We start from the raw sequence: 57,397 nt of genomic DNA, 5'->3' as shown, positions 1-57,397 counted from the left end.
CTGGGGGCGCTCCACCTGGGCGGTGAAATCGCCGTCCCGCAGGGCGTGCATGGCCGCGAGCAGGGGGCGCAGCTCGCTCGTCCGCACCCACTCTCCGTCAGGGCGGGGAGTCGGGGGAGCAGTGGACCCGGGGCGGGTCGGGTCGGGTGCCATGGCACACCATCCCCCCATGGTCGAGATCGATCTGATCCAGAGCCTGTGAGGAGCCTTCGAGCTGGCCGGAACTGATCCAATTGGGCAGATATGTCATAGTATAAAGCGCCTCGTAATTGGACCTTCCCCCAGCACGCCAGGGGGCGCAGTGGCACCGCTGTCCCCACACACCACGGCTCCTCAGGACATCGAATCGGTGTCCCGCAAAGGGCTGCCGGCGAACCAGCTGGCAGCCGCCGGAGCGCGCCGGTTCGTCCGTACGCTGCTGACCGAACGGGCGGCTGCCCCGGACGCCGCACCTGGCGCCGCGGCCATCAGCCAGGAACTCATCGACCAGGCCGTGCTCCTGGTGAGCGAACTGGTCACCAACGCCGTCATGTACGCCGGGACCGAGATCGACGTGACCTGCCGGCTGGAGTACGGGCGAAAGCCCGCCGCGGGCACCGCAGGGGGGCGGGGCGACGGGAGCGCGCCCGATGGCCCGGCCACCGTCGGCATCGTCCTCGAAGTCTCCGACCGGCACCCCTCCCGCGTCGTACGCGGTGGGGTCGACGCCCGCAGCGGTGAGCCCGGTTACGGCCTCCAGCTCGTCAGCGCGCTCGCCGAGTCCTGGGGCGTGACCTACCGCAAGGCGACCAAGACGGTGTGGTTCCGGCTGGAGGCGACCGAGGGCGTGCGCGGGATCGAGCACGTCACCTCCGGGCCCCGTCCGCATGCGGCCGAGACCCCGGTGAGCGCGCCCCGCGGCCATGAGCGCCCCCGGCACGGCCACGCCTCCGAGTGGGCCGACCGCGGCGGCCCGTCCTTCCTCGCCGAGACCAGCGAACTGCTCGCCGGCCAGCTCGACCAGGACATGGTGACCGCGCTCGCGGCCCAGCTGCTGGTGCCGCGGCTCGCCGACTGGTGCGCGATCTGGCTGAGCGACGAGGGCGGCCGGATGCAGCTCTCCCGCGTCTGGCACGTCGACGAGCGGCGGATCGCCCCGCTCCGCGCCGATCTGGAACGCGACCAGCCCACCGACGCCGTCCGTACCGCCGGCACCCCCTGGCCCTGGCCGGAATGCGCCGGTGCGGCCCCCTCCGGCGGCTCGGCGCTGGCCTTCCCGCTGGTCGCCCGCGGCACCGAGCAGGGCGTGCTGCTGCTCGGCCGGGCGGGCCAGCTCAAGATGACCGACACCGTCGTACGGATGGTGGAGGACGTCGCGCGCCGGGTCGCCCAGGCCGTCTACACCGCCCGCCAGTACACCCGCCAGACCACCATCAGCCTGGCCCTCCAGCGCCGTCAGCTGCCCGCTTCGCTGGCCAGCATCGTCGGCGTGGACACCGCGATCGTCTACGAGCCGCACGGCGAGGGGCAGACCGTCGGCGGCGACTTTTACGACATCTTCCCGATGGGCGAGTGCCGCTGGTGCTTCCTCCTGGGGGACGTCCAGGGCAAGGACCCCGAGGCGATGTCGGTGACCGGGCTGGCCCGCCACCTGGTGCGGCTGCTGGCCCGTGAGGGCCACGGGGTGGAATCGGTCCTCGGGCGGTTGAACCTGGCCATGGCCGAGGAGAGCGCCGAGGCGGTGGAGCTCGGCGGCGAGCAGGCCAGCTCCCGCTTCCTGAGCCTGCTGTACGGCGAACTCGCCGTCGACACCGGCGTCCCCGGGGCCCGCTGCACGGTCGCCAGCGCCGGCCATCCGCCACCGCTGCACCTGTTCACCGACGGCTCCGTCGAGCCCGCCTCCGATCCGCAGATGCTCCTGGGCATCGACGAGGGCACCGAGTACCACGCCAGCACCTTCACCCTCGCCCCCGGCGAGACGCTGCTCTGCGTCACCGACGGGGTCACCGAACGCCGGTGCGGCAACTGGCAGTTGGACGACAACGACGGGCTGATCGAGGTGCTGCGCGACGGCCTCGGCCTGGGCGCCAAGGCCCTCGCGGAGCACGTGCGCCGAGCCGCCCACGACTTCGGCACCGGACCCGTGGAGGACGACCTCTCGGTCCTGGTCCTCCAGGCGGTGACCCCGAAGGCGGACCCGGCCGCGGACCCGGAGCAGGAGCTCCGGGTGTGACCCGGAGCGCACCCGGAGACGGGGCGCCGGTCCCGGGCGCACTGCCCGCCGCCCCGTCGGCGGCGTCATCCTTTCGAGCGACACGATCCCGGCCGTTTCCCGGCCGCCGGGGTAAAGAACACGCCACGGAGGCGTGACATACCCAGCGGTATGCCTCGACAATCGCAGCACCACTACCCGCCCGTAACAAGCGGAGGCAACCCGGTGCTCAGCACGATGCAGGACGTACCGCTCACCGTCTCGCGAATCCTCACCCATGGGTCCACAGTCCACGGGAAGTCGCAGGTGATCACCTGGACCGGCGAGGCCGAGCCGCACCGCCGCACCTTCGCCGAGATCGGCCGCCGGGCCGCCCAGCTGGCGCACGCGCTGCGCGACGAGCTGGGAGTGGCCGCCGAGGAGCGGGTCGCCACGCTCCTGTGGAACAACGCCGAGCACATGGAGGCGTACCTCGGGATCCCCGCCATGGGCGCGGTGCTGCACACGCTCAACCTGCGGCTGCCGGCCGAGCAGTTGGCATGGATCGTCCACCACGCCGAGGACCGGGTCGTGCTGGTGAACGGGACGCTGATCCCGCTGCTGGCACCGCTGCTGCCGGCACTGCCCGGGGTGGAGCACGTGGTCGTCGTCGGCGGGGGCGGCGACCGGGGGCTGCTCGCGGAATCCCCGGCCCGGGTGCACGACTACGAGGAGCTGATCGCCGGCCGGCCGGAGCACTACGACTGGCCGGAGATCGACGAGCGGGAGGCGGCGGCGCTCTGCTACACGTCCGGGACGACCGGCGACCCCAAGGGCGTGCTGTACAGCCACCGTTCGCTGTATCTGCACTCGATGCAGGTGAACACCGCCGAGGCGTTCGCCCTCAGCTCGCGGGACATCACGCTTCCCGTGGTGCCGATGTTCCATGTGAACGCCTGGGGACTGCCGCACGCCGCGTTCATGGCCGGGGCCTCGCTCCTGATGCCGGACCGCTTCCTGCAGCCCGCCCCGCTCGCCGAGATGATCGAGCGGGTCCGGCCCACCATCGGCGCCGCCGTACCGACCATCTGGCAGGGCCTGCTGGCCGAACTCGACGCCCGCAAGCGGGACGTGGCCTGCCTGCACACCGTCGTCATCGGCGGATCGGCGTGCCCGCCGGCCCTGATGCGCGGATTCGAGGAGCGGCACGGGATCCGGGTCGTGCACGCCTGGGGCATGACCGAGACCTCGCCGCTGGGCAGCGTCTCGCACCCGCCGGCCGGGGTGAGCGGCGAGGAGGAGTGGGCCTACCGCGCCACCCAGGGGCGCTTCCCGGCCTCCGTCGAGGCCCGGCTGATCGGCCCGAACGGCGAGGAGCTGCCCCGGGACGGCGTCGCGGCCGGCGAGCTGGAGGTGCGCGGGCCGTGGATCGCGGGGGCGTACTACGGCGGGGCGCAGGGTGAACCGCTGCGCCCCGAGGACAAGTTCAGCCCGGACGGCTGGCTGCGCACCGGCGACGTCGGGACCATCACCCCGGACGGCTATCTGACGCTGACCGACCGGGCCAAGGACGTCATCAAGTCGGGCGGCGAGTGGATCTCGTCGGTGGAGCTGGAGAACCACCTGATGGCCCACCCCGGGGTCGCGGAGGCCGCCGTGGTGGCCGTGCCGGACGAGAAGTGGGGCGAACGGCCGCTGGCGACGGTGGTGTTGACGGACGGTACGGCGATCACGTACGAGGAGCTGCGGGCGTTCCTCGGCGAGCGGATCGCGCGCTGGCAGCTGCCCGAGCGGTGGGCGGTCATCCCGTCGGTGCCGAAGACGAGCGTGGGGAAGTTCGACAAGAAGGTGCTGCGGCGGCAGTACGCGGACGGTGAGCTGGACGTGACCCACCTGGCGTGAGCCGGTCCTCCGGGGTGCTGCGGGGTCCGGTCGCCCGGTCCCCGCACCGTCAGTTCGTACCGATCTTGGCCAGCAGGTCCACGATCCGGCCCTGCACCTCGGCGCTGGTGGAGCGCTCCGCCAGGAAGAGCACCGTCTCCCCGGCGGCGAGCCGCGGCAGCTGGGCCGGGTCCATGTCGGCGGAGGTGTAGACGACCAGCGGGGTGCGGTCGAGCAGCCCGTTGGCACGCAGCCAGTCGACGATCCCGGCCCGGCGGCGGCGCACCTGCATCAGGTCCATGACGACGAGATTCGGCCGTATCTGCGTCGCGAGCGTGACCGCGTCGGCGTCCGCGCCGGCCCGCGCGACCTGCATCCCGCGCCGCTCCAGCGACGCGGTCAGGGCGCCCGCGATGGCGTCGTTCTGCTCGATCAGCAGCACCCGCGGCGCAACGTCTTCGCCGTCGCGCGGGGCGAGCGCCTTGAGGAGGACGGCCGGGTCGGCCCCGTACGCGGCCTCCCGGGTGGCCTGCCCCAGACCGGCGGTCACCAGGACCGGCACCTCGGCCGCGCCCGCGGCCTGGCGCAGCGACTGGAGCGCGGTGCGGGTGATCGGCCCGGTCAGCGGGTCGACGAAGAGCGCCGCCGGATACGCGGCGATCTGCGCGTCCACCTCCTCACGGGAGTTGACGATCACCGGCCGGTAGCCGCGGTCGCTCAGCGCCTGCTGGGTGGAGACGTCCGGCGCCGGCCAGACCAGCAGCCGGCGCGGGTTGTCCAGCGGCTCCGGCGGCAACTCGTCGTCCATCGGCAGCTGCTGACGCTCCATCACCTCTATGGCGCCGTTCGGGCCGTCCAGCGGCTCGGGGCCCTCGCTGCCCTCGTCGGGTGCCGAGATGGCGAAGGCGCGGCCCTCGCCGGCCTCCATGAGATGCGCCTGCGGCCCCGCCTGCGGCTTGGCGGGCGGCTGCTGCCCGGCGGGCTGGTGGGGCGGCTGGGCGCCGACCGGCGGGTGCGCCTCGCGCGGGGTGCCCTCGGCGGGCGTACCGCGCTCGCCGTCACGCGGCGGCGCGGCGAGCTTGCGGCGCCGGCCGGAACCGGCGGAGGTGCCGCCGGGCGGCGTACCGCCCGCCGGTGCGGCGCCGGCCTGCGGCGCCGGGCGCTGCTGCTCGGCGAGCTGCTGGGCGAACGGCACGCCCTGGCCGAGCGTGCGCACGCTGAAGGCCCGGCCCTGGGAGGCGTCCGCCTCGGCCGGCGGCAGCGGCTGCCGGTGCGGGTGGGCCGTGGGCGGACCCTGCGGGGGTACGGGGGCGGCGCCCGGTGCGGGCGCGGCCTCCTCGGCGGGGCTGGGGCGTCCGCGCCGGCGGCCCGTGGGGGCGCCGGCGGGGGTGCTGGCGCCGCCGTCCGGGGAGGGGGCGATGCCGGGCGCCGAGCCGGTGGCCGTACCGGTCGCCGCGGCCGGTGTGTCCCCTTCGGCGGGCTGGGCGACAAGGCCCTCGGGGCCCGCCACGAACGTGCCGGACGCCTCGGCGTCGGCCATCGCCGCCGCCGCGCGTTCCTCGGCCGCGGCCCGCCGCCCCCGGCGCCGGCCGGTCGGCTCCGCCGGCGCGGCAGCCCAATCGCCTTGAGACTCAGGGGAGTCGGCGGCGGTCTCCGGCTCGCTGCCGGGCTGCGCGCCGGGCGCCTGCTCCGGTCCGCCGGCCACCGGACGGCGCGCCCGGCGGCGCCCCGTACCGGCACCGTCCTGCGGGCCGGCCGGCTGCCCGGCGGCCGCGGGCAGCGCCGGCACCGGCTGCCCGGCCCGGTCCTGCGGGTTCTGGTCCGCCGCGGCGGGCGGCAGCGCGAACGGCGTACGCGGCCCGGCGGGCGGCTGCGCCGCGGGACCGCCCGGCCGCTGCGGCGCGTTCGGGACCGCGGCCGTGGCGTCGGCCCGGCCCGGTGCCTCGGCCAGCGCCCGGCGCGCCCGCCGTCCCGCCGCCTGCACCGGCCCCAAACCCTCGGGTTGCCCGGGAAGTCGACCCTGGGCCGGTCCGTTCGGCGGTACCGGCCCGAGCGCCGGCGCCACCGCCGGCGTCAGCCCGTGCCCCGGCGCACCGGCGGGCTCCAGCGCGGGTGCCGGACCGGCACCAGGGCCCTGCCCCGGACGCCCGGCGCCCGCCGGTGCCCCGGACGGCAGCGCGGGCAGCGCGGCCCGGCCCTCCGGCGCCGGCCGCGCCCGGCGCCGGCCGCTCGGCGGTACCGACTCGGCCCCCGCCATGCCCGACGGCAGTCCCGCGCCCTGCGTACCGTCTCCCGCGGGACCCTGCGCAGCCCCGCCCGTACCGCTGCCCGGCGCCTGCTCCGCGCCCGAACGCCGGGCCCGCCGGCGCCCGGTGGGCTGCGCCGCGCCCGTGGCGTCCGGTGCGCCCGCGAGCGGCTCCCCGGCCCCGCCGGTGCCGCCGTGCTGCCCGCGGCCGTCCGTCCCGGGCACACCCCCGGCGGTCGCCGGACCACCGGTGCCCCCGCCCGCCGCCTCGTCCTTGCCGCCCTTACTGCCCTTGCTGTCCTTACCGCTCTTGCCGCTCTTCCCGCCCGCCGGCCCGTCCGGCGCCGCGTCATCCACCAGCACCGGCAGCTCCAGCACATACGCGCTGCCACCCGCACCGGCACCGCCCGGCGCCCCCGGCATTTCGTGTGTCTGCATCAGCCCGCCGTGCAGCCGGACGATCCCGCGCACCAGCGGCTCATGGACCGGATCGCCGCCGCCGTACGGCCCGCGCACCTCGATCCGTACGACCTCGCCGCGCTTGGCCGCCGCCACCACGATCGTCGAGTCACCGGCGACCTGCCCCGTACGGCCACCCGCCCCGGCAGCCGCCGCACCGACCGGCATCCGCCCCGTCGAGTCCACCCCCGCGACGTCCGCGATCAGATGCGACAGCGCCTGCGCAAGCCGCTCCGGGTCGACCATCGCCGCTATCGGCGGCGCATGCACCGCGAACTGCGCCCGCCCGGGCCCGATCAGCTCGACCGCGCCCTCCACACCGGCCGCGACCACCGCGTCCAGCGAGACCTTCACGAGGTCGAGCTTCTCCTTGCCGGAGTCCAGCCGCTGGTAGCTCAGGACGTTGTCCACCAGCGTCGTCATCCGGGCGTGCCCGGCCGCGAGATGGTGCAGGATCTGGTTCGCCTCGGGCCACAGCTGGCCCGCCGGGTCGGACGCGAGGGTGCCCAGCTCGCCGCCCAGCTCCTCCAGCGGCCCGCGCAGCGACTGCCCCAGCACCGCCAGCAGCTGGGCGTGCCGCGCCGCCAGCGCGTCGTACGGCCGCCGGTCGGTGAACGTCATCACGGCGCCCACGAGCTGATCGCCGTCCCGCACCGGCGCCGTCGTCAGGTCGACGGACACCGAACGGCCGTCCTTGGCCCACAGCGCCTGCCCGCGCACCCGGTGCTTGCGCCCGGACTTGAGGGTGTCGGCGAGCGGCGTGTCCTCCCACGGGAGCGCCGAACCGTCCCCCCGCGAGTGGTGGATCAGCGGGTGCAGCTCCTTGCCGCCCAGCTCGCTCGCCCGGTAGCCCAGGATCTGCGCGGCGGACGGGTTGACGAGCACGACCTTGCCCTCGGAGTCGACCCCGACGACACCCTCCGCCGCGGCCCGCAGGATCATCTCGGTCTGCCGCTGCTGGCGGGCCAGCTCGGTCTCGGTGTCCAGCGTCCCGGTCAGGTCCCGCACGACGAGCATCAGCAGCTCGTCGCCGGTGTAGCCGTTGCGGTGGTCGGCGTACGCCGCCTCGAAGGCGGACTCGTACGGGGTGCGGCCGTCCTCCAGATTGGCGCTGGTCACCTCGACCAGCAGCTCGGACCCGTCGGTGCGCCGCGCCACCATCCGCGTCGGCTTGGTCCGGCCCTCGACCTCGTCGTCCCGGCGCCGCATGGAGCCGGGGATGCGCTTGGAGTCGAAGGATGGCAGGAGGTCGAGCAGACCGCGCCCGACGAGGGCCGTGCCCGGCGTCTGGAAGGTCTCCAGCGCGATGGTGTTGGCGTTGACGACCGTGCCGTTGCAGTTGACGAGCAACAGCGCGTCGGGGAGGGCGTCGAGTATGGCTGCGAGGCGAGCAGCGCCTCGGGATGGCCTGCTGCTCACGACGACGCTTCCTCCCTGTTACCGCACCTTGCCGACTCGCCGGGGCGGGTCGCTGGGATGGAGTCTACGGGCACTTCCCCGCGACGCGGAGGCGGATGACGGGGAGGTTATGCCGCGCCACTGCGCGACTCACCGCACGCCCGACATGTGCCCCTCGTCCTGACCTGGCGCGCTACTGCGGCACGAACCGGGTCACAAAGCGGTCGACGGGAGCATGGGTTCGAAGCGGCCCCAGCGTTCGATCTCACACCCGTCGGTGCGCCGGAACTCGGCGTTGACGGGGCGCCCCGCCCAGGTCCCGCTGACATGCGCTCTGGCGGGACCGCCGTACATCATCGTGCACCGCGCGCCCTGCGGCACGGGCGCGAACGGGTCGCGGCCCCAGCGCGTCATCCTGTCGAGCCTGGCGCAGGCCCGCGCCGCGTCGAAGTGGTTGCCCCGAGCGGGGTGGCAGTAGAGCTCGAAGGTGCCGTCCGTACGGGCCGAGCCGGAGCCGGTGACGGTGACGGTGAGGTGGTCGGCGCGCCTGCCGCGGGCCCCGGCGGCCGCGTGGTGGCCCGTGTGCGAGACGCCGTCCGCGGACTGGTGGTGCGGCAGTGGGATCGGGGCGGCAGCGGCGGCCGGCGCCAGGGCGAGCGCGGCGACGACGGCCGCGGCGGCGGTGGCGGCACCGGTGGCCGCGGCGAAGAAGGAGGGCGTCCGGCGAGACGGCATCACGGGCTCCAGGGGGGCGAGTGCGGGGCGGTGCCCGGTCGGCACGCGCCCGGGGCGCACGACACGCGGATCGCCGCACGGCCCTGACACTCCTAACGCACCGCCGCCCCCGACGTTGCGCCGCAGGAACGTCTTTGCCGGGTGGGCCGCGGGGCTAGTACCGTAGGGGGCGATTGGTGACAGCCCCTGGAGCTGTGCCATCATCTGGACACACCACAGCGCGCTTGCGCGCGTGAGGTGTGGGGAGGCGTCGCCTAGTCCGGTCTATGGCGCCGCACTGCTAATGCGGTTTGGGTCTTACCACCCATCGAGGGTTCAAATCCCTCCGCCTCCGCTCCTTCTTCCACTTCGGGCCCTGATCGATCACGATCAGGGCCTGAGCCTTTTCCGGCGCCCGAGTCCTTTCCGGGGCCCGACCCTCCCCGCGGCCCGCGCGGTCCCTACCGCCCCTACCGCCCGAGGCTCACCCGGCCCGCGCGCCCCGCCACCGCCCCGCACCGGCAGCGACGACTTCCTCCGCCCCTCCTCCCCTTCTCCTCTGCCTCCCTCCCTCTCCGCTGCCTGGGCGCGCCCCTCCGCGTACGGCTCCCGCCCCCGCTCCTCCGCCGTTCCCACTTCCACCAGGCCTCCGCATCGCCCCCCCGGTGACCCCCGGCGCGTGTCCCCACCTGCAGGCAGCCCGTCCCCGCCCACCGGGCACCGGCCCTCCACCCGTCCGGATCCCGCACCAGACGACCACCGGAAGTGGCCCCCGTCATACCGGGCATCGAACTCGACGTACTCGGCGAGGTCGTCGACGGCGTCCTCGGCGATGTCCTCGGTGCCGGCTGCGACGCTCGACCCGCTGAGTCCCGCGAGGCCACCGTCACCGACCACCCCGCCTCGAAGAGGGCTACACCCGCCCGAACTTCGTCCGGATCATCGAGGACTCCCCTTGGGGCTGCTGGCCTCCACCATCCCCCTCAACGGTATTTCCGCAGGTCAGGGTGGGTATGGGAATCGGATTTCGCGTGACGGCGCAGGTCATGTAATGTTGTTCCCGCAACGCCGACCGGCAAGAAAAACCGCCGGAAAGCCAAGCGCTCGTAGCTTAACGGATAGAGCATCTGACTACGGATCAGAAGGTTGCAGGTTCGAATCCTGCCGAGCGCACAGCAAGCCGGAGGCCCTGTCGAGTGATCGACAGGGCCTCCGGCTTTTGTGTTGACGGCCGTGGTTGACGGCAACCGCCTTGCAGGGCTGGCGCGGGGGCGGTCAGATGGCCACCAGGGCGCCGCCCGTGCCGTCGTCGTCCGGCCGGTTGCCGTCACCCCTCAGCGCGTCCCCGACCCGATCGAACGCGGAGCGCTGGGAGTCGAGCCGCGCGACGGTCCCAGCCATCGTGACATTGCCGAGGTACCTCGGATGTAGTCGACCGGCACCGGCCTCCACGGCAGAGTTGAGGTCACCGGTAACGCACTCCGTCTTGCTGTCTCGCCCAGCCGGCCCCGTCGCCGGTCCGGCATCCGCCGCGGGGCCCGCCCATCGGGCGGACGTCCGGAGATTGACGACAGGCCCCGGCAGGCCCTTGAGATCACCGCATTTGGGTCATTGTCCGTTTCTCCGGCGGGGACCTGTTGTGCGGGCACCGCCGGCTTCCACCACCGGACTGGGGCGCGGCGCTGCGGTCAATCCAAAAGCTTGGGGCAGACGGGGCGGATAGTTATGCGGTCCTGAAGTCTCTCGTGAAGTGCCTGGCCGCCAAGAAGGTTGGCTCGGACGTCGGGGTGCACATCGCCGCCGAGGCCGTCGCCGTTGCGCTCCAGGGTGTCGGCCGCGTTGTTTCTCTGGTCGGCCCGAGTCTGGATCGCGGAGCGCACCTTCGGATCGGTTGCCTTTGCTGCCGCGGCGCTCAGGCCGGCCGCCACTTTTCTGTCCTGGCCGACAAGATCTTGCACCACGCGTGTGTCCTGGGTGGCGTTCAAGTCGCCCAGGGCTTGTTTGGCCTCGGCGCAGCCGGCGGGCGTATCGGGCCCGCTTGCCGCCACCACGGCGACGGTCGCGGCAGCCGCCACCACGGCCGCGGCCCCTGCGGCGACGGCGAGCTTGGCGGTGCCGAGCTTGGTGAGGTGTGCGATCAGGTTGCCGATCTTCGCCGTCGGGACGACGGGGGCGGAGACGACCGCCAACGCTGCCGCCACCGCCGCCCTGTCGCCGGTCAGCACATTGCGGGTGTGCTCCTCGGCGAGGGTGTAGTAATCGAGGTCGCCGGGCCTTCCGCCTCGGGTTGCAGCGATCTTCCCCAACGCGTAGAGCTGCAGGGCGATCTGGCCGCGGCCCGCGGTCAGGGCGATCGGCGCAGCAGTCTTGACGAAGCGTACGGTCAGGGCCCATTCCTGTGCGTCGTACAGCGCGCGGGCGATGGACAACAGGAGAAACGGTTCGGGCGGCGGTGGACCGTCCGCGGTCGTCAGCGCTGACGACAGCCCTTCGGCCGCCGTGGTCGCCGAGGTGGGGGGCCAATTCTGGCTACGAACGGCAGAGGCGGCTTCTTCCGTGATCTGGTAAGTGCCGTAGCGACGCGTGACCAGACGCCGGTCGTGGAGTTCCGCCCCCGCACTCGCTGCCTGGGGGTCTCCGGTGACCGGAGCGAACCAGGCCGCGGCCAGTGGCGTGCCGAACGTCGTCAGCGCCACCAGCACGCGCCGGGCCGGCTCGCTCAGGGCGACGGCCAGAGCCTCGGCCTGAAGCTGCGGGCTCAGCTGGTCCGGGTCGACCGGCGGCGGCTGGTCGTGGGGCCCCCTGGCCGCGCCGGCACGCCAGCGGTCCGAGCCCTTGATGAACTGCGCGTACTGGAACAGACGTTGCGGCTTGCCCTCGGACATCCGGTAGACGTGATCGAACTGGAGGTGCTGCAGGCCGACCGGGCCCAACGGCAGTCCCAGTTCGGAGCTGAGCAGTTCGATCGCGGCCTCCCGTCCCAGGGGCTGGACGTGATGGGACGCTCCGGGAGCCGGCAGGGTCGCATACGGAGAGGTGAAGAGGAACGTGCACCCGGAGAAGGTCTGCAGTACACGGGCCACGTCCGATCCGTCCAGCGCGCAGTCGAAGGCCGTGATGTGCACATCGGAGACGGCGGCGACGGCTGCACGCAGTACGGTCTCGTCCACTTCCCGCAGGAAGGACTTGCCGAAGAACGCCTCGGCCAGCCGTTGGTAGAGGATCGCCAGGGTGAGCGTCTCCCCAGGCCGAGGCCAGAGGACGTGGCCGCGTCGCCCTTGCCCTGCCAGCTTCCGGTGCACCGCCTCTGCGATGGCCTGTTTCCCGACGCCCGCAGCCCCGTACAGCTGGACACTGGTACCCCCGGCCAACTCCCGGCCGACCTGCTCCACGATGTCGTCGCGGCCGAACAGCGGGGCCGGGGCAGGGGCCGCCAGTACCGAGGCATCGCGCAGGGGAAGCTCCAGCACGCTCTGGGTCTGAACGAATCTGCCGTCGACGTAGTTGACGTTGATGGGGTAGTCGCCGGTGCTGACGATGCCGTGAACGTCGCCGTGCACCACGACCGATTGCTGGGCACCGGACGGGTCGGGACTCGGGGACATCCGTGCCGCAGGCCCGTCCAGCGGGCCTGACCCGCCGCTCACCGGCCCTGGACATTCCATGCGCCGTCCCCGGTCGAGACGATCCCGGACACGTCCCCGCCGACCTCCACACTCCGAGGGCCACCACCTCGGACGGTGGGTTCCTCCGGAAGCAGCTTCGCCAACTCCGTTGCCAGAGAGGGGTCGGCCGCCAGAACGCGCTTGATCTGAAAGCGCAACGCGGCCAGCGCGTCCGGATCGTCAGCAGCCTCCGCCAGGTCCGTCACCGCTGCCTCGATCGGTGTGCGGTCGGGCGTACGGTGCAGGATCCGGTCGAGTAGCCGTTGCCCCAACTGCACCGTCGCGTCGGCAGCCTGGCCCTCGGCCCGGTTCAACACGGCGACGCCGTAGGCCCCCACCGCCGCGCCGACCGCCGGCACGACCTGACCGAGTAAGGAATTGATGTCCATCATGGCCTTCCCCCCGTAGACGCCGTTGCGAACAGCAGCCAGGCTCTCGATGCGACACTGACCGCCGGCCTCTCCAGTACAGACCCATCGACCACAAGTCGGCAACCCCGTCCGCGCGTTGTGGAAACCGGCGCGCCCGTGCACCGCGGGCATGGGCGGGCCTCCAGGTCCTGAGGCTCGGCACTGCCGAGGACCGAACCCGGCTCCGTAGGCGTTGCGCGTCATGATGCCGCTGGCCAGCGGAGGTTCCCCATGTGGCTGCCGTGCCTGCGGCAGCTGTCGAATGCGCCACGTGCGCGGCTTCAGACTGGTCGAGGAACTGAACAACTATCACGAGCAGGCACGGTTGGACCTTGGCATCTCCATGAACAAACAGGCGGTGTGATCCGACATCGTCGTGGGAATACGCGAGCGGCGGCTATGGGGCGGTTGGGAGAGCCCGGCGTGCCGGAACGGGCATGGCACGCCGGCGAAGGGGCGTGGCCCTATCTGCGGTGGGCTAGTTGCCCAGTGCTTCGATCACGCGACGAACTGACTCGATGACAGGCACCCCCGCCGCGCCGATCATGGTCGCCACGCCGGAGATGTTGGTGAGAGCGCGACGCAGGGTGCCGTGCGGCACGTCCTGACCGGTGCCGATCGCGCGGAGAGATTCGTCGATGATCTCGCGATCCTCGGCCGGCACCTGGTTCCTCAGCACCTGGATCGTGGCGATCATGTCCCTGAAGGCCGAGCGGGGATCGGTCGGACCCTGGTTCTTGATGATGCCCGTGTTGTGGTCACCGTACTGCTCCACCCGGTCACCGAAATGAAAGTCGCCGCTCATCGGACCACCTTCCCTATATTGCGCTTGCCGAACTGCTTGATGACATCACCGACGTGGAGGCTCTCCACCGTCAGTTGAAACTCGGCGGAGGCGTTTTCGATCGCGCCCGTGATCTGACGGACGAGCTCGATCACCCTCTCCTCGTCCGCACTTACCAGAACCGTGTTCTCCGAGGCCGATGTCTCAAGGACCAGCGCATACAGCACTGGCCTGATCAGCGCTCGGATCAACCGGACGACGCCGGCGATGATGAGCAGCAGCACCGCCACCGCCACCACGTCGGCAGGACTGAGCCACGACCCCGGGTCGCCCGGAGCCGGGTCACCCGCGGCGACGGTCACCACGACCATGACGACGGTGCCGACAAGGACCAAGCCCGCAACAGCCTTGAGGAAGCGCCATATCTCGTACCCGCGCCTGGGCGGGATCACCGTTCTGCGAGCACGAGTGATGTTGTGCATCGGATAGGCATCCGCGCCTACCCAGAGGACCCGTCGGCTTACCTTGACGTCGATGACACCGTGCTGATCCGGCACTTCCCACCGTCCCCCAAGATCAATCCCGCACGTCCACGCCTACGCAAGGAGTGCGGGAGCCGGCCGCCTTCTCCATAGCCCCTGTGGGCCGAGCTCCGGCTCGACTCTAGCGGTGTCGGTGTGTCGGTATCTCCAGAACTGGTCCGGGTGGTGGCGACCTGCGTGTGGTCCTGGGGAAGGGGAGTCGTGACGGCCCCTTTGTGGCGTCGCGGGCATCGTCCGGCGTCGCAGGATGTCGGGTGGCGCGGCCTGGTGCCATCTGGTGTCGCATGGTGCCACCCGGCGCCATTTCACGCTCGCGGAAGCGGATGGGCGCGCATGGCGCGATGGTTGCTCAGTTCGATCTCCTTGTGTTTCCCCAGGTCGGAAAGGTATCTCCTGGTCCTCCTTGGGGTTCGTCCCACGGGGGGTGCCACTCGGGGTTGCGTGTGGCACCATGATGGTGCCATGATGACGTCATGGACCTCACTCCGTATGTCGACACTCTGCGGCGGGAACTGGCGGTGGCCGCCGAGGCCGGCGGGGAAGATGCTCGCGAGCTGGCCGAGCGGCTCACTGCTCCTTTGGAGTCGGCGACCCGTCTGACGATGCTCAATGTGCTCTCCGCCGCGATGGACGAGATCACTCGCGAGCTGGCGCCGGGCTCGGTCGACGTGCGGCTGCGGGGGCTGGACCCCGACTTCGTGGTGACGCCGCCGCCGGTCGGTGGTGGCGCCTCCGTGGAGCCGGTCGTGCCCGTCGAGCCGGTCGGGGGGCCGGCGCCCGCCGAGGGCGATGAGGGTGGCACCGCTCGGGTCAATCTGCGGTTGCCGGCCCACCTCAAGGCGCGCGCGGAGGAGGCCGCGAGTCGCGAGGGCCTGTCGGTCAACGCGTGGCTGGTGCGGGCGGTGTCGGCCGCGGTCGGCGGCGGCACGCGGCCGCGTACGACGGAGCAGGCCCGCACCACCGGACAGGGCTTCACGGGCTGGGTGCGCTGACCGCGTCAGCGCCATCGCCAGTGCCCGCATCGCACCACTTTTCACCCACTCCACGTCCCACGGGGGACGTCCAAGGACTTATGAGGACGGTAGAGCCATGCCTTCTTTCGACACTCCCGAAGCGATTTCCGCCACCGCGCACGTGACCGCCGGCTCCATCCGGTTCGCCGCCGGCGACCGCCTCGACACGGTCGTCGAGGTACGACCCCGCGACCCCAAGCGGGAGGCGGACGTACGGGCCGCCGACCAGACCGAAGTCACCTACGCGAGCGGCGCCCTGAGCGTCAGGACGCCCAAGCAGCGCTACTTCGTCGGCCGCACCGGCACCGTCGACGTGACCGTCGAACTGCCCACTGGCTCGCACATCGACACCACCGGCTCCTGGACCCAGGTCCTGGGCGAGGGCCGGCTCGGCGAGGTCCGCGTCAAGACCTCCACCGGCGACGTCCGCCTCGACGCCACCGGGCCGGTGCAACTGACCGTCTCCCACGGCTCGATCGCCGTCGACCGCATCGAGGGCATGGCCGAGATCACCACCAGCTCCGGCAGCCTGCGCGTCGGCACCGTCAACGGCCCCGCCGTCCTGAAGAACTCGCACGGCTCCACCACCGTCGGCGCAGCCATCGGTGACCTGCGGGTCAGCGGCGCCAACGGCGACATCGACATCACCCGCGCCGAAAGCTCGGTCACCGCCACCACCGCCCACGGCACCCTGCGCGTCACCGAAGTCACCCGCGACACCATCCAGTTGGAGACCTCCTACGGCGCCATCGACATCGGCATCCACGAAGGCACCGCCGCCTGGCTCGACGTCAGCTCCAGCCACGGGCAGGTGCGCAACACCCTCGCCGCCTCCCAGGCCCCGCCGGAGACCGAGGACACCGTCAAGGTCCACGCCCGCACCCGCTACGGCAACATCGACATCCGCCGCGCCCGACCCTGAGACCCGAAACCGCCAACTCGCCCGCTCCCCCAGCCGCGTCAGCATGCGAACGGGAGGGCTCCTCCCAGGGGCTATCTGTCATGCCTACGCCAGGACGCCGCGCCGGTCCGTAGTCGCCCGCAGTCGCCTGGCCGCAACAACCGTCACGAGCAACAACGGCCATGAGCAACAACGGCCATGAGGAACAACCGCCACGAAAGGAAGTCCGATGAGTGACAGTGACATGGTTCCCACCCCGCACGGCCTCCCGATGGAGCGCGATGCCGGCCCCTTCGACCCGCCCCGCGACATCAGCCTGCTGCGCGGGGCCCGCCCGGTCAGCCCGATGGTCTTCCCCGACGGTCACGAGGGCTGGCTCGTCACCGGCTACGACGCGGTCCGCCAGCTCATGGCCGACACCCGGTTCAGCTCCCGCCAGGACATCGGTGTTCTCCACCTGCCGTACGAGACCCCCGGCATGCCCGCCATGACCGAACCGTCCCCGCAGGTGCCGGGCTTGTTCGTCGCCATGGACCCGCCGGACCACACCCGGCTGCGGCGCAAGCTCACCGGCGCCTTCACCGTCAGGCGCATGAAGCAGCTCGAGGAGCACATCCGCGACATCGCCGAGCGGCAACTGGACGAGATGGCGCGCCTTGCCCCGCCGGTCGACCTGGTCAGGGAGTTCGCGCTGCCGGTGCCCTCGCTGGTGATCTGCGAACTGCTCGGTGTCCCCTACGAGGACCGGGAGAACTTCCAGGTCAACTCCGCCCAGATCATGGTCAAGGACCAGTCGCTGGAGGAGAAGATGGCCGCGTACGAAGCGCTGACCGCGTACCTCGCCGAACTGGTCACGCGTAAACGCGCCGAGCCCGGCGACGACCTACTGTCCGACCTGGCGGGCCATGACGACCTCACCATCGAGGAACTGGTCGGTATCGCGTTCCTGCTGCTGCTCGCGGGCCACGAGACCACCGCCAACATGCTGGCACTGGGCACCTTCGCGCTCCTGGAGCACCCCGAGCAGATGGCCGAACTGCGCGCCGATCCGGAGCTGTTGCCCGATGCCGTCGAGGAACTCCTGCGCTATCTGTCCGTCGGCGACGTCTTCTTCCGGTACGCCACGGAGGACATCGAACTCGGCGGTGAAACGATCGGCAAGGGATCGACCGTCATTGTCTCGCTGCTGGCCGCGAACCACGACCCGGAGCGCTTCGGCAACCCCGACACCCTGGACGTCCACCGCAAGGCCCGCGGCCACCTGTCCTTCGGCCACGGCATCCACCAGTGCCTCGGCCAGCAACTGGCCCGCGTCGAGATGCGCGCCGGTTTCGCCGGACTGCTGCGGCGCTTCCCGACCCTCGAACTCGCCATCCCCGCAGGCGAGGTGAAGCTCAAGACCGACATGAACATCTACGGCGTCCACGAACTGCCGGTCACCTGGACGGAAACGGCCCGGTAGGCGAGAACCGCCGGCCGAGCGCTTCTCCTGAGGGGGAACGTGCCGTCAGGCGGTTCGGATGCCGCCGAGCGCACGGCAGGCCGAAGCCCCCGCCGTTCTCCGGGCGGGGGCGTCGGCCCGCCTTACGGCGGCGGCGAGGTGCAGCAACCGGGGGCCACGCCGATCACGGTGGCGGCGGCGCGTGAGTCCTCGACGAGGCAGGACGGCCGTGGGTGAGGGTGGATCCGGTGCGGAGGTGGGGCCGGCGTAATGGATTAGGCGCTGGGGCGGGGGTCGCGTAGGGTGGGGTTCACCGACGCGGGGTGGAGCAGCTCGGTAGCTCGCTGGGCTCATAACCCAGAGGTCGCAGGTTCAAATCCTGTCCCCGCTACTGATGCCGTCGCCCCAGTGGACGAGAGTGGATCTCGTTCGCTGGGGCGACGGCTTTTTTGTGTGTGCCGTGGTGCCTGCGCGGGTGCGTGCGGCGGGCCGGGGTCAGGGGTGGGCCGGCGGGGGTGGGGCGGTGTAGTGGGCGACGGGGCCCGTGGGGGCTGCCGGGGTCAGGTGGGGGTGCAGGAGCAGGTCGTCGTCGTAGTCGCCGGTGTTCTGGTGGCGGAAGGGGAGCGGGTCCGTGGTGGGGAGGGTGAGCAGGCGGTCCCGCAGGCGGGTGGCGGCGGTTTCGTAGGCGTCGGGGGTGGTGCGGTCCGCGCTGGGGATCAGCAGGGGCGGGGCGACGGACATGCCGGTGTACCAGAAGGTGCCGTGCTGGAGGGGGAAGAGGAGATCGTTGAGGTCGCCGCTGACGCCCCGGGGGCCGAGGGTGGCGGCGCGGGCGCCGGCGGTGACGACGACCATGGCGCGCTTGCCGGTCAGGGGGCCGTCGCCGTAGCGGCGGGAGCGGCCGGTGGCGGGGTCGGTGAGGCCGAAGGCGAAGCCCTTGATGAAGACGCGGTCGAACCAGCCCTTGAGGATGGCGGGCATCCCGTACCACCAGAGGGGGAACTGGACGACGAGGGTGTCGGCCCAGGTGACCTTCTCCTGTTCGGCGACGATGTCCGGGCTCAACCTGCCCGCGGCGTGGGCGCGTTCGGACGCGTCGGCGATGTGGAGGCGGTCGGCCGGGTCGTGGGTGCCGTAGTCGGCGGCGTCGACGAGCGGGTTCCATTTCATGGCGTAGAGGTCGGAGACCCGGTGCTGGTGGCCGTGGGCTTCGAGGGTGCGCAGCCCCTCCGCCTTGAGGGAGCCGCTGAGGGAACGGTGGTCGGGGTGGGCGAACAGCCAGAGGACCTTCATGGCGTCCACCTTCCGGGGCGGCCGGGCGGAGAGACGAGTGGCCGGACGGTCAACATGTGCCAGGATCGGGCCATCGGGCCATCGGGCCATCGGGAGGGGCGGGCCATGGTGGGCGTGGGTGATACGGCGGGGGTGCGGCGGCACCGGGTGGCGGTTCTGGTGCGGCCGGGGTTGCTGCCGATGGAGATCGGGATCGTGCACCGGATCTTCGGGCAGGCCAGGTCGGCGGCGGGGGAGCCGCTGTACGAGCTGGTGACGTGCACGCCGGAGCCCGGGGAGCTGCCTACGGACACCGACTTCACGGTGAACGTGGCGCACGGGCCGGAGGCGCTGGACGACGCGGACACGGTGGTGGTGCCGGCTTCCGGGGAGGACTACGACGGCGAGCAGCGGGAGGGCCGGCTGAGTCCGGGGATGGCCGCGGCGCTGGCGCGGATCCGGCCGGGGACGCGGATCGCGTCGGTCTGCACGGGGGCGTTCGTCCTGGCCGCCGCCGGGCTGCTGGACGGCCGGCGGGCCACGACGCACTGGCGGTCGGCGGACGACTTCCGGCGGATGTTCCCGGCCGTCGAGCTGGATCCGGACGTGCTGTACACGGACGAGGGCGATGTGCTGACGGCGGCCGGGGTCGCCTCGGGCGTCGATCTGTGTCTGCACATGGTGCGCTGCGACCACGGGGCGGCGGTGGCCAACGACGTCGCGCGGCGGACGGTCGTACCGCCGCACCGGGAGGGCGGGCAGGCGCAGTACATACAGCGGCCGGTGCCGGAGCCGCAGCTGTCCTCGACGAGCGTGGCGCGGGCCTGGGCGCTGGAGCACCTGGACCGGCCGCTGAGCCTGCGGGAGCTGGCGGCGCGGGAGGCGATGAGCGTACGGACCTTCACCCGGCGGTTCCGGGAGGAGGTGGGGGTCTCGCCGCTCCAGTGGCTGACCCGCCAACGGATCGAGCGGGCCCGGCAGTTGCTGGAGGAGACGGATTTGACGGTGGACCGGATCGCGGCGGAGACGGGGTTCGGGACGGCGGCTTCGCTGCGGCAGCATCTGCACACGGCGCTGGGGGTCTCGCCGCGGGCCTATCGCAGCACGTTCCGGGGGGTGGGGGTGTAGGGCCGCGTCGGCCGTCCGCCGCAGGCGCCGGGGCGTTGTCGGTGGGCGGTCGTACGCTGACGGTGTGTGGCGATGTACGGGACCGCGGTGGTCGGGCGGCAGGCCGGGGGCCGGGCCGGAGGGGCCGTTCGGCCAGCGGCTCGGCTGGTACTGCGCCGAGCGGGGGGAGGAGCGGGAGAGCCTGCTGCCGGCGGGGAGGGCGCTGGCGTTCGCGGCGCTGGGGGAGCGGCGCTGCCTGGGGGTGCGGCGCGGCGGTCGGTGGATCGTGTGCCCGTACGGGGCGGAGATCGACGGGGCGGCGGCGAAGGACCAGTGCCCGCGGTGTGCGCGGCTGGACCGGTCGCGTTCGGTGGCGGCGGACACCATGGCGGACGATCCGCGCCCGTACGGCGTCTATCTGGCGTACTTCGGGCCGGGCCTGCTGAAGGTGGGGATCACGGCCGCGGAGCGCGGGACGGCGCGGCTGGTGGAGCAGGGCGCGGTGGCGTACGCCTGGCTGGGGCGCGGGCCGCTGATGGCGGCGCGGCGGGCGGAGGCGCTGCTGGGGAGCGCGCTGGGGGTGCCCGACCGGTTCGCGAAGGAGGCGAAGCGGGCGGCGCGCGGGGCCCTGCCGCCGCTGCCGGAGCGGGCCGGTGAGCTGGCACAACTCCACCGTGCGGCACGGCGGTTGGCGGGCTGGCCGGAGACGCTGGATCCGGTGGAGTTCGCCTGCGGGGACCATGCGGAGCTGTTCGGGCTGGAGCGGATTCCGGCCGTCGGCGTCGTGGAGCTGGGCGGGTTGACGGCGGGGGCGGAGATCGTGGCGGAAGTGGTGGCCGGTGTGGGGGCGGATGTGTATCTGCGGTTGGTGGGGGAGGCCGGGGCGGAGGGGCGTGGTGCGGGTGGCGGCTCCGGGCGGGGCGGCTCCGGGACGGGCGGGGTGGTCGCGGTGCTGGATGCGCGGTTGCTGGCGGGGTGGGTGCTGGGGGCGGCGCGGGGGCCGGTGACGACGGTGCCGGTGCGGGCGGCGGCGAGGGGGGAGGGGAGAGGCGAGGGGGAAGGGGGGCAGGAGGGGTTGTTCTGAGCGGGGTTTCCGAGGGGCCCTCAGAGGGTGGGGGCTGGAACGGCGTGCGGAAGGGGCGGGTGTGGTGGCAGGGGATGTCGGGGACGCAGGGGACGCCGGGGACGGATCGGGGGCTGCGGTGGAGGGCGATGAGCGGGTCGCGGAGTTCTGGCGGGGGCTGGGGCTGCCGGGGCTGATCGATGTGCACACGCACTTCATGCCGGAGCGGGTGATGGCGAAGGTGTGGGCGTATTTCGACGCCGCGGGCCCGTTGGTGGGGCGGCGCTGGCCGATCGCGTACCGCTTCGAGGAGGACGCGCGGCTGGCGGTGCTGCGGGGCTTCGGCGTGCGGGCGTTCACGGCGATGGTCTATCCGCACAAGCCCGGGATGGCGCGGTGGCTGAACGGGTGGGCGGCGGACTTCGCGGCCCGCACGCCGGACTGCCTGCGGACGGCGACGTTCTTCCCGGAGGACGGGGCCGCGGCCTGCGTACGCCACGAACTCGACGGCGGGGCCCGGGTGTTCAAGGCACATGTGCAGGTGGGGGCGTACGACCCGGCGGACGCGCGGCTGGACGCGGTGTGGGGTGTGCTGGCGGAGGCCGGGGTGCCGGTGGTCGTCCACTGCGGTTCGGGGCCGGTGCCGGGGAAGTACACCGGGCCCGAGCCGATCGCCCGGGTGCTGGCCCGGCATCCCCGCCTGCGGCTGGTGATCGCGCACATGGGGATGCCGGAGTACGCCGATTTCCTGGAGCTCGCGGAGCGCTGTCCGGAGGTGTATCTGGATACGACGATGGCCTTCACGGACTTCGCCGAGCGGGCCGCGCCGTTCCCGCGGGCGGAGCGTGGGCGGCTGCGGGATCTGGGCGAGCGGGTGCTGTTCGGGAGCGACTTCCCCAACATCCCGTACGGCTACGCGCATGCCCTGGAGGCGCTCGGGCGGCTGGAGTTGGGCGACGAGTGGCTGCGGGCGGTGTGCTACGGGAACGGGGCGCGGCTGTTCGGGGTGGGGACGGGTTCGGGAGGCGGAGGCGGAGGCGGGGACGGAGACAGGGATGGGGGCGGGGACCGGGACGGGGGACGTTAGGGCGCGGTGCTGACGGCGGCGGTGCGGTGCGGTTCCCGGCTCGCCCGGGTCAGGCCGTGGTGGCCGCGGACAGGTGGGTCAGGGCGGTGCGGAGGTCGGCGAGGGTGGGCTGGTCGGTGACGCGCTCGGTGGCGGGGTCGACCTTGGGCCCGATGGCGGGGATCTCGCGGCAGGCGGCGGTGACGACCTGTGCCGTCATCATGCGCAGGGTCTCGCGGAGTTGGGCGTTGGCGTGGTCGCCGCCGGTGGGGAACGGCGAGGCGGTGATGACGGCGACCGGCTTGTCGACGCATTCGCCGCTGCTGACCAGCCAGTCGAGGGCGTTCTTGAGGACGCCGGGGACGCCGTGCGCGTACTCCGGGCTGACGATGAGCAGGGCGTCGGCGGTCGCGACGGCGGTACGCAGGGCGGCGACCGGGGGCGGGGGTGTGGCGTCCTCGCCGTCCAGGTCGGGGTTGAAGTGCGGGAGCGCGCCGATGTCCGCGGTGGCGGTGGGGCCGTCGACGAGGTCGAGGGCGGAGCGCAGCACGGCTCCGTTGGAGGAGCGGGCGCGCAGGCTGCCGGAGAGGGCCAGGAGATGCATGGGGCGACGGTACGCGGTGCGGAGTGCGGGACTTGGGTGGGGTTCCGTGCGACGCGGGTGCGGTTGTGGGGCGGCCTGAGGCGGGAAAGCGCAGGTCAGGGGGATTGTCAGTGGTGGGTGCGATGCTGGGGAAGTGGTGATCGGCCTGGGCCGCGCGGGGGGCGGCCCAGGTCCGCCATGACGGGGTGGCGCCCGGTGCGGGCGAGGGGTTCTTGACCTTCGGCAGGGGTGATTCTCAGGAGATTCACAGAAACCGGCAAGGGAGCTCTCAGAGGGGCGGGCCAGGCTCCAGGCCATGACCCTGACTTCGTCGTCGTCCTCAGCGTCCTACCGTGCGCCGGCTTCCGGCTCGTCCTCCAGGGGGGTGCCGGGGAAGCAGCCGGAGCTGCTGCGGGCGGACGGCAGCCCGGTGCGGGTGCTGGTCGTCGACGACGAGTCCTCGCTCGCGGATCTGCTGTCGCTGGCCCTGCGGTACGAGGGCTGGGACATCCGGTCCGAGGGGGACGGCGCGGGTGCGCTGCGGTGTGCCCGCAGCTGGCGGCCGGATGCGGTGCTGCTCGATGTGATGCTGCCGGACATGGACGGGCTGACGGTGCTCGGCCGGCTGCGGCGTGAACTGCCGGACGTACCGGTGCTGTTCCTCACCGCCAAGGACGCGGTCGAGGACCGGATCGCCGGGCTGACGGCGGGCGGCGACGACTATGTCACCAAGCCGTTCAGCCTGGAGGAGGTGGTGGCCAGGCTGCGCGGGCTGCTGCGCCGGGCCGGGGCGACCACCGCACGCAGCGAGTCGCTGCTGACGGTGGGCGATCTGGTGCTGGACGAGGACAGCCACGAGGTCTGGCGGGACGGTCAGGACATCCATCTGACGGCGACCGAATTCGAGTTGCTGCGCTATCTGATGCGTAACCCGCGGCGGGTGCTGAGCAAGACGCAGATTCTGGACCGGGTGTGGAGCTATGACTTCGGGGGCCAGGCCAACGTCGTCGAGCTGTACATCTCGTACCTGCGGCGGAAGATCGACGCGGGGCGGGAGCCGATGATCCACACCCGGCGGGGTGCGGGCTATCTGATCAAGCCGGTGGGGTAGGTGGCGGGTTGCGCGTCGTGAGCGGTCGGGTGATCACGGGGGTGTCGGGGACGTCGGGGGTCTCGGATGCCGCGGGTGTCGCGGGCGTCTCGGGGGCCTCCGGGACGGATGGGGCGGTCGGGCCTGCCGGTGTGGCCGGGGGCTCGTCCGCGTCCGGTCCGTCCGCGTCCGGTCGGTCCGGGGCCGGTCGTGCCAGGGCCTCGCGGTTTGCCGCGCTGCCACTGGTCGCCTCCCTCTCGCGGCGGCGCTGGACCTTGCGGACGCGGCTCGTGGTGTCGGCGGTGGCGCTGATCGCGGTGGTGGGAACCGTGATCGGGGCCGTGACGACCATCGCGCTGCACCAGTACATGCAGGGGCAGTTGGACCGGCAGCTGTGGGAGTCGGTCAAGCGGGCGGCGGAGCCGCATCCGCTTGACCCCCTGCATGACGACGGGCTGGATTTCGTCGCCATGGGAGGCCAGCCCTTCGGTGCGGTGGGCGCGCGGGTCGGGCCGGACGGGGCGATCGGGGCCGGGGCGCTGCTGAACCGCTCGACGAGCCGCCTGCCGTCGGAGCGGCTGGACGCGCTGAGCGCGAGCCAGGTCGCGGCGCTGAACGCGGTGCCGCGGGACGGTGCGCCGCACGGCGTCCACCTGCCCGGCCTCGGGCACTACCGGGTGGAGTCCGCCAAGGACGGCCGGCTGGTGCTCGGGCTGCCGACCGGTGAGGTCGACGGGACGGTCGACCGGCTGGTGCGGATCGAGGGCTTTGTGACGGTGTCCGGGCTGGCGGCGGCCGGGATCGCGGGCTCCGTCATGGTCGGGTTCGCGCTGCGGCCGCTGAAGCGGGTGGCCGCCACGGCGACGCGGGTGTCCGAACTGCCGCTCCACCAGGGCGAGGTGGCGCTGCACGTCCGGGTCCCGGCGGCCGAGGCGGATGCGCGTACGGAGGTCGGCCAGGTCGGGGCGGCGCTGAACCGGATGCTGGGGCATGTCGGTTCGGCGCTCTCGGCGCGGCAGGAGAGCGAGATGCGGGTGCGGCGGTTCGTCGCCGACGCCAGCCATGAGCTGCGTACGCCGCTGGCGTCGATACGGGGCTATGCCGAGCTGACCCGGCGCGGGAAGGAGCGGCCGGGGCCGGAGACCCGGCATGCGCTGGGGCGGATCGAGTCCGAGGCGGAGCGGATGACGGGGCTGGTGGAGGATCTGCTGCTGCTCGCCCGGCTCGACTCCGGGCGCCCGCTCTCGTACGAGAGCACCGATCTCTTGCCGCTGGTGGTGGACGCGGTGAGCGATGCCAGGGCGGCCGGGCCCGATCACCGCTGGCGGCTGGAGCTGCCCGACGAGCCCGCACTGGTCCACGGCGACGCGGGCCGACTGCACCAGATCCTGGTCAATCTGCTGGCCAACGCCCGTACGCACACGCCGGAGGGGACGACGGTCACGGCACGGGTGCGGGGCCGGGTGCGCGGAGCGGGCGCGGACCTCGGGGCCCCGGCGCACCGCGCGGTCCCCGGGGAGCGCGGGGCCTTCGGAGCGTACGGGGCCTTCGGGGCCGGGTTCGTCCAGTTGGAGGTGGAGGACGACGGGCCCGGGATCCCGCAGGCGCTGCTGCCGCGGGTCTTCGAGCGGTTCGCGCGCGGGGACGCGTCCCGTTCGCGGGCGGCCGGGAGCACGGGGCTGGGGCTGGCCATCGTGCAGGCGGTGGTCGCCGCGCACCGGGGGACGGTCAGCGTGCAGAGCGTCCCGGGGCGGACGGTCTTCACGGTGACGCTGCCGACGGCCCGCCCGTAGGCGGCTCGGCCCGTAGCCCCCGCTGCCCTCAAGAGCCTCCGCCCGCCCGCGTTTTCGCACGTAGGGCCGCCCCGTCACGTGTCGCGGCGCGCCTCTCGACGTGCCGCGGCGCGCCCGTCTCCCGCCCCGCCCCCTGCCCCCGACTCATAGCCCACCCACAGGTCCAGCACACCGGCATGACAGGGCGGTTGGCGACCGTCGTCGGTATGACGACGCCACCGCCGACCCAGACGCCACTGGGTTCCCTGCCACCACGTGAGCATCTGCGACCGGGCCAGACCGAGACGGTCCTCGATGTCGTGATTCCCGTCTACAACGAGGAGAACGACCTCGAACCGTGCGTGCGCCGCCTGCACGACCACCTCGTACGGACCTTCCCCTACGGGTTCCGGATCACCATCGCCGACAACGCGAGCACCGATCGCACGCCCGAGATCGCCGCCCGGCTCGACGACACGATGGACAACGTCACCGCGGTCCGGCTGGAGCAGAAGGGCCGCGGCCGGGCGCTGCGCACCGTGTGGTCGCTGTCCGAGGCGCCGGTGCTGGCCTACATGGACGTCGATCTGTCCACCGACCTCAACGCGCTGCTGCCGCTGGTCGCACCGCTGATCTCCGGGCACTCGGACCTGGCGATCGGCTCCCGGCTCAGCCGCAGCGCGCGGGTGGTGCGCGGGCCGAAGCGGGAGTTCATCTCGCGGACCTACAACCTGATCCTGCGCGGCTCGCTGGCCGCCCGGTTCTCCGACGCGCAGTGCGGTTTCAAGGCCATCCGCGGCGATGTCGCCGACCGGCTGCTGCCGATGGTCGAGGACACCGGGTGGTTCTTCGACACCGAGATGCTGGTGCTCGCCGAGCGGGCCGGGCTGCGGATCCACGAGGTGCCGGTGGACTGGGTCGACGACCCCGACAGCACCGTGCACATCGTGCGGACGGCGACCGATGACCTCAAGGGCGTCTGGCGGGTGGGGCGGGCGCTGGCGACCGGTGCGCTGCCGCTGGACCGGCTGGCCCGGCCGTTCGGCGACGATCCGCGGGACCGGCAGCTGTCCGGGGTGCCGGGCGGGCTGGCGCGGCAGCTCGTCGGGTTCTGCGTCGTCGGGGCGCTCAGCACGCTGCTCTACCTCGGCCTCTACTCCCTCTTCCGGCTCGGGGTGGGCCCCCAGATCGCCAACGCCGGCGCCCTGCTGGTGTCCGCTCTCGGCAACACGGCGGCCAACCGCCGGCTGACGTTCGGAGTGCGCGGGCGGGACCGGGCGGTCCGCCATCAGGCGCAGGGGCTGGTGGTCTTCGCCATCGGCCTGGTGCTGACCAGCGGCTCGCTGGCCGCCCTGGACTCCGCCACCGGCAGCCCCTCGCACACCAGCGAGCTGACGGTGCTGGTGGCCGCCAACCTCGCCGCGACGGTGCTGCGGTTCCTGCTCTTCCGCGCCTGGGTGTTCCCCGAGCGCGAGCGGCGGGAGGCGGCGGCCGGCCCGGCCGCCCAGGGCGCCGGGCAGGCCGACGACCGTCCAGGGCCCGCGCCGTCCGGTGCGAACGACCGCAACGACCTTTCACGGAGCGCTTGATGACCCCCCGTCCGTCCAGTACGCCCGGTGCGCCGGATCAGCCGCCGCACACGGGCCCGACCGCACCGCCGGCGACACCACAGGAGAGAGCGATGACCCCGGAGGCGTCCGCCACCGGCCCCGACCGGTCCGCACGGGAAGCCGTGCGGGAAACGGGAGTTGGCCAGCCCGGCCAGTCCGCAGGAGAGGCCGGTCGGCCCGGCCGGTCCGGAGAGCCCGCGGAGGGATCCGTGCGGCTCCGTACGTATGAACCCCGGAGCGGGCTGCGCGGACTGCCGGAGCGGATCGTGCGGGGACGGCCGGAGGACCCCCGCTGGGCTCGGCCCGCGCTGCTGGCGCTGCTGGTGGTCACCGCCGCGCTCTACCTCTGGGACCTCTCGGCGTCGCGGTACGCCAACCAGTTCTACTCGGCCGCCGTACAGGCCGGCAGCGAGAGCTGGAAGGCGTTCTTCTTCGGGTCGTCGGACGCGGCGAACTCCATCACCGTCGACAAGCCGCCGGCCTCGCTCTGGCCGATGGCGCTGTCCGTACGGCTCTTCGGGCTCAGCTCCTGGGCGATCCTGGTGCCCGAGGCGCTGATGGGCGTGACGACGGTCGGTCTGCTCTACGCGACCGTGCGGCGCCGGTTCGGCGCGGCGGCCGGTCTGCTGTCGGCGGGCGCGCTGGCGATCACCCCGGTCGCCGCGATGATGTTCCGCTTCAACAACCCGGACGCGATGCTCTGCCTCGTGATGGTCTGCGCCGTGGCGTGCGTGCTGCGTGCCCTGGAGGAGGGCCGGACGAAGTGGCTGGTGCTGGCCGGCGTCTGCTTCGGGCTGGGCTTCCTCACCAAGACCCTCCAGGCGTGGCTGATCCTGCCGGCGATGGCCCTGGTCTACGTCTGCTGCGCGCCGGTCGCGCTGCGCAAGCGGCTGGGGCAGCTGCTGCTGGCCGGACTGGCGATCGTGCTGTCCGCCGGCTGGTGGGTGGCGGTGGTCGAGCTGCTGCCGGCGTCCGCGCGCCCGTATGTGGGCGGTTCGCAGACCAACAGCTTCCTGGAGCTGACGTTCGGCTACAACGGCTTCGGGCGGATCGACGGGAACGAGCGGGGCAGCGTCGGCGGTCACGGTGGCGGGCACGGTGGCGGTCCCGGCGGTCCGGGCGGCGGTGGCGGCTGGGGCCAGACCGGCATCACCCGGCTGTTCTCCTCCGACATGGGCGGGCAGATCTCCTGGCTGCTGCCGGCCGCGCTGATCCTGCTGGTCGTGGCGGTGTGCGTGCTGTGGCGGGCGCGGCGTGCGGTGGCCGCCGAACGGGCCGCGCAGCGCACGGAGTTCCTGGTGTGGGGCGGCGCGATGCTGATGACGTTCACGATCTTCAGCTTCATGTCCGGGATCTTCCACCAGTACTACAACATCGCGCTGTCGCCCTACGTCGCGGCGCTGGTCGGTATGGGGTCGGTGTTCGTCTGGCGGCACGGCGGCCGGCTGGGCCGGATCGTGCTCGCGGTGGTGGCCGGGGTGACCGCGGCCTGGTCGTACGTCCTGCTGGACCGGTCGCCGCAGTGGCTGCCGTGGCTGCGCTGGACCGTGCTGGTGCTCGGCCTGCTGGCGGCGCTCGGTCTGCTGCTGGCGGCGGGGAGCGGAACCCGGCGCTCGCCGGCCGGGGTTGACGGTGGCGCGGCGGACGCCGAGGGCGGTGCGGCCGGGGCCGCGGACGCCGAGGCCGGGGCCGCTGCTCGTCCGGCCGCGCGGCAGCGGCGGCGGCTCGCGGCGGTGGCGGCCGGGCTCGGGGTGGCGACGGCGCTGGCCGGACCGCTCGCGTACACGCTGAACACCGTCAACACCCCCAAGGGCGGCTCGATCGTCGTCGCCGGTCCGGCTGTCCAGGGTGGCCGGGGCTTCGGCGGCGGCGGACGCGGCCAGTGGGCCGGCGGCGGGCGGACGGCCATGCAGCGGGGCGGCAACGGGCATGCGCCGGGCGGCTTCCCCGCACCGGGCGGTGCCGGCCGCGGCTTCCCCGGGCAGCCGGGCGGCGCCCTCGCCGAACGCCTCGGCGGGGCGCACGGGATGGGCGGTATGGGCGGTCTGCTCAACGGTGCCACGGTGAGCGCCTCGGCCAAGCGCCTGGTGGGGCAGGACGCGGACCGGTACACCTGGGTCGCCGCGGCCGTCGGCTCCCAGAGCGCCGCGAGCTACCAACTCGCCACCCAGAAGCCGGTGATGGCGATCGGCGGCTTCAACGGGAGCGACCCGTCGCCGACCCTCGCCCAGTTCCAGCGGTATGTCGCGGAAGGGAAGATCCACTACTTCATCGCCGGTGGGCGTGACGGCTCCGGCGGCGGACGGACGGGCAAGGGCGGGCGGGGCGGCGGCTTCCCCGGCGGTCCCGGCGGCGGCCAGGGCCCCTCGTCCAAGATCAGCGCCTGGATCGAGAAGACCTTCAAGAAGGTCACCGTGGGCGGCGCCACCTTCTACGACCTGACGCAGAAGAAGGTGTAGGGCCGGCGAAAGGTAGAGGGCCGGAGAAGGGCGAAGGGCCGGAAGGCGTGGGGAGGAAGGAGGCGCGGGGCCGGTCCGCCGCGCGGCTCCTCCTGCCCGACCGAAAACAAATGTACGGCGTATAAGGCTCCCTGTACGGTGTAAGGCATCCGCTCGCACCGTACAGGGAGCTCGTATGCCCGCCGTGGCCCCCGACGCCACCACCACCGCACTCCAGCCACCCGGCAGGGTCGCCACCCGCTGGCTGATCCTGGCCGTCATCTGCGTCGCCCAGCTCACCGTCGTCCTCGACAACACCGTCCTGAACGTCGCCGTCCCCTCCCTGACCGAGGAACTGGGCGCGACCACCGTCGACGTCCAGTGGATGATCAACGCGTATTCCCTGGTCCAGTCCGGCCTGCTGCTGACCGCCGGCAACTCCGCCGACCGCTACGGCCGCAAGAGGATGCTCGCCACCGGCCTGGTGCTGTTCGGCGCCGCCTCGCTCGGCGCCACCCTCGCCCACACGCCCGGCCAACTGATCGCCGCCCGCGCGGGTATGGGCGTCGGCGGCGCGCTGCTGGTGACCACCACCCTCGCCGTCGTCATGCAGATCTTCGACGACGCGGAGCGCCCCAAGGCCATCGGCATCTGGAGCTCGGTCAACTCGCTCGGCTTCGCCGCCGGACCGCTGATCGGCGGTTCGCTGCTCGACCACTTCTGGTGGGGCTCGCTCTTCCTCGTCAACCTCCCGGTCGCGGCGATAGCGCTGGCCGCCGTGGTCACCCTCGTCCCCGAGTCCAAGAGCCGCGGCGGCGAGCGCCCTGACCTGCTGGGCGCGCTGCTGTCCATGATCGGCATGGTCGGGGTGGTCTACGCGATCATCTCGGGCCCGGTGACCGGCTGGCTGTCGTCCCGTGTGCTGGTCTCCGCCGCGATCGGCGTCGTCGGGCTGGCCGTCTTCGCCCTCTGGGAGCTGCGCGTCCCGCATCCGATGCTGGACATGCACTTCTTCCGCAACCGCCGCTTCATCGGTGCCGTCTCCGGCGGCATCCTGGTCGCCTTCGGGATGGGCGGCTCGATGTTCCTGCTCACCCAGCATCTGCAACTGGTGCTCGGGTACGGCCCGTTGGACGCCGGGCTGCGGATGGCGCCGCTCGCGCTCACCGTCGTACTGATCAACTTCACCGGCCTCGGCGCCCGCCTGGCACCCCGCTTCGGCACCCCCGGAATGATCGTCTCCGGGATGACCCTGCTGGCCGCCGGCCTCGCCGCGATCTCCCTCCTCGGCGGCGACAGCTACGGCGGCATGCTCTTCGGCCTGATCGTCATGGGCATCGGCGTCGCGATCGCCATGCCGACGATGGCCAACGCCATCATGTCGGCGATCCCGCCCGCCAAGGCCGGTGTCGGCGCCGGCGTGAACGGCACCCTGATGGAGTTCGGCCAGGGCCTCGGCGTCGCCGTCCTCGGCGCGGTCCTCAACTCCCGCTTCGTCGCGCTGCTCCCGGTGGTCGCCGCCGGCGCGGGCTCCCTCCCGGCCGCGCTCGCCCGTACGCACACGGGCGCCGAGCGCACCGCCGTCCACCACGCCTTCGCGACCGGCATCGGCACCAGCCAACTGGTCGGCGCGGCGGCCGTCTGCCTCGGCGGCCTGGTCGCCGCGGTCCTGCTGCGGCGCGCGGAACGGGCCGGAGCGGAGCCGCAGGCCGCGGATCGTCCCGCTCCGGCGGCGCCGGGCGGCCCCGACCCCGCCGCGGCGCCGGCGGAATAGCATCGACGACACACCGCACGAACCGAGGAGGGGCGCCATGGCAGCAGCGACGGACGGCCGCGCCGGAAAACGGCCGCGCAGCGTCTGGCTGACCGAGCGCCCCCCGGTCAAGCGGAAGGCGGACCAGCCGGCCGGACTCGACCTCGACAAGATCGTCGCGGCGACGGTCCGGCTGCTGGACGCGGAGGGCCTGGCGAAGTTCTCGATGCGCCGCCTCGCCGCCGAACTCGGCGTCACCGCCATGTCCGTCTACTGGTACGTGGACACCAAGGACGACCTCCTCGAACTGGCGGTGGACGCGGTCGCCGGCGAGATGGCCCTGCCCGACGAGTCCGAGGACACCGCCGACTGGCGCGACCAGCTCCGCGCCCTCGCCACCGCCTACCGCGACATGCTGCTGTGCCACCCCTGGGCGGCCCGGCTGCTCGGCGAGTTCATCAACATCGGCCCGCACTCCACGGCCTTCTCCAACGCCACCCTCCGCGTGATGGCGCGCAGCGGCCTGGACCCCGACCAGACCTCCGGCGCCCTGGCGTCCATCTTCCACTTCGTCTACGGCTTCTCGACCATCCGCGCCCTGCACGAGGCCCGCTGCCGCGCCGCCGGCATCAGCCTCGACGACTACTTCGGCCAGGTCGTCGCCGCCATCTCCGACCGCCCCGAGTTCGCCGAGACCCTGGAACTCTCCGCCCGCGCCGACCACGCCCGACGCGGCGCCAGCGCCCGGGACATGCTCGACCGCGACTTCGGCTTCGCCCTCGACCTCCAGATCGCCGGCATCGACGCCATGCGGGCGGACCGCGACGGACCCCGTACGCGGGACTGAACGGCCCGCAGGCGCCGGGCGGTCGACCGGCGCGGGCCACCGAGGGTGAGCGGACGGCGGCGCCGCGTCCGCAGCCGTCCAACTCCCCGCCAAGTATGGCGACTTCTTCACCAAGGATGTCCGGGAACTCCCCTTCTCACCGGGCATGCACATGGGCATCATGCCTCCGATTGGCCCAATGGCATCAGCCACGGCGTCCGGAGCGCCGCATGTCCGGCTTCCGGGAGCCGCCGCGGGCGAGGCGGGCGAAGGCCGCGTCGCGTCCGCGTGCCGATGCCCCCCCACCCCCCACGGAAGGCCATGGCATGCCCCGGAAGACCCTCCTGACCACGGCTGCGGCGGCGCTGGTCGCGGCGCTCACGGCCCTGTCCCCGCTGTCCCCGTCCGCCCACGCCGGTGCGCCGCGGAAAGCCGGCGCGTCCGGTGAGCACACCGTCGTCGTCTACCGCGTCCCCACGCACGACCGGCGGGACGCACAGAAGCTGATCTCCGCCGGATTCGACCTGATCGAACGGCGCCAGGGCGACGACCTGTTCGTCATGGGCGACCCGTCGACGGCGGCCGGGCTGCGTCGACTCGGCTTCGCCCCCACGGCCGTCGAGACCCTGCACAAGCCGCTTGCCCAACGGCCGGGCGCGGCCCGCGCGAGCGGCGGCGCCGGAGACACCTACGACGGCGGCTACCACACCGTCGACGCGCACTACGCGCATCTCGACCAAGTCGCCGCCCAGCACCCGGACATGGCCAAGGTCGTCACGTACGGCCAGTCCTGGCTCAAGCAGAAGGGCCGTGGCGGCCACGATCTCAAGGCCGTCTGCATCACCAAGATGAAGGGGGACGACTGCAAGCTCGACCCCAACTCCACCAAGCCGCGGTTCTTCCTGATGAGCCAGATCCACGCGCGGGAGCTGACCACCGGGGAGACCTCCTGGCGCTGGATCGACACCCTGACCAACGACTACGGCAAGGACCCCGACATCACCGCGCTGATGGACTCCACCGAGATGTGGGTGGTCCCGATAGCCAACCCGGACGGCGTCGACATCGTCGCGCAGGGCGGCGACAACCCCATCCTCCAGCGCAAGAACGCCGATGACGCGCAGGGCGGCGGCTGCAGCGGGGACGGCCAGACCGGTGTGGACCTCAACCGCAACGCGGGCACCCACTGGGGCGGCCTGGGCACCTCCACCGAGCCGTGCAGTGAGGTCTACCTCGGCCCCGCCGCCGACTCCGAACCGGAGAACACCGCGCTGGAGGGCCTGTTCCGCAAGCTGTACCCGGCGGTGCGCACGGGCACCGGCGACGGCGACCCGGCGCCGGCCACCGCCAAGGGCATGATGATCAGCCTGCACAGCGACGCGAGCATGGTCCTGCTCCCCTGGGAGGCCGACCACACCATCCACACCGGCAACGACGCCCCGTTGCGCGCCATCGCCGGCCAGCTCGGCAAGCTCACCAACTACCAGTCCGGGCAGGCCGGTGAGATCCTCTACGACGCGTCCGGCGGCACCGACGACTGGACGTACGACAAGCTGGGGCTGGCCAGCTTCACCATCGAGATAGGCGACAGCGACGGCCGTGGTTGCTCCGGGTTCACCCCGGCGTTCTCGTGCCAGGACAGCTACTTCTGGCCGAAGATGAAGCCCGCGCTCGTCTACGCGGCGAAGCAGGCCGCGGCGCCGTACAAGGCGACGAAGGCAACGGCCCAGGGGCGCTGAGGCGCCGGCACCGGGTCGCGGACCGTCCGCTCACCCTCCCTCGTGGGGGTGGGCGGCGATCTCCGCGTTGCGGCTGCGGACGGTGCGGGGGTGCCCCGCTCGCCGGGCCGACTCGCGCTGCCGGTGCAGGGCCTGGCACACGTCGCAGCCCTCCCGCGGTACGGGTTCCCGCTCGGCCGTCCCGGCGGCCCCCGTGGCGCACTGCCCAGCCATCCGTGTTCCTCCTCTCCACAACGGGCGTCATCGCCGGCCGATACGGGCAGTGGGCCCGGACCGTCGGGTGCGGTCCGGGCCCACTGGTGGGTGTCGCAGGCCGGCTCCGTGGGGTGGTTGCCGGGCTGCGACGGTCGGTGGGACGGCGGTGCGGCCTACTTCTTGAAGGCCGCGACGCCGTTCGGGGTGCCGAGGCCGGTCGGGCCGTCGTAGCCCTTGCCCGCGGTGCAGAGGTACGAAGGCGAGCAGGTGCCGTTGGCGCCGGACGTGACGTCGTTCAGGGCCGAGGCGTGGGAGTACGGGTACGAGGCCGGGGTGTCGCCCGAGCCCGGGGCGCCCGCGAGGGCGTAGACGCCGGCGATGAACGGCGACGAGGCGCTGGTGCCGCCGTACACGTTCCAGCCCTTGGACTGGTAGGTGTCGTAGACCGCGAGGCCGGTGGCCGGGTCGGCGACCGCGGCGACGTCCGCGACGGTGCGCTTGTTGCAGCCGGTGTCCTTCTGCCAGGACGGCTTGGCGTCGTACTGGGAGCAGCCGGAGCCGGCTCCCTCGCCGCCCGCGGTGGTGCCCCAGACCGACTCGGTCCAGCCGCGCGCACCGCTGCCGCCCTTCTTGAGCGAGGTGCCGCCGACCGCGGTGACGTACTGCGACGCCGCCGGGTACTCGACGCCGTAGCCGCTGTCACCGGAGCTGACGGTGATCGCGACGCCCGGGTGCTTGAAGTACTTGTCGTCGGAGGTGGTGTCGGTGGAGTCCTCGGGGCCGCCGTAGCTGTTGGAGACGTACTTGGCGCCCATGGTGACCGCGCGGTTCACGGCGGCTCCCAGGTCGTCCATGTTCGCGCTCTTCGCCTCGACCAGCAGGATGTGGCACGACGGGCAGGCCGCGCTCACCATGTCCACGTCGAGGGATATCTCGCCGGCCCAACCCGCGTCCGGGGCCGGGTAGTTGCTGCCGCCGTCCTGGTCGACCTTCTTGAAGCACCCGTTGGCGGTGGTGCACTCGGGCAGGCCGTACTGCTTGCGGTAGGCGGCCAGGTCCTTCTCGGCGTTGGGGTCGTCGTTCGCGTCGACGATGGCGACGGTCTGGCCGCTGCCGCCCGTCTTGGGCAGGTTGTACGCGCTCTGGAGGTCGGCGGGGCCGAGGCCGGACGGCGCGGCGTTCCGCTTGAGGGACAGCTGCTGCTTGACGTCCGTACGGGCCACCGCGTTGCAGGCCATGTAGCCGGGGTGCGCGGGCTGCGCGCACAGCCGGTGGGTGGGGACGGTGGCCGACGCGGTGGGGGTCGCGTGGGTCGCCGGTGCCGCGGGGGCCGGGGCGGCGCCGGCCGGGCCGGCGGCGATCAGGCCGCCGACGACGAGCGTCGCCGCCGAGAGGAGGGCGGGCACGCCGCGGCGGGCCAGCCCTTTCGCGCGGTCTGCTCTGTTCGTTCGCTCGGAACGCAAGGGAATGACCTCCGTGGGGGGAAGGGGGGGGACGGCAGCCCGGAGTTGGGGAAACGCCGGACGGGGGTGGAGGGCGGAGGACGCCGGAAGGCCGGGAGAAGAAAGCGGATGTCAAGGACATGTCATGCCGCTTCGCATGAAACGCCCCGCCGTTCCGTCCATCCGTCCGTCCGCCGATCCGGCCGCCCGCCCATCCCGTACTGCCGAGGACGAGTCGCACACGTGCTCTCGGTGATCCCGTGACCGCGTGATCGTGGGGGTCGCGTGATCTCGGTAATGCCACCCCGGTCAGTGGTGGCTTCCTAGGAAAGTAGTGAACAGAACGTCAAAGGGCTACCGAAGTACGGCAAAGGCTTTCCATGGTCTGTGAACGGAGAGCCGCCCGGGGGTCCATCCGCGGGGGCCGCAGGCATATACCTTGTGCTGTCATGGATTTGGAAGAAGACGCGGTCGGCAACCTCGTCGCGCTCGGACTGGCCCGGTACGAGGCGCGGGTCTACCTCGCGCTGGTCCGGCGCGAGTCGTACACGGCGGCGGAGGTCGCCCGCGAGGCGGACGTGCCGCGCCAGCGGGTCTACGACGTGCTGGACGCGCTGGTCCGGCGCCGGCTGGCGAACGCGCACACCGGGCGGGTGGCGACCTACTCGGCCGTCGCCCCCGAACTCGCCATGACCCGGCTGATGGCCCTGCAACGCGAGTCCCTGGAGCGGCTGGAGCGCGCCTCCGGCAGCCTGGCCGCCGCGCTCCAGCCGCTGTGGTCCGACGGCCGCGGGCACACCGACCCGCTCGACTACGTCGAGATCCTGCGCGATCCGGTGGTCATCGCCGAGCGCTTCGCCGACATCCAGCGGCAGGCCCGGCACGAGCTGCTGTCCTTCTGCAAGCCGCCGTTCGTCGCCCCCGCGGAGAACGCCGAGGGCATCAAGGCCGCGCGCCGGCTGCACCGCGGCGGCGGCACCGTCCGCGCCATCTACACCTCCGGCGCCCTGGAGGACGCCGGCATGCTCGCGAACGTCCGCAGCTTCGGGAAGGCCGGCGAGGAGGCCCGCTTCACGGCGGACCTCCCCCTCAAACTGGTCATCGCCGACGCGTCGGTGGTCCTGTGCGACATGCCCGACCCGGTGGCCGGCGCCGGCTCCACCACCGCCCTGGTCATCGAGCACTCGGCCCTCGCCGCCTGCCTGCGGCTGGCCTTCCTGACCGTCTGGGAGAGCGCGGCCACGGTCCCGGAACCGGTCGAGGCCCTGAACTCCTGACACCCGGGCGGTTGTCCGGGGCCGCCGGCAGGCAGGCGGCACCGGCACCGCGGATCACCGGCCTCCGCTGCCGGTGCCCCTCCGCGCGCGCCTGCGCACACGGCGCTCCACGGCCGGCGGGAGCTCGTGGACGACATGGACGCTGCCGCACACGGCGATGCCGGTGACGGTGATCCGGTGCGTCGCCGGGCGGTCGGTGCCGTCGCGGTCCTGGGTGAACCCGCCCACGACGCCGGTCCCCGCGACGGAGGAGAGGCCGGTCGGCCTCTCCTCCGTCGCGCGGGGGGAGCCGTCAGGCCGGTGGGGCGGGCCGGTCCGCCGGCCGGTCCGCGGTCCGGTCGAGGAGCTGCCGGACCCCGGCCGCGACGGCCTCCGGCGCCTCGGCCTGGACGAGGTGACCCGACTCGACCTCCTCGAACCGCCCGTCGGGCAGCGTCTTCGCCCACCGCCGCTGGTGCTCGGTGAGGACGGCGTGCTGCGGCGCCCGGCCCCTCGCGGGGCGGGACGCCGAGAGCAGGACCGTCGGGCACGCCGGGAGGGCGGGCGGTTCGGCGCGGAGCCGGGGGAGGTCCGCGGCCACGGCCCGGAACTCCCGCCGCGTCTGGGCGATGCCCGCCGGGACGAAGTCCTCGGTGAGCATGGCCGCGTAGGTGTCTGCCGGGAAGGCACGGCGGATATTCGCGCTGACCACGCGGGCCAGCGGGCGGAACCGCACCAGCCCCTGCGTCACGCTCAGCGCGCGGTCGACCTTCACGGCGGTGCGCTCGAACGTGTCGTAGACGGGCGCGCTCTCCGGTGTCGGATCGAGCAGCAGCAGCCCGCGCAGCCGCGGTCCCAGGCGCTGCGCCGCGCGGCGCGCGACCAGCCCGCCCATGCTGTGCGCGACGAGCACGAACCGGCCGGGGATGACCACCTCGGTCATCGCGGCCAGGTCCGCGGCCATGTCGTCGATGCCCAGCTCCGCCGTGGTCCGGCCGCTGCGGCCGAAGCCGGCCCGGTCGTAGGCCACCAGCCGGGCCCGGTCCGCCAGCAGCGGCAGCACCGCGTCCCAGCAGGTGCGGCCCAGGCCCTGACCCGCTTCGAAGACCACCCAGTCCGGCCCGGTGCCGGACTCCTCGACATGGACGGACCGCCCGTTCACCGGCACCGCCCGCCCCGTTTCCTGGCGCATGTTCCCCTCCCGCAGCCAACGTTTTCAATTTAGATAACGGTATCGCATGTGAAACAGTAGCTCTATGGACACCATCGAGCTGCTTCTCCACCCGGTACGCCTGCGCGTGGTGCACGCGCTCTCCGGTGGCCGGGTGCTGACCACCTCCGAGCTGTGCGCGCGGATGCCCGAGGTGTCGAAGGTGACCATGTACCGGCATGTCGCCCTGCTGACCGAGGCGGGCTTCCTGGAAGTGGCCGAGGAGCAGCGGGTGCGCGGCGCCGTCGAGCGGCACTACCGGCTGCGCCAGGACCGGCCGGTCGTCGACGCCGGCGCGGCGGCCGCGATGTCGCCGGACGACCACCGCCGGGGCTTCGCCTCCGCCATGGCGGTGCTGATCGCGGAGTTCAACGCCTACCTCGACCGCGACGGTGCCGAGCCGACCGCCGACGGCGTCTCGTACCGCCAGGGCACGTTCTGGCTCACTCCGGACGAACTCACGGAGCTGAGCTGCGAGTTGCTCAATGTGCTGGCGCCCCGGCTCGCCAACCGCCCGGAGCCGGGCCGGGCGCCGTACCTCCTCAGCCCGATCCTCTTCCCGGCCGGGCCGACGACCCCCGACGAGGAGCGGCCGTAGGGTCTGTCCGAGGGGCCATGGCCGGGCCCGGCTCCCGGCAGACGGGCGCGGCCCCGCCGTTCCGCCGCTGCCGGTTGCGTGGGCAGCGGAACGACGGGGCCGCGTCATGAGCGCGCGGGGCGGTCCTCAGCCCATGGGCAGGGTCTCGCCCTGGACCGCCTGGACGTCGAGTTCGACCTTGAGGGTGGTGCCGATGGCGGCGATACCGGCGGCGACGACCTGGTTGTAGTTCATCTTGAAGTCCTCGCGGCGCAGTTCGGCGGTGGCGCGGAACGCGGCACGGACGCCGCCCCACGGGTCGGGGCCGGTGCCGAGGTAGCTGAGGCCGAGGTCCACGGGGCGGACGACGCCGTGCAGGGCGAGGTCGCCGTGGACGGTCCAGCGGTCCGGGCCGGCGGGCTCCAGGCCGGTGCTGCGGTAGGTGATCTCGGGGTAGACGTCGACGTTGAGGAAGTCCTCGTTGCGCAGGTGGCCGTCGCGCATGCCGTTGCCGGTGTCGATGGACGCGGCCTTGATCACGGCCTCGACGCGGGACTTCTCGATGTCCTGGGCGATGTCTATCCGGCCGCTGAACTCGGTGAAGCGGCCGTGCACGCTGGAGATGCCCAGGTGCTGGGCGACCGCGCCCACCGTGGAGTGCATGGGGTCGATGGTCCAGGGGCCGGGCGGCGGCAGTTCGGCCCCGCCCTGGCGGGCCAGGACGACGGTGCCGACGTCCATCCGGCCGCTCGCCGTCACGATCGCGCTGGAGGCGACCGGTGCGTAGCCGACGGCCGTCACGATGACCGTGTACGGGCCGGCGGCCAGCGGTTCCCCGCTGCGGATCCGGCCCTCCTCGTCGGCGGTCGCACGCAGCACCTGCGCGCCTGTCATGTCGGTGACGGTCAGTACGGCGTGCTGTACCGCCCAGCCGTCCCGTGTGCGGACCTGCGCCCGTACTCCCGCAGCTCCCGCGCCCGTCGAAGTCATTGCCTCTCCCGTTTGTTGCCTGTTGGGGGTTCCCCTGCCCGCCGGGCGAAGCCGGGAGCGTGGGGGAGTGCCGGGCTCCGCAGGGCCCTGGTACGTGTGGTTCCGGGCCCTGGCCGGCCCCGTCCTCGTCGGGCTCCGGCCGGCGGCGTGCAGGCCGTCCCCTGCCTGTGCGCAGCGCCGCCGGCCGGAGCCCTGGGGTCCGGGCCGGGGTGCGCCTCCGCTCAACGCGCGCCCCGGTCCGGGGTCTTGGTGTCCCGGGCCCGCCGCTGTGCCGGACGGGCCCGGCTCCGGTCAGTCCCCGGGGTGCGCGAGCTGGACGTCGTAGCCGTCCACCCCGTGCGCGTCGACGGCGAGGCCGGTGGCGACCGGCGGGTAGCCGCTCGCGATGACCGTGTAGTCGCCGGCGTCCAGGTCGGCGAAGGCGTACGCGCCGTCCGACCCGGTGGTGGAGGTGGCCACGACGTTGCCCGCGGCGTCCACCAGCGTGACCCGCGCGTCGGCCAGCGGGACGCGGTTCGCCCCGGCCCGTACGACGCCCTGGACCCGGGCGCCGGACAGCAGCGCGATCTCGATGCGGGTGGTGCCCTGGCCGCCGACCTCGACGGGCTGTGCGGTGGGCCGGAAGCCGGCCGCGTTCACCGCGACGGTGAAGCTGCCCGGCGCGAGTTCGGCGAAGGAGAAGTGGCCCTCGGCGTTGGCGGTTCCGGTCGCCAGCACCTCGCCGCGGACGTCGGTGACGACGACCATCGCACCGCCCACCGGCTCGCCGGTGACCGCGCTGCGGACCTGGCCGCCGAGGCCGCCGGTGCCGCTGAGCTGGATGTCGAAGCCGTGGGGCGTCTCGCCGACGACGACGGTGGACGCCTGCGGCTGGTGGCCGTCGGCCGCGGCTATCAGCACGTACGAGCCGGCGCCGGGGGCGCTCAGCACATACGAGCCGTTGGCCTGGGCGACCGCGCGGCCCAACTGCCGCCCGCCGAGCGAGATCAGCGTGACCGCCGAGCGGGGCACCGGGTTGCCCTCGGCGTTGCGGACGTAGCCGTGGACCGCGGGGCCGGACGGTGCGGCGTCACCGCCACCGCCGCCGGCGGACGCGTACGCCGCCAGGGGCTGTGCCGCCGGGGCCGGCTGCGCCCACGAGGGCGTGTGCAGTCCGTCGTCCTCGGACGGGGACGGGACGGCACCGACGAGGGCGGGCTCCCGCTCCTCGGCGGGGACCGCGGCCGACGCCGGGGCGGCGGCGGGGGCCGGGGACTCGTCGCTGTCGCCGTCTCCGGCGAGGACGCGCTCCGAACCGGACTTGCTGCGCAAGGCGACCTCCTTGATGAACAGGGTGAGAAGCAGGGCGAGAAGGGCGCACGGGGCCGCGTAGAGGAAGACATCGCCGACGCCGTGACCGTATGCGTCCTCCATGATCGACCGGATCGGGGCGGGCAGCGACGACAGGTCCGGAATTCCTTCGCTCCCGGTGCTGCCGTGGCTCGCCGCCGCCGCGGCCCTGGGGCCGAGAGCGGTCAGGCCGTCGGTGACGTAGTGCGTGACCCGGTTGGCGAGCGCCGCGCCGAGCGCCGAAACGCCCACCGCACCCCCGAGGGTACGGAAGAAGGTGACCAGCGAGCTGGCCGAGCCGATGTCCTGCGGCGCGACCTGGTTCTGGGTCGCCAGGACCAGGTTCTGCATCATCATGCCGACGCCGAGGCCCATCAGGGCCATGTAGACCGCCGAGTGCCAGTACGGGGTGTCGGCGCGCAGCGTGCCCAGCAGGGCGAGGCCCGCGGTGAGCAGCACACCGCCGCTGACGAGGAAGACCTTCCAGCGTCCGGTGCGGGTGATGATCTGGCCGGAGATCATCGAGGAGAGGAACAGGCCCATGACCATCGGGATGGTCATGACGCCGGACATCGTCGGGGTCTTGCCGTGCGCCAGCTGGAAGTACTGCGAGAAGAAGACCGTGCCGCTGTACATGGAGACGCCGACGAACATCGAGGCGAGCGCGGCGAGCGTGATCGTCTTGTTGCGGAACAGCCGCAGCGGGATCAGCGGTTCCGCGGCCTTCGACTCGACGACCACGAAGACCAGCGCGAGCACGACCGCCCCGCCGACCATGGCGAAGGTCTGCCAGGAGATCCAGTCGTAGTTCTTGCCGGCCAGGGTCACCCACACCAGCAGCAGCGTCACCGCGGCGGCCACGAAGAACGAGCCGGCCCAGTCGACCTTCACGCCCTCGCGCTTGACGACCGGCAGCTTCAGCGTCTTCTGGAGCACGATCAGCGCGAGCACCGCGAACGGCACACCGACGTAGAAGCACCAGCGCCAGCCGAGCCAGCTGGTGTCGGTGATGACACCGCCGAGCAGCGGGCCGCCGACGGTCGCGACCGCGAAGGTCGCGCCCAGGTAGCCGCTGTAACGCCCGCGCTCCCGCGGGGAGATCATCGCGGCCATCACGATCTGGGCGAGGGCGGACAGACCGCCCACGCCTATGCCCTGCACCACGCGGCAGGCGATCAGCATGCCGGTGTTCTGCGACAGACCGGCGACGACCGAGCCGCCGACGTAGATGACCAGGGCGATCTGGACGAGCGCCTTCTTGCTGAACAGGTCGGAGAGCTTGCCCCACAGCGGGGTGGTCGCGGTCATCGCCAGCAGCGCGGCGGTGACGACCCAGGTGTACGCGCTCTGCCCGCCGTGCAGGTCGTGGATGATGTGCGGCAGCGCGTTGGAGACGATCGTCGACGACAGGATGGCGACGAACATGCCGAGCAGCAGCCCGGAGAGCGCCTCCATGATCTGACGGTGCGTCATGGGCGCACCGCCGGGGGCGCTGTGACCGCCCCCATGCTTGGCGCGCCCGCCCCGCACACCGGCTGGTGAGGTCGTGGCCATGTGGTTCCTTACTTCCTTGTCATCCTGCTGCGGGTGTACGGGTCGCGGCGGGGGAGTCGTGGTGCGCCCGGATGCGGCAGTCGCCGAAGCTCGAACGGAGCCTGGCGAGCAGCTCGACGAGGTGCCCGACGTCGTCGTCGGTCCAGTCGTCCAGGTACCGGGCGAGGGTCTGGGTGTAGCGCCGGGCCAGCTCGTCCAGGAGCTGCCTGCCGCTCGGGGTCAGTCGCAGCAGCCGCGACCGCTTGTCCGCCGGATCGGGCTTCCGCTCGATCCAGCCGCGCTCGGCGACGTGGGCGACGTGCCGGCTGGTCACCGACATGTCGATCGCGAGCAGCTCGGCCAGCTGGCTCATCCGCATCTCGCCGTGGCGGTCGAGAAGCGTGAGCACACCGGCCGACGCGGGCGGGCATTCCTGGGGCAGCATCCGCCCCATCTCCCGCTTGACGGCCCCGATGGCGCTCAGTTGCCGGGCCAGCTCTTCGTACTGACTGTGAGCGGCCATCGGCTCCTCCGCGCCTCGTCACCTTCGCACACCTTTTGTTGCTTGGGGCAACCATAAACACTGTTGGTTGCTGAAGGCAAACGATTCGACGGAGTCTGAGGAAAGGGAATGGCAAATTCCGCGCCGTGATCCGGCCAAGAAAGACGATTTAGCGCGTAAAGGCGCTGGTCGATGAGCTAGGCGGCGCGACGGTGCCGGGTACGCACCCTTTGCCGCGCCGTGCCCCTTCGCGGCGGCCCCGGTGGGGACGTCGACGGACTGCCATGTACGCATCACGTGCCGCCCCGTGTGCGCTGCGTACGCGCCGGACGCTTTCGTCACGGCCCGCGGCCCCGCACGCGCGCGGAGGACATGCGCCCCAGGGGTGCCCCGGCGCGCCCGGTTCGCTAGGGTCCTTCCCCATGGCGACCAACCCGCAGAACCAGGCCGAGGGCAACTACGACCCGGCGGGCAGCACGCAGATGTTCCGAGCCTTCGTCGACGAGGGCGGCACCCCGCAGGCGGGCGGCCCGCGCCCCGCGGCCCCGCAGCAGCCGAGCGGCCCCCGCGTGGGCCTCATCGCCGGCGTGATCGTCGCGATCCTCGTGGTGGCGGGGGCGGCCTGGCTCGCGCTGGGCTGACCGCCCGGCGGACCGGACGGCGCGCCGGACCGCCGCTGACGCGGCGCGGCACCCCGGCCGGGGCATGTCCCGCCGGGGCAGCCGGTGTTGGGGCGTCAACCCTGGTCCGCCGCCGCCTTCAGGGCCGCGATGTCGAGCTTCTTCATGCCCATCAGCGCCTTCATGGCGCGGGTCGCGCGGGACTGGTCCGGGTCGTTGAGGACCTCGGCCATTCCCTCGGGTACCACCTGCCAGGACAGTCCGTACCTGTCCTTCAGCCAGCCGCAGGGTCCCTCCTCGCCGCCCTCGGCGAGCCGGGTCCAGTAGTAGTCGATCTCCTTCTGGTCGGCACAGGTGACCGAGAGGGAGACCGCCTCGCTGAAGGTGAACTCCGGGCCCCCGTTGAGCGCGGTGTAGTCCTGGCCGTCCAGCGTGAACTCGACGGTCAGCACGGTGCCGGCCGGGCGCGGACCGGCCTCGTTGTAGTGCGTGACGGCCCTGATCTTCGAGTTCGGGAACACCGAGCAGTAGAACTCGGCCGCTTCCAGGCCCTGGGTGTCGAACCACAGGGTGGGAGTGATCTTCGGCATGGCGCCCTCCTGGCGTGTGGCGTGGCGACGGCACCGGACGGGCCGGCCGCTCTGTGTATCGACCGTCGCGCCGTGCGGAACTCATCGCCATTCGGGTGGGAACCTCCGGGGCGCCTTCGGGGAGCGTCGCGCGCGGGGCGCCGGGCTCACCGCCAGGTGAACGTGACGTCCTCGGTGTCGAGGTGCATGCCCAGCGGGACCCGCCAGGCGTCCACGCACACCCGCCAGGTTCCGGTCGCCGGCCTGCCGGGGGTGAGCGGCAGCGGCAGCCTGTGGTCGGAGCTGATCGTGGCCCAGTCGATGCCGAGGGCGCCGATGATGTGGGTGCCGAAGGTGACGGTCCCGGAAGTGACCGGGCGGTCACCGGTGTTGAGGAAGTCGAGGGTGACCTGCTGGCACCAGCGGACGTCCGTGGCGGCGAGGGCGGGTTCGCCCACGAGGAGACCGGCGGGGGCGCCAGGGCCCGTGGGAAGAGTGGGCGAGGGCGGCGCGGGTGTGGCCGTGCCGCTCGGCCGCGGCCTGGGCGAATTCCCGGGCGGGGCAGGGGTGTTGGTGCCCGCGGTGTCGCCGGGGCCGGTGGGGGAGGGGGACGGGGCGGCGGTACCGAGGGACGCCGGATGCGTGCCGGCGGTCGTTCCCGGGCTGCCCGGGGAGCGGCTGGGGCCGCCGGTGCCGGGGCCGTCGGTGCCGTCCAGCGGGGTCAGTTCGACGCCGCCGCGGGGCGGTACGGGCGTGTGCGGCGCGGAGTTGTCGGAGGGACCTTGCGCGCCCACCGCGGCATAGCCGGATCCGGCCGCGTCACCGCAGCCGGTGAGGAGGACGCCCAGGCAGAGCACGGCCGCCGAGGCGGAGGCAACAGTCGTCGTCCGTCGCATCGGCACAGTGTTGCTGACGGCCCATCAGATGTATAGGGGTGTGTGCGACAACGCCCCAGGGGCTCCCTGCGGCGTCGTGAGGCGTGCTCGGCGGCCCTTCCCCGCGGTCGCGCGCGAACGTCGCGCAGGACCGCACGAGGACCGCGTACGGGGCCGCTTCGGCCCGTTTCCGCTCTCGTTGCTGTCCGCCGAGCGACCCGGAGCTGCGGGTGGCAGCCGTCCCCCGGCGGACCGTTCCTCAATCGGCGATGAGTCCTTCGCGCAGCTGAGCCAGAGTGCGGGTGAGCAGCCGGGAGACATGCATCTGGGAGATGCCGACCTCCTCGCCGATCTGGGACTGCGTCATGTTGGCGAAGAAGCGCAGCATGATGATCTGGCGCTCCCGGGGCGGGAGTTTGGCCAGCAGGGGCTTGAGGGACTCGCGGTACTCGACGCCCTCCAGCGCGGTGTCCTCGTAGCCGAGGCGGTCCGCGAGGGAGCCCTCGCCGCCGTCGTCCTCGGGGGAGGGCGAGTCGAGCGAGGAGGCGGTGTAGGCGTTGCCGACCGCGAGGCCGTCGACGACGTCCTCCTCCGACACCCCGAGGCACAGGGCGAGTTCGGGCACCGTGGGGGAGCGGTCGAGCTTCTGGGCCAGCTCGTCGCTGGCCTTGGTGAGGGCCAGCCGCAGCTCCTGGAGCCGGCGCGGGACGCGGACGGACCAGGACGTGTCGCGGAAGAAGCGTTTGATCTCGCCGACGACCGTCGGCATCGCGAACGTCGGGAATTCCACGCCGCGTTCGCAGTCGAAACGGTCGATGGCCTTGATCAGGCCGATGGTGCCGACCTGGACGATGTCCTCCATCGGCTCGTTGCGGCTGCGGAAGCGGGCGGCCGCGTACCGCACGAGCGGGAGGTTGAGTTCGATGAGCGTGTCGCGCACGTAAGCGCGCTCCGCGCAGTCCTTGTCGAGCGTGGCCAGCCGCAGGAACAGGGAGCGGGAGAGCGAGCGGGTGTTGATGGCGTCGACGTCGTCATGCACGTGTGGTGCCGGCGCGGGAATCGCGGCAAGCACCTTTGAGCTGCCCAGTTCTACGGACATGCCACCCCCTTGAGGTCGCGGACGGGTCGCTGCGGCGTCCCCGGCCCGGGCGGGCCGAGGAGTCGTACCTCCACCTGAATACCGGAGGCGGCACCACGGCAAACGCGGTTCCTGCAGAATGTCACATGTCGGCAACACGCTGTAGCGCCATGTCGACATATCTGTGCAGGAACGGGTCGCCCGTCCCGGTTAGGCGTCGATCCTGTTTGCGGATCGCAGACGGGCGAAGCTCCGCGACAGTAGCCGGGACACATGCATCTGCGACACCCCCAGCTCGGCACTGATCTGGGACTGCGTCAGATTGCTGTAGTAACGGAGGAGAAGGATGCGTTGCTCGCGCTCGGGCAGCTGCACGAGCAGATGCCGCACCAGGTCGCGGTGCTCGACCCCGGCCAGCTCGGGGTCCTCGTAGCCGAGGCGGTCCAGCAGGCCGGGCAGCCCGTCGCCTTCCTGGGCGGCCTCCAGTGACGTCGCGTGGTACGAGCGCCCGGCCTCCAGGCAGGCCAGCACCTCGTCCTCGCCGATCTTCAGCCGCTCGGCGATCTCGGCGGTGGTGGGCGAGCGGCCGTGCAGCACGGTCAGGTCCTCGGTCGCGCCGTTGACCTGCACCCACAGCTCGTGGAGGCGGCGCGGGACATGGACGGTCCGGACATTGTCCCGAAAGTAGCGTTTGATCTCGCCGACGACGGTGGGCATGGCGAAGGTCGGGAACTGGACGCCGCGGTCCGGGTCGAACCGGTCGATGGCGTTGATCAGGCCGATGGTGCCGACCTGGATCACGTCCTCCATCGGCTCATTGCGGCTGCGAAAGCGGGCCGCGGCGTAGCGGACCAGCGGCAGGTTGGCCTCGATCAGGGCGGCGCGGACGCGGGTGTGCTCGGGGGTGCCGGGTTCGAGTCCCGCCAGCTCGGCGAAGAGCACCTGGGTGAGCGCCCGCGTGTCCGCGCTTCGGCTCTCGCGGGATGGCGCCCTGGGTGCAGTACGGGCCGTCACGGTCACGCCACCCTTCACAGTGCATTTTTTGCAGCATGTTTCGCGTATCGCATGTATCCGGCAAAAGCGGTCATAGCATCACAAGACATGTGCACTGTGTGCAAGCACCCCATAATGCCGTGTTGAACCGAGAGTTGACGGCGGAACAGGCATATGGCGAAGCCCCCCGCCCGTGGAGCGGGGGGCCGGAGTGCGTACGGCGGCCGGGGCGGCGCCGGGGCTCAGAACTCGTAGTCGGCGATCACCCAGGTGGCGAATTCGCGCCACTGCGCGGCGGCGGCCTGGTGGGCCGGGTGCTCCAGGTAGCGCTTGAGGGCATCGGTGTCGGCGACGGCCGAGTTGATCGCGAAGTCGTGGGCGATCGGGCGGTCGGTGATGTTCCAGGCGCACTCCCAGAACGCCAGCTCCGGGATCTGCCGCTCCAGCTCCGTGAACGCGCGGACGCCGGCCTGCACCCGCTCCTCGTCGCGGGAGACGCCGTCGTTGAGCTTGAACAGGACCAGGTGGCGGATCACAGGAGCCTCCGTGCGGCAGGGCGGTGCGCAGCCGCTGCGGCCGGCCGCTAGACCCTAGCTGACCAGCTGGGTCATGAACTCGCCGACGCCCTGAGCGGCCGCCGAGATGCCCTCGAAGCCTATCTGGACGAGCTGGGCGGCCCGCTTGGGGGTGGCGATGATCGTGTAGAGCACGAAAACGATGAGCAAGTACAACGCGACCTTCTTCGCCGTCGCCATCAGTCCCGTCTCCCCTACGGCAGTCCCTTGCGGCTTTCCCCCGGAGCCCCGGGGCCCCGCCGACCGCTCCGGCTCCCGGTATGCGGTCGGGCGAGTGTAACCACAGGTGTTCGACCGGGGGAGGCGTGGCGGCTCGTCCGGCTGCGCCTTTCACACCGGCTTTATGGACCAAAGGCCCCCCAAGAGGGGCCCTTCGCCCGGCTGTTGGGAGGGGTCGGATGCGGCAGGATGGCGAGCGTGGCCCGGCGGATCTGGCAGGAATCCGCGGGGCCCACGGGACCAGGGCCTCACTGCGGGGTCCGTGCCGCACGCTTATCCCCCTGACAGCGGCGCGGGCGTCGAGGCTCGGTCCTCACCGGGGGAGGCGGCCTTCCCCCGACGCCGTTTCCCCCGACCGACCGCGAGCCCCCGGCTCCGGCCCCTCCCCGGGGGAACACCAGGGAGGGGCTCGGCGCCGGGGCTCTGTCGTGCGCCGGTGGTCCGCACCCGCACCGCGTATGGATGGAATGCGCGAGATGCACCGTATACACCGCCTCTTTCCCGCAACCTCCGGAGCGTTCTGCTCGTCCCTCCCCCTGTAAGAGCACCCCGTACGCCGTGGCTTGCATCATGTACGCGACAGTTACGCGGCACGGCGCGATACCGGCCGGCGGCGGCAGGAGGCCGCCGCGCGGTACCGCGCGGGACGACGAAAGGGAAACGGGGAACCAACGATGAAGATCGACTGGGACCGGCGCACCTGCGCGCGGCGCGGGCACATCACCTACCTTCCGCACGAGGAGCACCACCAGGCGAAACTCCGCGCGGCCACCGCTCACGGCGAGGCGTGGCGCTGCCTGCGCTGCGGCGACTTCGTCCTGGGCGACCCGCTCGGCACCGGGCCGGCGGCCAACGCCCCGCAGGTCCCGCGCGGCAAGGTCCTGCGCGATCTGTTCATCCTGCGGTTCCTGGCCGTCGAGCGGGCGGTGCGCGGCGTGTTCATCGTGCTCGCGGCGATCGCCGTCTGGAAGTTCAGCAACAGCCAGGACGCGGTCCGGCAGTTCTTCGACAAGAACCTCGACGCGATCCGCCCGGTGGCCGTCCACTTCCACTACGACCTGGACCACTCGCCGGTCGTCGACACCATCCGGAAGACCTTCGGCTACAAGCACTCCACCCTGGTGCTGGTGGCTTCGCTGCTGCTGGCGTACGCGTTGATCGAGATCGTCGAGGGCGTCGGGCTGTGGCGCGCCAAGCGCTGGGCGGAATACCTGACGGTGGTGGCGACCGCGGCGTTCCTGCCGCTGGAGATCTACGAGCTGACCGAGAAGGTCAGCTGGCTCAAGATCGCCACCCTGGCCATCAACATCCTGGCCGTGCTCTACATCGCCGTCGCCAAGCGGCTGTTCGGGCTGCGGGGCGGCCGGACGGCCTTCGACGAGGAGCGGCAGAGCTCCTCGCTCCTGGAGACCGGCACGCCCGCCGCCATGCCCGCCGCAGCCCATAATGGCTGAACGCACCGAACGAGGGGGAAACCCACCCATGCGACTCATGCCCACGAACTCCGCGCGCCGGCAGCCCGGTTCGCCGCGCACCACCGCCCGCCGATCCGTGGCGCGCCGTCGTCCGGCCACCGTCCTGGCGCTGCTCTTCGGCCTGCTGGCCGCCGCGGCCGGACCGGCCGCGGCCGCCGGCCTGTCCGACGCCGCCGCCTCCGCGACGGCCACCGCCGCAGTCCAGCAGGCACCGGCCCGTACGGCCGCCCAGGACGCCTCGATACGCGTCGCGGCGGCCCCCGCGTCCACCACGAGCTGGCACGGCGGGCACAGCACGCACCGCGTCACCGGCTCCCACCACGTCACGCACCAGACCTCCTTCTCGTCCAGCAAGCCGAAGAAGAAGACCGGCTTCTTCAAGAAGCTCGGCATCTTCCTCATCGTGATCGTCGTGGTGTTCATCGTCATCGTGATCCTGGTGATCTGGATGATCGTGCACTTCATCCGCAAGGCGTTCCGCCGCCGCGGCTAGTGCGGCTGGTAACGCGCCTACGCCGATTCACCTTTGGCGTTGCGCGTTACGCGTTTCACCTCCGCATCGGGGGCGGCCGGAGTCCGTTGGGGCTCCGGCCGCCCCCGTTTCGCCGCGCTCCGCAAATGCCTCCGGCGGGCGGAAAAGGGAAGGGGAAGGGGAAGAGAACGGAACGAGCCGCATGCCGGACGTTCCGTACGGCGCTCAACGAGGCAGTAGGGCCTGGCCGCTTGGCGCGGAACTCGGTACGGCTCGCCAAGGCGCCCCGCGTGAGCGAAGGGGAGGTGGATCCCAGCACCGTCGAGGAAGTACGAGGAAGTACGAGGAAGTACGAGGAAGTACCACGCCGTCCGGCATGCTGCCGCCAGGGTCTTGCTGATCCTCGGTGTCTCCGAACGGGCCGTCATGGGGCACATGGGGCGGTCCACCACCGCCGTGGCCGCGCGGTTTCCGCACATGGCCGACTCCGTCCGCGGCGAGGTCGCCCGACAGGTCGGCGGACTCGTCCGGAAGCGGGGCGGAGGCGGGCCGGCCACGTATGACGACGGGGCCGCCGGAGCCCTCGTGCCGGCCAACTGAGATGGAAAACGGGACGGAAGCCGATGAGGCGCCCGGTCCGTCGGACCGGGCGCCTCATCTACTGGCGGTAGCGGAGGGATTTGAACCCGACCGCGTGACCCTTCTCACCTGCGGTTTTGTCGGAGAACCCGAAAAATCGGGGCGTTTCGATGCCGCTCGATGCTGTTCCGTTGCGCTCGATCGCGTCCCGTGTGGACATGTCCACACGGTCGGACGGGTCCCGGACAAGCGTTGCGCCGCCATCGCTTGGCTCTGGTGTAGCCGCTTCTTTGCCCCCCAGTGAACGCTACTGCCATCGCAGGGTCGGTGGGTTTCCAGGAGTGGAAGGGGGGCGATCTTATCCGGAGTTGACTACGAAGAGTTACTTTCGTATTCGACTATCTGATAGGCGGGCGCGGCGTCTCGTCCGGCTCCTCGCCGTCGAGCAGGGCCACTTCCCCGCCCTGGCCGCACGCTACGAAAGCGATCTCGACCCGCGCCTGCGCAGTCGCCCTCAGCAGCCGGGCGCAACGTACCGGCGAGGTTCGCCCCGATGTCGACCCACGGTGCTCCTCCCCGCGACGCCAACGCCACCCGCCTGCGCAACCGCGGCGCCGTGGACGGACACCCCTGCGGTCTGCGGAAACGAGCCCAGGGTGCATCGGTCGGTTCAGCACCTGGCGGTGAGTCGCCGATACAGGAGCCGACACGGGAAAGGGATCAAGGACGAGGGGAACGGATCATGGTCATCGTCAACGAGTGGCAGATGGTGGACAACATTGCTGCCGGGCTCGGCTTCGGCGCTGCCATCGGCTTGGAGCGGCAGTGGCGGGCTCGGATGGCTGGGCTGCGGACGAACGCGCTGGTGGCCGCCGGGTCGGCGCTCTTCGTCCTGCTGTCCAACTACGGCTTTACGCAGGCCACCAGTACCGTCGGATACGACGGCTCACGGGTCGCGGCCCAGATCGTCTCCGGCATCGGCTTCCTGGGAGCCGGTGTCATCATCCGCGACGGGCTGAGCGTGCGCGGACTCAACACCGCGGCCACACTGTGGTGTTCGGCTGCTGTCGGCGCCCTGGCCGGCACGGGGCTGTACGTCCTGGCGGGGCTCGGCACACTTGCGGTGGTGGGTGCCAACCTGCTGCTGCGGCCGCTGGGCCGGCGCCTGGACCGGGAGCCGCGCGGCGGCGCCGAGGTCGCCACCGACTACTACTTCGAGGCGGTGTGCACCGAGCCGGAGGAGGCACACATCAGAGCCCTGATCGTCCAGGCCGTCGCCCAGCCTGGCTTCCGGCTGCGCTCGGTGTTCAGCCGCGACGCGGAGGAAGGGAAGGTCACCGTCGCCGCGGAACTCACCACCGAGCGTCGTGATGACTCCCTTCTTGAAGCGGCTGTCAGTCGACTGTCGTTGGAGCCCGCGGTCTCCGCAGTGAGCTGGACGGTGATCGGCCACCCGGACGAGGCCGATTACCCTGCGGACGAGGCGTCCCACCGCCGGTTCCGGGACTTCTTCACCGGGTGGGGGCACGGGAGAGCACCACGGCGGTAGCCGGGTGTCGCCGAGAGGGCTCGTTTCTGCAGGTCGCTCGTCGTGAACGGCGGCATCATGTCCGGTTCCGACCGCACGGGCCAGGAGGCTGGCGGTCACGTGGCGGCTACCCCGTCAGCCGTCACAGCCGACTTCGCCACCGCCGTGACCTCTCCTTTCAGCGGCCGGCGTGGTGGCTGAGGGCGGCGTGTGGGTCGGTGCCGTCCGTCAGGTGGTCGGTGTGGACGGTGGCGGCGGTCAGGCGTGGGACGGCGTGGATGAGGGCATGCTCGGCGGCGACGGCGACTTCATGGGCCTGGACGACGGTCAGGTGGGGATCGACGACGATGTCGGCCTCGGCCCGCAGGGCATGGCCGATCCACCGCATGCGGACCTGCCCGGTGCCCAGGACGCCGTTGATGTCGCGGAGTGTGGTCTCGGCGGTGTCGACGAGGTGGGGGTCGACGGAGTCCATCAAGCGACGGTAGACCTCGCGGGCGGCGCCTTTGAGCACCATGAGGATCGCGACGGTGATCAGGAGGCCGACCGCAGGGTCCGCCCAGCGCCAACCGAGGGCGACACCGCCGGCTCCCAGGAGCACGGCCAGGGAGGTGAAGCCGTCGGTGCGGGCGTGCAGGCCGTCGGCGACCAGTGCGGCGGAGCCGATCTTGCGGCCCGTGCGGATGCGGTAGCCGGCCACCCACTCGTTGCCGATGAAGCCGACCAGGGCGGCGAGGGCCACCGCCCACAGGTGGGTGACGTCTCGTGGGTGCAGCAGCCGGTCTATGGCCTCGTAGGCGGCGAGCGCGGAGGACGCGGCGATGGTCAGGACGATGGCGATGCCGGCCAGGTCCTCGGCTCGGCCGTAGCCGTAGGTGTAGCGGCGGTTCGCCGCCCGGCGGCCCACGACGAACGCGATGCCGAGCGGGACGGCGGTCAGCGCGTCGGCGGCGTTGTGGATGGTGTCGCCCAGCAGCGCCACCGAACCGGATATCGCCACGATCATCGCCTGGATGACCGTGGTCAGCCCGAGGATGCCCAAGGAGAGCCACAGGGTGCGCATGCCCTCGCGGGAGGTCTCCATGGCCGAGTCGACCTTGTCCATCGCCTCGTGGCTGTGCGGAGTGACCACGTGCGCAAGCTGGTGTCGGAAACTGGCCCACCGGCCCTCCCCGTGCACGTGATCATGGTTACGGTCGTGGTCGTGCCGGTGGTCACCGTGATCGTGGCGGACGGCGGTGGGGTGCGGGTGGTGGTGCGCACCGTGGCCGTGGTGGTGATCAGGCGACTCGTGGGTGTGGGGGTGCTCGCTCACGCTTGCGCCTTTCGCCGGTGGCGGACTGGACGGCGGGACTGCTGCCACACCATTATGTGCACATGAACGCACGCATGCATCTATCAGGTGCGCATGCCTCGCAACAGCCAGACGACGGCGAGCGCCTGGCTGTGGCCGTGGACGTGCTCGGCCTGCTCGCCGACCGCACCCGCCTGGCCCTGCTGCGGCGGCTCGGCGAGGGAGAAGCCGACGTCACGACGCTGACCGCGGCGACCACGGCGGCGCGGACCTCGGTCAGCCAGCACCTGGCACGGCTGCGACTGGCCGGCCTGGTAGCCACCCGCAAGGAGGGGCGCCGCGTGGTGTACGCCCTGCGGCACGGGCACCTGCGCCGGTTGGTCGACGAGGCGCTGAACGTCGCGGACCATCAGATCGGCCACCTGCCGCCCCACGACTGAGTTCCTGTCGCGACCGCGTCCGCAGCCGAGATTCAGGGTCACACGACACCTCGAAGCCGTCAGGGGCCTTGAACATTTCCACGTCCGTGGATCGCTGCCTGCTGCCCGAACCGCGTCATGAACGCACGCCATGAACGAAGCCACCCGGGGGAAAGCCGCCGATCCGTCCACGGCTGCTGACAGGGCGGCGCTGACCGGGAGGGGCTTCACGTATGGCTGCCTCCGTTCAGTGATGCGGTTCCTTGGAACCGGTCCCTACGCAGGGTTCTTCGGAGCCGGCTTTGGCCTGCATGGAGGACGCCGCCCAGCGCTATGCCCCCTTGCGTATTCACGCAAGGGGGACGTGCGTTCGATAGGCTTTTTGCTGTGGGGAATTCCCTTCGCGCGTGACCGCCGGCACGTCCGGTTCCCGAACCGAGCGGTCACAGGCACGGACAGGAGGGGTGCGGTATGAACCGTCGATTGCACGGCCCCGCCGCTGAATCGTTGACCGTTACGTTCGCCATTCTGGTCCTGCTGGAGACCTTGGCGCTGGCCCTCGCCCCCGCCGGTGTCCGGCCGGTGCTCCTGGGCGTCCTGGCCGGCACCGCCATCGCCGTCCTGCTCTTGATACGGCTCCGCCGTGTGGGTGCCCGCTCCCGGCAGCCGCAGCCGCCCAGCGCAGAGGGCTGGCTCAGCAGCCACGCCCTGGAAAGCTTCCCCATGGACGCCGTCCGCCCGCTTCTGAACCGGCCGAACGCGCCGGACCTCCGCCGCCTCTACGCCGCCTGGACCCTCGCCCTCCTCGACTACGAGGCTCGTGTCATCGCCCGCCACCTCCACCTGCCCATCGCCGTCGTCCGGCTGCTGACCGACGCGACACCCCGACGCGACCGCACCCATCCGACCTTGGCACCACACGGCGGTATTCCCGCGGACGACCCCCGCCTGCCGCCCGTACGCCGCGCCGTACGCCAGGCCGCTCACCGACTCGCCGAAGACGCCCCCGCCCTCACCTCCGCCGGCGCCGAGACGCTACGCGCCGGGCTTGCGGCCCGCGCGGACGCTCTACGCCAGGCCGTGCTCGCCGCGCACCGCGCCGGCATGCGGCACCAGGACATCGCCCACGACGCCCATCTGGACCTGGCCACCATCGACACATGGACAGTCTGGACACCCGTCGCCCCGAGCCCTACGGCAGCGCACCACAGGAAGCGGCACGGAGCGGGCGGCAGACGCACCGGGTGAAGCCGGAGGGCGCTCGACATGCCCCTCGTACGCTGCCGCCCGCGCTACTCGAATGGATGGCCCTCGGTCTGCCCGGTCTGCCCCCCTGCCCGCGACCGGCTCATGGTAGGCAGCCTGCTGTCCGCAGAAGGCATGGGCGACGCCTGGTTCACCTCCGAGACCTCGACGGATTTCCGGTGCAGACCATCGGTCCCGTGCTGCACCGCACCCAGCCGGAACAGCCCCGCGGAAGGTGTCGTACCGGGGAACGGAAAGTCAAGAACGAGTCAAGCAGTTGCGGTAATGCGCAAGTATGAGCCAGACTCTTCGAGGTTTGAAAGAAGGCACCTCGTTCGGTGAGGCGTCTGCACGGACATAGGCCACTGACCCGACGACGTCGAGAGACGCCCAGGTTCAGGACAGATCTCCCCGACTTAAGGGGTGATCCCAAGTGGCTGCCCCCGCAAGGGGATTACGCCGTGCAGTGCCAAAGCTCTGACGAGTTGGGGTGAACCAGTCGTACGGACTGGTCCGCTCCTTGCCGTGTCCGCTCGGCGCCCGCGTGCGCCACGGCCGCAAGGAGGCGAGAGACATGGATAGCAGTTGCAGTAGTCCGGGCCACAGTAGGCCCCGCATCCGTATGTCTTCTCCGACCTCCGGTACGCGGTAACCACCTCCTCTGCGCGCTCCCCCACCCTGCCTAGGCACCCGTACGGCCACCGGCCGTCCCGGGTCGCTGTGCTGCGCGCTCGCAGGGGAGATCGCTGCTGCGTACCCCAACCTCCCCCGCCGGGGGACCCGGGAGGCTTCCATGACCAACCTCACCACCACCCCATCGATTCCCGCGCAGCGCACCGCTGTGCTGGACGACGCGCACGTGGGCGACATCCGTGGCGCGCTCGGCACCATCAAGCAGGACGACAACGGCGAGCGCCGGGGCCTGTCCGCGAAGTTCAAGACTCTGCTGGCGATAGTCGGGCCCGGCCTGATCGTGATGGTCGGCGACAACGACGCCGGCGCCTTCGCCACCTACGGCCAGGCCGGCCAGAACTACAGCACCCAGCTGCTGTGGACCCTGCTCCTGCTCATCCCCGTCCTGTACGTCAACCAGGAGATGGTGCTGCGCCTCGGCGCCGTCACCGGCGTCGGCCACGCCCGCCTCATCCTGGAGCGGTTCGGGAAGTTCTGGGGCGCGTTCAGTGTCATCGACCTGTTCCTGCTCAACGCGCTGACCCTGGTCACCGAGTTCATCGGCATCACGATGGCCGCCGACTATCTGGGCCTGCCGAAGGCCGCCTCGGTGATCCTGGCCGCCGCCATCATCATCGCCTCCGCGTTCACCGGCTCCTTCCGCCGCTTCGAGCGGATCGCCGTCGCCCTGTGCGCCGCCTCGCTGCTCCTGGTCCCCCTCTACTTCATGATCCACCCCAAGACGTCGCAGATGGCGCACGACTTCGTGGTCCCGGTCATCCCCGGCGGATCCGGTGAGCTGGCCACCGTCATGCTGCTGATCATCGGCATCGTGGGCACCACCGTCGCCCCGTGGCAGCTGTTCTTCCAGCAGTCCTACGTCATCGACAAGCGCATCACCCCGCGCTTCATGAAGTACGAGAAGGCCGACCTGTGGATCGGCATCGCCATCGTCGTCATCGGCGCCGCCGCCATGATGGGCCTGGTCGCCGCCGCCTTCGCCGGCACCAAGGGCTTTGGCAACTTCACTGACACCGCGGGCCTGATCACCGGCATCGAGGCCAAGGCCGGCAAGGTCGCCGGCGTCCTCTTCGCGATCGCCCTGCTGGACGCCTCGATCATCGGCGCGTTCGCGGTGTCGCTGTCCACCGCGTACGCCATCGGCGACGTGTTCGGGATGAAGCACTCCCTGCACCGGGGCATCAAGGGCGCGAAGGGCTTCTACGCCGTCTACGCCGGCCTGGTCGCCGCCGCGGCCACCATCGTGCTGATCCCCGGCTCCCCGCTCGGCCTGCTCACCCAGGGCGTGCAGACGCTCGCCGGGGTCCTGCTGCCCTCCGCCTCGGTCTTCCTGCTGCTGCTCTGCAACGACAAGCAGGTCCTCGGCCCCTGGGTGAACGGACCGAAGACCAACGCCTTCACGGCGGCGGTCGTCGGTGTTCTGGTGTCGCTGTCGATCATCCTGACAGCTTCGGTGCTCTTCCCGGACATCAGCTCCAACATGATCCTGGACATCATGGCCGGCTGCGGTGTCGCCGGGGTGCTGGCCGCCGGCTACGCCTTCACCCGCCGGCGCACCGCCACCAAGGAAGACCCCATCGACCGCACCGGCCGCGACAACTGGCGGATGCCGCCACTGGAGACACTGACCCGGCCGGTCATGTCCACCGGCCGCAAGATCGGCATGGGCGCCCTGCGCACCTACCTGCTGATCGCGATGGTCCTGGTCGTCATCAAGATCGTCCAGGTCGCCCTCGGCAACTGACCACTCCCTCCCGGGTGGTGGCGGGACCTCCCCGCCCGCCGCC

At 72.1% G+C, this 57,397-nt stretch carries 49 protein-coding genes, 3 tRNA genes and 1 riboswitch (1 of these 53 cut by a window edge); of the genes, 28 read left to right on the top strand and 24 right to left on the bottom strand.

The genetic code is table 11. The annotated features are described in order from the left end of the window. Positions 1-153 carry the 5' end (the start) of a HAMP domain-containing protein gene (locus tag GR130_RS38910; RefSeq protein ID WP_236573872.1) on the bottom strand. It extends 4,386 nt beyond the left edge of the window, so the window shows 153 of its 4,539 coding nt (coding positions 1-153); it begins with the start codon at positions 151-153; its stop codon lies beyond the left edge, outside the window. A 148-nt stretch (positions 154-301) separates the two neighbouring features. On the opposite strand from GR130_RS38910, the gene GR130_RS38905 reads away from it, so the two are divergent. Beyond that, the gene (locus GR130_RS38905) at positions 302-2,212 is read left to right on the top strand and encodes a SpoIIE family protein phosphatase (protein WP_159509336.1); all 1,911 of its coding nucleotides are present in this window, start codon (positions 302-304) and stop codon (positions 2,210-2,212) included. Between the two features lie 204 nt (positions 2,213-2,416). Continuing rightward, the gene (locus tag GR130_RS38900; protein WP_159509334.1) at positions 2,417-4,072 is read left to right on the top strand and encodes a long-chain fatty acid--CoA ligase; all 1,656 of its coding nucleotides are present in this window, start codon (positions 2,417-2,419) and stop codon (positions 4,070-4,072) included. A 49-nt stretch (positions 4,073-4,121) separates the two neighbouring features. On the opposite strand, the gene GR130_RS38895 is transcribed toward GR130_RS38900, so the two are convergent. Next, positions 4,122-8,174 carry a PAS domain-containing protein gene (locus GR130_RS38895; RefSeq protein ID WP_159509332.1) on the bottom strand — a complete coding sequence of 1,351 codons (4,053 nt, stop codon included), beginning with the start codon at positions 8,172-8,174 and terminating at the stop codon, positions 4,122-4,124. A 192-nt stretch (positions 8,175-8,366) separates the two neighbouring features. Then, a complete protein-coding gene (locus GR130_RS38890; RefSeq protein ID WP_159509330.1) occupies positions 8,367-8,888 on the bottom strand; it encodes an SSI family serine proteinase inhibitor in 522 nt (173 codons plus the stop codon). A gap of 243 nt (positions 8,889-9,131) precedes the next feature. Here GR130_RS38890 and GR130_RS38885 point away from each other — a divergent pair. Next, positions 9,132-9,222, top strand: a tRNA-Ser gene (locus GR130_RS38885). A gap of 745 nt (positions 9,223-9,967) precedes the next feature. Next, positions 9,968-10,040 (top strand) — tRNA-Arg (locus GR130_RS38880). Positions 10,041-10,142: 102 nt separating this feature from the next. Here the strand turns inward: GR130_RS38880 and GR130_RS41495 are convergent. The 5 genes from GR130_RS41495 to GR130_RS38860 all read right to left on the bottom strand — a co-directional run bounded on the left by GR130_RS41495 (position 10,143) and on the right by GR130_RS38860 (position 14,283). Continuing rightward, positions 10,143-10,268 carry a hypothetical protein gene (locus GR130_RS41495; protein ID WP_268977954.1) on the bottom strand — a complete coding sequence of 42 codons (126 nt, stop codon included), beginning with the start codon at positions 10,266-10,268 and terminating at the stop codon, positions 10,143-10,145. A gap of 287 nt (positions 10,269-10,555) precedes the next feature. Beyond that, on the bottom strand, positions 10,556-12,430 hold the full coding sequence (locus tag GR130_RS38875) for an ATP-binding protein (RefSeq protein WP_159509328.1): 1,875 nt from the start codon (positions 12,428-12,430) through the stop codon (positions 10,556-10,558). A gap of 80 nt (positions 12,431-12,510) precedes the next feature. Continuing rightward, the gene (locus GR130_RS38870) at positions 12,511-12,924 is read right to left on the bottom strand and encodes a hypothetical protein (protein ID WP_236573871.1); all 414 of its coding nucleotides are present in this window, start codon (positions 12,922-12,924) and stop codon (positions 12,511-12,513) included. A 496-nt stretch (positions 12,925-13,420) separates the two neighbouring features. Continuing rightward, positions 13,421-13,747: a hypothetical protein gene (locus tag GR130_RS38865; protein WP_159509326.1), complete on the bottom strand. Its 327-nt coding sequence runs from the start codon at positions 13,745-13,747 to the stop codon at positions 13,421-13,423. Further along, complete coding sequence (locus GR130_RS38860; protein WP_159509324.1) at positions 13,744-14,283, bottom strand: DUF6232 family protein; 540 nt, start codon at positions 14,281-14,283, stop codon at positions 13,744-13,746. The genes GR130_RS38865 and GR130_RS38860 overlap by 4 nt, the downstream gene beginning before the upstream one ends. A 458-nt stretch (positions 14,284-14,741) precedes the next feature. Here GR130_RS38860 and GR130_RS38855 point away from each other — a divergent pair, with 458 nt between their 5' ends. From GR130_RS38855 to GR130_RS38840, 4 genes are all read left to right on the top strand, one after another. Next, positions 14,742-15,260: a toxin-antitoxin system HicB family antitoxin gene (locus GR130_RS38855; RefSeq protein ID WP_159509322.1), complete on the top strand. Its 519-nt coding sequence runs from the start codon at positions 14,742-14,744 to the stop codon at positions 15,258-15,260. A 97-nt stretch (positions 15,261-15,357) separates the two neighbouring features. Then, entirely contained in the window at positions 15,358-16,203 is an 846-nt protein-coding gene (locus tag GR130_RS38850) for a DUF4097 family beta strand repeat-containing protein (RefSeq protein ID WP_159509320.1), read from the top strand. 208 nt (positions 16,204-16,411) lie between these two features. Further along, positions 16,412-17,644, top strand: coding sequence for a cytochrome P450 (locus GR130_RS38845; RefSeq protein WP_236573870.1), 1,233 nt, complete (start codon positions 16,412-16,414; stop codon positions 17,642-17,644). 296 nt (positions 17,645-17,940) lie between these two features. Beyond that, positions 17,941-18,014 (top strand) — tRNA-Met (locus GR130_RS38840). Positions 18,015-18,118: 104 nt separating this feature from the next. On the opposite strand, the gene GR130_RS38835 is transcribed toward GR130_RS38840, so the two are convergent. Continuing rightward, entirely contained in the window at positions 18,119-18,916 is a 798-nt protein-coding gene (locus GR130_RS38835) for an NAD(P)H-dependent oxidoreductase (RefSeq protein WP_159509318.1), read from the bottom strand. A gap of 105 nt (positions 18,917-19,021) precedes the next feature. Between GR130_RS38835 and GR130_RS38830 the strand changes: the two genes are divergently transcribed. The 3 genes from GR130_RS38830 to GR130_RS38820 all read left to right on the top strand — a co-directional run bounded on the left by GR130_RS38830 (position 19,022) and on the right by GR130_RS38820 (position 22,152). Next, positions 19,022-20,023 carry a GlxA family transcriptional regulator gene (locus tag GR130_RS38830; RefSeq protein WP_159509316.1) on the top strand — a complete coding sequence of 334 codons (1,002 nt, stop codon included), beginning with the start codon at positions 19,022-19,024 and terminating at the stop codon, positions 20,021-20,023. A 64-nt stretch (positions 20,024-20,087) separates the two neighbouring features. Next, positions 20,088-21,086, top strand: coding sequence for a DUF2797 domain-containing protein (locus tag GR130_RS38825; RefSeq protein ID WP_159509314.1), 999 nt, complete (start codon positions 20,088-20,090; stop codon positions 21,084-21,086). Between the two features lie 118 nt (positions 21,087-21,204). After that, entirely contained in the window at positions 21,205-22,152 is a 948-nt protein-coding gene (locus tag GR130_RS38820) for an amidohydrolase family protein (RefSeq protein WP_159510514.1), read from the top strand. A 49-nt stretch (positions 22,153-22,201) separates the two neighbouring features. Here the strand turns inward: GR130_RS38820 and GR130_RS38815 are convergent, their stop codons facing one another. After that, on the bottom strand, positions 22,202-22,735 hold the full coding sequence (locus GR130_RS38815; protein ID WP_159509312.1) for an NADPH-dependent FMN reductase: 534 nt from the start codon (positions 22,733-22,735) through the stop codon (positions 22,202-22,204). 295 nt (positions 22,736-23,030) lie between these two features. Between GR130_RS38815 and GR130_RS38810 the strand changes: the two genes are divergently transcribed. The 7 genes from GR130_RS38810 (at position 23,031) to GR130_RS38780 (ending at position 33,942) form a co-directional block, all read left to right on the top strand. Next, positions 23,031-23,825 carry a response regulator transcription factor gene (locus tag GR130_RS38810; RefSeq protein WP_426799426.1) on the top strand — a complete coding sequence of 265 codons (795 nt, stop codon included), beginning with the start codon at positions 23,031-23,033 and terminating at the stop codon, positions 23,823-23,825. Positions 23,826-24,046: 221 nt separating this feature from the next. Next, positions 24,047-25,597 carry a sensor histidine kinase gene (locus GR130_RS38805; RefSeq protein WP_443043793.1) on the top strand — a complete coding sequence of 517 codons (1,551 nt, stop codon included), beginning with the start codon at positions 24,047-24,049 and terminating at the stop codon, positions 25,595-25,597. A gap of 206 nt (positions 25,598-25,803) precedes the next feature. Continuing rightward, positions 25,804-27,165 (top strand): bifunctional glycosyltransferase family 2/GtrA family protein, encoded by a 1,362-nt coding sequence (locus GR130_RS38800; RefSeq protein ID WP_159509310.1) that lies wholly within the window; start codon positions 25,804-25,806, stop codon positions 27,163-27,165. Next, positions 27,165-29,645 carry a glycosyltransferase family 39 protein gene (locus tag GR130_RS38795; RefSeq protein WP_443043743.1) on the top strand — a complete coding sequence of 827 codons (2,481 nt, stop codon included), beginning with the start codon at positions 27,165-27,167 and terminating at the stop codon, positions 29,643-29,645. The genes GR130_RS38800 and GR130_RS38795 overlap by 1 nt, the downstream gene beginning before the upstream one ends. 175 nt (positions 29,646-29,820) lie before the next feature. Further along, positions 29,821-31,398: an MFS transporter gene (locus GR130_RS38790; protein ID WP_159509308.1), complete on the top strand. Its 1,578-nt coding sequence runs from the start codon at positions 29,821-29,823 to the stop codon at positions 31,396-31,398. A gap of 37 nt (positions 31,399-31,435) precedes the next feature. Continuing rightward, entirely contained in the window at positions 31,436-32,224 is a 789-nt protein-coding gene (locus GR130_RS38785; protein ID WP_159509306.1) for a TetR/AcrR family transcriptional regulator, read from the top strand. 305 nt (positions 32,225-32,529) lie between these two features. Further along, a complete protein-coding gene (locus tag GR130_RS38780; protein ID WP_159509304.1) occupies positions 32,530-33,942 on the top strand; it encodes a M14 family zinc carboxypeptidase in 1,413 nt (470 codons plus the stop codon). Positions 33,943-33,972: 30 nt separating this feature from the next. Here GR130_RS38780 and GR130_RS38775 read toward each other — a convergent pair whose 3' ends face one another. Both GR130_RS38775 and GR130_RS38770 read right to left on the bottom strand, forming a co-directional pair. After that, complete coding sequence (locus tag GR130_RS38775; RefSeq protein ID WP_159509302.1) at positions 33,973-34,155, bottom strand: hypothetical protein; 183 nt, start codon at positions 34,153-34,155, stop codon at positions 33,973-33,975. A gap of 155 nt (positions 34,156-34,310) precedes the next feature. Further along, positions 34,311-35,558 (bottom strand): S53 family peptidase, encoded by a 1,248-nt coding sequence (locus GR130_RS38770; RefSeq protein WP_159510510.1) that lies wholly within the window; start codon positions 35,556-35,558, stop codon positions 34,311-34,313. 470 nt (positions 35,559-36,028) lie between these two features. Here GR130_RS38770 and GR130_RS38765 point away from each other — a divergent pair, with 470 nt between their 5' ends. Further along, positions 36,029-36,856, top strand: coding sequence for a TrmB family transcriptional regulator (locus GR130_RS38765; RefSeq protein ID WP_159509300.1), 828 nt, complete (start codon positions 36,029-36,031; stop codon positions 36,854-36,856). A gap of 54 nt (positions 36,857-36,910) precedes the next feature. Here GR130_RS38765 and GR130_RS38760 read toward each other — a convergent pair whose 3' ends face one another. Then, complete coding sequence (locus GR130_RS38760) at positions 36,911-37,084, bottom strand: hypothetical protein (RefSeq protein WP_159509298.1); 174 nt, start codon at positions 37,082-37,084, stop codon at positions 36,911-36,913. A 64-nt stretch (positions 37,085-37,148) separates the two neighbouring features. Further along, entirely contained in the window at positions 37,149-38,027 is an 879-nt protein-coding gene (locus GR130_RS38755; protein WP_159509296.1) for an alpha/beta fold hydrolase, read from the bottom strand. Positions 38,028-38,091: 64 nt separating this feature from the next. On the opposite strand from GR130_RS38755, the gene GR130_RS38750 reads away from it, so the two are divergent. Then, entirely contained in the window at positions 38,092-38,643 is a 552-nt protein-coding gene (locus GR130_RS38750; RefSeq protein WP_159509294.1) for a helix-turn-helix domain-containing protein, read from the top strand. Between the two features lie 126 nt (positions 38,644-38,769). On the opposite strand, the gene GR130_RS38745 is transcribed toward GR130_RS38750, so the two are convergent. From GR130_RS38745 to GR130_RS38735, 3 genes are all read right to left on the bottom strand, one after another. Continuing rightward, entirely contained in the window at positions 38,770-39,612 is an 843-nt protein-coding gene (locus tag GR130_RS38745) for a YceI family protein (protein ID WP_159509293.1), read from the bottom strand. Positions 39,613-39,903: 291 nt separating this feature from the next. Beyond that, positions 39,904-42,495, bottom strand: a complete 2,592-nt coding sequence (locus GR130_RS38740) for an MFS transporter (protein ID WP_159509291.1) — start codon at positions 42,493-42,495, stop codon at positions 39,904-39,906. Positions 42,496-42,514: 19 nt separating this feature from the next. Beyond that, positions 42,515-42,997 (bottom strand): MarR family winged helix-turn-helix transcriptional regulator, encoded by a 483-nt coding sequence (locus GR130_RS38735; protein ID WP_159509289.1) that lies wholly within the window; start codon positions 42,995-42,997, stop codon positions 42,515-42,517. A gap of 401 nt (positions 42,998-43,398) precedes the next feature. Here GR130_RS38735 and GR130_RS38730 point away from each other — a divergent pair, with 401 nt between their 5' ends. Next, positions 43,399-43,617: a hypothetical protein gene (locus tag GR130_RS38730; RefSeq protein ID WP_159509287.1), complete on the top strand. Its 219-nt coding sequence runs from the start codon at positions 43,399-43,401 to the stop codon at positions 43,615-43,617. 95 nt (positions 43,618-43,712) lie between these two features. On the opposite strand, the gene GR130_RS38725 is transcribed toward GR130_RS38730, so the two are convergent. From GR130_RS38725 to GR130_RS40145, 6 genes are all read right to left on the bottom strand, one after another. Continuing rightward, a complete protein-coding gene (locus GR130_RS38725) occupies positions 43,713-44,186 on the bottom strand; it encodes a VOC family protein (RefSeq protein ID WP_159509285.1) in 474 nt (157 codons plus the stop codon). A gap of 146 nt (positions 44,187-44,332) precedes the next feature. After that, positions 44,333-45,061, bottom strand: coding sequence for a hypothetical protein (locus GR130_RS38720; protein WP_159509283.1), 729 nt, complete (start codon positions 45,059-45,061; stop codon positions 44,333-44,335). A 238-nt stretch (positions 45,062-45,299) separates the two neighbouring features. Continuing rightward, positions 45,300-46,139, bottom strand: coding sequence for an RNA polymerase sigma factor SigF (locus GR130_RS38715; protein ID WP_159509281.1), 840 nt, complete (start codon positions 46,137-46,139; stop codon positions 45,300-45,302). A 189-nt stretch (positions 46,140-46,328) separates the two neighbouring features. Continuing rightward, positions 46,329-47,138, bottom strand: coding sequence for an RNA polymerase sigma factor SigF (locus tag GR130_RS38710; RefSeq protein ID WP_043270303.1), 810 nt, complete (start codon positions 47,136-47,138; stop codon positions 46,329-46,331). Between the two features lie 215 nt (positions 47,139-47,353). After that, positions 47,354-47,647 carry a Dabb family protein gene (locus GR130_RS38705; RefSeq protein WP_159509279.1) on the bottom strand — a complete coding sequence of 98 codons (294 nt, stop codon included), beginning with the start codon at positions 47,645-47,647 and terminating at the stop codon, positions 47,354-47,356. Positions 47,648-47,701: 54 nt separating this feature from the next. Beyond that, a complete protein-coding gene (locus GR130_RS40145; protein WP_201305284.1) occupies positions 47,702-47,842 on the bottom strand; it encodes a hypothetical protein in 141 nt (46 codons plus the stop codon). 737 nt (positions 47,843-48,579) lie between these two features. Here GR130_RS40145 and GR130_RS38700 point away from each other — a divergent pair. The 4 genes from GR130_RS38700 to GR130_RS38685 all read left to right on the top strand — a co-directional run bounded on the left by GR130_RS38700 (position 48,580) and on the right by GR130_RS38685 (position 51,980). Next, entirely contained in the window at positions 48,580-49,359 is a 780-nt protein-coding gene (locus GR130_RS38700; protein ID WP_159509277.1) for a DUF2127 domain-containing protein, read from the top strand. A 37-nt stretch (positions 49,360-49,396) separates the two neighbouring features. After that, positions 49,397-49,873: a hypothetical protein gene (locus GR130_RS38695; RefSeq protein WP_236573867.1), complete on the top strand. Its 477-nt coding sequence runs from the start codon at positions 49,397-49,399 to the stop codon at positions 49,871-49,873. Between the two features lie 372 nt (positions 49,874-50,245). Next, positions 50,246-50,452 carry a hypothetical protein gene (locus tag GR130_RS38690; RefSeq protein WP_443043742.1) on the top strand — a complete coding sequence of 69 codons (207 nt, stop codon included), beginning with the start codon at positions 50,246-50,248 and terminating at the stop codon, positions 50,450-50,452. A gap of 721 nt (positions 50,453-51,173) precedes the next feature. Then, the gene (locus GR130_RS38685; RefSeq protein WP_236573866.1) at positions 51,174-51,980 is read left to right on the top strand and encodes an MgtC/SapB family protein; all 807 of its coding nucleotides are present in this window, start codon (positions 51,174-51,176) and stop codon (positions 51,978-51,980) included. Positions 51,981-52,137: 157 nt separating this feature from the next. Here GR130_RS38685 and GR130_RS38680 read toward each other — a convergent pair whose 3' ends face one another. Further along, positions 52,138-53,274, bottom strand: coding sequence for a cation diffusion facilitator family transporter (locus tag GR130_RS38680; protein WP_159509273.1), 1,137 nt, complete (start codon positions 53,272-53,274; stop codon positions 52,138-52,140). 62 nt (positions 53,275-53,336) lie between these two features. On the opposite strand from GR130_RS38680, the gene GR130_RS38675 reads away from it, so the two are divergent. The 3 genes from GR130_RS38675 to GR130_RS38665 all read left to right on the top strand — a co-directional run bounded on the left by GR130_RS38675 (position 53,337) and on the right by GR130_RS38665 (position 57,354). Continuing rightward, positions 53,337-53,693 (top strand): metalloregulator ArsR/SmtB family transcription factor, encoded by a 357-nt coding sequence (locus tag GR130_RS38675; protein WP_159509271.1) that lies wholly within the window; start codon positions 53,337-53,339, stop codon positions 53,691-53,693. A 450-nt stretch (positions 53,694-54,143) separates the two neighbouring features. Next, positions 54,144-54,920, top strand: coding sequence for a hypothetical protein (locus GR130_RS38670; RefSeq protein ID WP_159509269.1), 777 nt, complete (start codon positions 54,144-54,146; stop codon positions 54,918-54,920). 320 nt (positions 54,921-55,240) lie between these two features. Further along, positions 55,241-55,414, top strand: a riboswitch (M-box (ykoK) riboswitch). A 296-nt stretch (positions 55,415-55,710) separates the two neighbouring features. Beyond that, positions 55,711-57,354 carry an NRAMP family divalent metal transporter gene (locus GR130_RS38665; RefSeq protein ID WP_159509267.1) on the top strand — a complete coding sequence of 548 codons (1,644 nt, stop codon included), beginning with the start codon at positions 55,711-55,713 and terminating at the stop codon, positions 57,352-57,354. Positions 57,355-57,397 lie beyond the last annotated feature (43 nt).

The organism is Streptomyces sp. GS7 (assembly GCF_009834125.1).
Classification (GTDB): domain Bacteria; phylum Actinomycetota; class Actinomycetes; order Streptomycetales; family Streptomycetaceae; genus Streptomyces.
Note: the sequence above shows the minus strand (reverse complement) of the source record. Positions and strands in the feature narration are given on the sequence as shown.

Bases quoted from the DNA above. Each gene is read 5' to 3' on its own strand.
- GR130_RS38890 (WP_159509330.1), bottom strand. From the start codon at position 8,888: ATGCCGTCTCGCCGGACGCCCTCCTTCTTCGCCGCGGCCACCGGTGCC.
- GR130_RS41495 (WP_268977954.1), bottom strand. From the start codon at position 10,268: ATGGCTGGGACCGTCGCGCGGCTCGACTCCCAGCGCTCCGCGTTCGAT.
- GR130_RS38870 (WP_236573871.1), bottom strand. From the start codon at position 12,924: ATGATGGACATCAATTCCTTACTCGGTCAGGTCGTGCCGGCGGTCGGC.
- GR130_RS38865 (WP_159509326.1), bottom strand. From the start codon at position 13,747: ATGAGCGGCGACTTTCATTTCGGTGACCGGGTGGAGCAGTACGGTGAC.
- GR130_RS38855 (WP_159509322.1), top strand. From the start codon at position 14,742: ATGGACCTCACTCCGTATGTCGACACTCTGCGGCGGGAACTGGCGGTG.
- GR130_RS38850 (WP_159509320.1), top strand. From the start codon at position 15,358: ATGCCTTCTTTCGACACTCCCGAAGCGATTTCCGCCACCGCGCACGTG.
- GR130_RS38845 (WP_236573870.1), top strand. From the start codon at position 16,412: ATGAGTGACAGTGACATGGTTCCCACCCCGCACGGCCTCCCGATGGAG.
- GR130_RS38835 (WP_159509318.1), bottom strand. From the start codon at position 18,916: ATGAAGGTCCTCTGGCTGTTCGCCCACCCCGACCACCGTTCCCTCAGC.
- GR130_RS38830 (WP_159509316.1), top strand. From the start codon at position 19,022: ATGGTGGGCGTGGGTGATACGGCGGGGGTGCGGCGGCACCGGGTGGCG.
- GR130_RS38815 (WP_159509312.1), bottom strand. From the start codon at position 22,735: ATGCATCTCCTGGCCCTCTCCGGCAGCCTGCGCGCCCGCTCCTCCAAC.
- GR130_RS38810 (WP_426799426.1), top strand. From the start codon at position 23,031: ATGACCCTGACTTCGTCGTCGTCCTCAGCGTCCTACCGTGCGCCGGCT.
- GR130_RS38800 (WP_159509310.1), top strand. From the start codon at position 25,804: ATGACGACGCCACCGCCGACCCAGACGCCACTGGGTTCCCTGCCACCA.
- GR130_RS38795 (WP_443043743.1), top strand. From the start codon at position 27,165: ATGACCCCCCGTCCGTCCAGTACGCCCGGTGCGCCGGATCAGCCGCCG.
- GR130_RS38790 (WP_159509308.1), top strand. From the start codon at position 29,821: ATGCCCGCCGTGGCCCCCGACGCCACCACCACCGCACTCCAGCCACCC.
- GR130_RS38785 (WP_159509306.1), top strand. From the start codon at position 31,436: ATGGCAGCAGCGACGGACGGCCGCGCCGGAAAACGGCCGCGCAGCGTC.
- GR130_RS38780 (WP_159509304.1), top strand. From the start codon at position 32,530: ATGCCCCGGAAGACCCTCCTGACCACGGCTGCGGCGGCGCTGGTCGCG.
- GR130_RS38775 (WP_159509302.1), bottom strand. From the start codon at position 34,155: ATGGCTGGGCAGTGCGCCACGGGGGCCGCCGGGACGGCCGAGCGGGAA.
- GR130_RS38765 (WP_159509300.1), top strand. From the start codon at position 36,029: ATGGATTTGGAAGAAGACGCGGTCGGCAACCTCGTCGCGCTCGGACTG.
- GR130_RS38755 (WP_159509296.1), bottom strand. From the start codon at position 38,027: ATGCGCCAGGAAACGGGGCGGGCGGTGCCGGTGAACGGGCGGTCCGTC.
- GR130_RS38750 (WP_159509294.1), top strand. From the start codon at position 38,092: ATGGACACCATCGAGCTGCTTCTCCACCCGGTACGCCTGCGCGTGGTG.
- GR130_RS38745 (WP_159509293.1), bottom strand. From the start codon at position 39,612: ATGACTTCGACGGGCGCGGGAGCTGCGGGAGTACGGGCGCAGGTCCGC.
- GR130_RS38740 (WP_159509291.1), bottom strand. From the start codon at position 42,495: ATGGCCACGACCTCACCAGCCGGTGTGCGGGGCGGGCGCGCCAAGCAT.
- GR130_RS38735 (WP_159509289.1), bottom strand. From the start codon at position 42,997: ATGGCCGCTCACAGTCAGTACGAAGAGCTGGCCCGGCAACTGAGCGCC.
- GR130_RS38730 (WP_159509287.1), top strand. From the start codon at position 43,399: ATGGCGACCAACCCGCAGAACCAGGCCGAGGGCAACTACGACCCGGCG.
- GR130_RS38725 (WP_159509285.1), bottom strand. From the start codon at position 44,186: ATGCCGAAGATCACTCCCACCCTGTGGTTCGACACCCAGGGCCTGGAA.
- GR130_RS38720 (WP_159509283.1), bottom strand. From the start codon at position 45,061: ATGCGACGGACGACGACTGTTGCCTCCGCCTCGGCGGCCGTGCTCTGC.
- GR130_RS38715 (WP_159509281.1), bottom strand. From the start codon at position 46,139: ATGTCCGTAGAACTGGGCAGCTCAAAGGTGCTTGCCGCGATTCCCGCG.
- GR130_RS38700 (WP_159509277.1), top strand. From the start codon at position 48,580: ATGAAGATCGACTGGGACCGGCGCACCTGCGCGCGGCGCGGGCACATC.
- GR130_RS38695 (WP_236573867.1), top strand. From the start codon at position 49,397: ATGCCCACGAACTCCGCGCGCCGGCAGCCCGGTTCGCCGCGCACCACC.
- GR130_RS38685 (WP_236573866.1), top strand. From the start codon at position 51,174: ATGGTCATCGTCAACGAGTGGCAGATGGTGGACAACATTGCTGCCGGG.
- GR130_RS38675 (WP_159509271.1), top strand. From the start codon at position 53,337: ATGAACGCACGCATGCATCTATCAGGTGCGCATGCCTCGCAACAGCCA.
- GR130_RS38670 (WP_159509269.1), top strand. From the start codon at position 54,144: ATGAACCGTCGATTGCACGGCCCCGCCGCTGAATCGTTGACCGTTACG.
- GR130_RS38665 (WP_159509267.1), top strand. From the start codon at position 55,711: ATGACCAACCTCACCACCACCCCATCGATTCCCGCGCAGCGCACCGCT.